The following is a 55,638-nucleotide window of genomic DNA, read 5'->3' on the forward strand; positions in this document are numbered from 1 at the left end:
ACCAACTCCCACAATCCCTCCGGCACGATCCACCCCCATTCACTCCTTCCCACGCCTCACCAACGTCCCACTCACCACATAGGACACGGTCTTAGCAGCTTTGCCGCACGCTGTTGCCACGCTCGGACTCGGTCGGCCGCTTCCTGTTGATCATCGGATCTCCGCTCCGCTTCGGCTGCGTGGTGCGAGCACCCAGGCGCCACGCACACCATCGGCGACCACGCGGTCGACGTGGTCCTCGACGCCTACGCCGAGGCCCAGGCCCGCCGGCCCCGGCCGGAGGCGCGGCACCGCATCGAGCACTGCGCGGTCACCAGCGACGAGCAGGTCGCCCGGATCGCCGCGCTCGGGGTCATCCCGGTGCCGCAGGGGCGGTTCATCTCCGAGATCGGCGACGGCATGCTCGCCGCGCTCGGCCCCTCGCGCGCTCGTGGTTGCTACCGGCAGCGCTCGTTCCTGGACGCCGGGATCGTGCTGCCGGGCAGCTCCGACTGCCCGGTCGTGGAGGGCGCGCCGCTGCTCGGGCTGCACGACCTGGTCAACCAGCGGACCGCCGCCGGCGAGCCGTTCAACCCGGACGAGGCGCTCACCGTCGAGCAGGCGCTGCGCGCCTACACGCTGGGGTCGGCGTACGCGAGCTTCGAGGAGGGCGTCAAGGGCAGCCTGGAGCGAGGCAAGCTGGCCGACTTCGCGGTGCTGTCCGACGACCTGTTCGCGGTGCATCCGGCGGCCATCCGCGACATCACCGTGACGGCCACGGTCGTCGGCGGCGCGTTCACCCACGACGCGGCCGGGTACGCCGCCTGACCTCAGGCCACGGCGGCGATCGCCTCCGCCACCAGGTGCGGCTCCCGCAGGTGGACGTAGTGGTCGCCGGTCCCGGCCAGCACGTGCCTGCCCTGGGCGGAGCGCCCGGCCAGGTCGCGGTGCGTGCCGAGCGGATCCCCGCCGGCGGGACTGATCACCGTGACGGGCAGCCGGCTCCAGGCGCCGGGCCGTTCGGCGGCGCGGACCTGCTCGGTGCTCGTGGGGAACGCCAGCGCCTCGTCCCGGGCGGCGCTCATCGACCCGGAGCCGTAGACGACGGCGGCGTGCCGCCTGGCCAGATCCGGTGAGCCATCGGGCGTCATCGCCGCGCCGGCCAGCCGTACCAGCCCGACGCGGGCGGCGAACTGGTACACCGTCGTCTGCGCCACCATCAGCGGCACGGCCACCCGGCCGGGCCCGTCGGCGTGGCCCGAGGCGTCGGAGACGTCCACCAGCACCAGCCCGGCCACGCGCTCGGGGTGCCGGTGCGCGAACAGCCGGACGACGTGCCCGCCGTAGGAGTGCGCGGCGAACACGAACGGGCCGCGTTCGCCGCTGCGCTCCAGCAGGACCCGCAGCTCATCCGCGGCGCGGGCGGCGTCCCTCGGGCCGGGTCCTGGCTCGCTCCAGGCGTAGCCGGCGCGGTCGTAGGCGCAGGCCCGCATCGACCGGCCGCCGATCCCGGCCGCGACACTGGCCTGGATATCGGCCCAGTTCGCCGCCGACTCGCCCCAACCGGCCTCGAACACCACGGTCGGGCCGCCCGTGCCGACGCAGTGCAGGTGCAGCCGGTGCCCGCCCACGTCCACCAGCCGGCCGGGCGGCGCGTGCCCGGTGGCGTCGCCCGTCCTGGCGATCGTCTCGGCGGCGAACCCGCCCGCGGCCAGGAGGAGCAGCACGAGCGCGGCCCGTCCGGCGAGTCTCCGCAGCCTCCGCGGCCGCTTCTGAACCGCTCCCATGCGCCTGCCTCCCCTGATCGGCCTTCGGAGATCAGGCTCTCAGCGGGCTCGGCCCGTCACCTCCTCATCGCGGCCCCTCCGCGCGTAGCTCTCGGGGAGTACGGCGAGCCGCCGGGCTGGGAGCGTGCTCCCACGAACCCCGTCCCACCCTTGACGGCGTCCTTACCGGCCGCTTGATCACCCTTGCGTAGGGTCGGCACCATGGACCCACAGGTCATCGAGGCCGCGACCCGGCTGTTCGCGGCGATGGGATACGACGCGACCTCGCTGGAGCAGGTCGCCGATGCCAGCGGCCGGACGGCCGAGGACCTGCGCCGCGAGTTCGGCGGCAAGCAGGAGCTCTACCTCGCCGTCATGGAGCGCGGCTTCCAGGCCGAGCAGGCGGCGTTCGCCGCGTGCCTGGAGCAGGTGTCCTGCGACACCCAGGAAGGCTGTGTGCGCGGGATCCACCACCTGATCGACGGCTACCTCGACTTCGCCGCCGAGCATCCCGAGGTGCTGGCGTTGTGGCTGCACCGGTGGCTGTCGGACGCGACCGACCTCACCGAGCTGGAGCGCCGCTACGCCGAACCGCTCTACAGCGCCGCGCTCGGCATCCTCGGCCCGGCGCAGGAACGGGGGTTCATCTGCGCGGACGCCGATCTGGAGTACACCTGGCACACGCTGATGTGGATGGTGCACGGCTTCGGACAGGGCGGGGTGCCGCGCGAGCACGGCAACCGCTCCGGCTTCGCCGACCCGCGCAGCGCCCAGCGCTTCCGGCTGCACCTGCACCGGACGATCCACCGCGGGCTGGGCCTGCCGGGCGACTACCCCTGACGGTTCCGCCTCCCAAGCAGCGGGCCTCAGGTCACCAGGCCAGCCCGGCGGAGGACGCGGCCCGGCTGAGGGCGACGGCGAACCGGTCGACGTCGCCGCCCGCGGCGTCCAGGTCCGCCGGCCCCAGCAGCATGCGCAGGCCGTCGTCGGTTTCGGCGAGGACGCACGGGGTGCGGCCTTCGCTGAAGGCCGCGATCTCGGCCGGCCGCTCGTTGAGGTGCACGACGTCGAAGGGCACGCCCAGGCAGGCGACGTAGTCGGCCCACTCGGTCTTGGCGCGCAGGCGGCCGTAGGTGATGTCGCACAGGGCGCAGTGCGCGGTCCCTCTGAGCTTGCCCGCGACGTAGGCGAGCTCTCCCCACAGCCCGCCGTCGGCGTGGTAGATGCCGACCAGGCGGCGGACGGACGTGGGCGCCTCGGTCATGGCACCACCCTAGCGAGGTACCGCTGGCCGATAATTTTTTTCCACTGCCACCCACAGCGCGCCTCAGATCAATAATTATCACCCGACCTCTTGCAACACCCAGAGACTGAGCATAATTTTCACTCAGAGGAGGGCGTCGTGGCCGAATAACCGCACAGGGTCACCCGCTGTGTTCCGCACTGCCTCGGGGGTCCATCGAGAAGGAGAACCACCTTGTTCCGCCACCCCATGAAGATCATTCTCGCCTTAGCCCTGCCCCTGGCGCTGTTCGGCGTCGCGCAGGCCAGCGCGGCCGCCGCGCCAGGGCTGCGCCTGCAGTACAAGAACAGCTCGACCGGGGCCACCACCGCACAGGCCGAGCCGTGGTTCAAGCTCGTCAACGACGGGTCGAGCCCGGTGCAGCTCAGCCAGGTCAAGATCCGCTACTACCTGACGGGCAGCGAGAGCTACCGCTTCGCCTGCTCCTGGGCGGTCGTCGGCTGCTCCACGGTGACCGGGACCTTCGTCCCGCTGACGGGCGGCCGGCAGTACCTGGAGGTGGGCTTCACCTCCGGCTCGCTGGCCCCCGGCGCGAACACCGGTGACCTGCAACTGCGCTTCTACCGCGCCGACTGGCAGACCTTCACGCAGAGCGACGACCACTCCTTCGGCGTCCAGACCGCCTACACCGACTGGACCAAGGCCGCCGTCTTCCAGGGCGGCTCCCTGGTCTGGGGCGTCCCGCCGACCGGCGGCTCCCCGTCACCCAGCCCGACGGTCACGCCGACCGGCAACCCCGGCGGCGGCAAGCTGTTCGACGACTTCAGCTACACGGGTTCCGGCGACCCCCGCCTGGCCCAGCGCGGCTGGACGGTCCGCTCCAGCTCGGGCGGTCCCGGCGTGCCCGGCGCGACCTGGTCGCCCGCGGGCGTCACCTTCCCGAACGGCCTGCTCCAACTGGAGTCGTCGACCAACGGCACCGGTTCTGGCACGGTGCAGACGGAGCTGTCGACCAGCAACCGCAAGTTCTTCGAGGGCACCTACGCCGCCCGGGTGAACTTCAGCGACGCCCCGGTGAGCGGCCCCGACGGCGAGCACATCGTGCAGACCTTCTTCACGATCACCCCGCTGCAGCAGAACATGGACCCGAACTACGGCGAGCTGGACTTCGAGTACCTGCCCAACGGCGGCTGGGGCGAGCCCTCGGCCATCATGTACGCCACGAGCTGGGAGACCTACCAGGCCGACCCGTGGCAGGCCGTCAACACCCACACCGCCGAGCGGGTCAGCTTCGCCGGCTGGCACGACCTGGTGATCCAGGTGTCGGGCGGCACGATCCGCTACTACCTCGACGGCCGCCTGTTCGGTGAGCACGGCGGCATCTACTACCCCGAGACGCCCATGTGGATCATGTTCAACCAGTGGTTCATCGACCTGCAGGGCTCGACCACACCGCGCACCTACCGGCAGCAGGTCGACTGGGTCTACCACGCGCAGAACGAGGTCGTCGCGCCCGCCGAGGTGCTGAGCCGCGTCGCCGCCTACCGCGCCTCGTCGACCGCCTTCGTCGACACCGTCCCCAACCCCTAGGAGCGTCCCGAGGCATCGGCCGTCCGGGAGGTGACTGGCGCCCGGTTCGCACCGCGCGGTGAGTCCCTCTCCGGACGGCCCTGCCCTGACCTGGGGATGAGTAAGTTCTGAACAATTCATCGGTGTCATGCGCAACCGCGGCCGGGATGGCCGCGAAGACTCGTTGAGCAAGCTGAGCATCGGCAGTGCGGATGTGTTCGCCGCAGGGCGCCCCCCGGCATCCCCACCGCCACAGCCCTGAGGAGTCAGCGCATGACCGTTGCGACCGCGCCCGCCGATCACGTGCGCACCCTGGTCGACGCCAAGCTGGACACGTTCGCCGCACAGCGGCTCGACGAGCTCAGATTCGTCGGCGACGAGCACGTGGCGGTCCTGCGGGAGGCGCTCGCGCCGTTTCTGGGCGACAGCGGCAAACGGCTGCGCCCGATGTTCGTGTACTGGGGTCACCGTGCCGCCGGCGGCCGGGACGAGGACCTGGAGACCGTGGTGGCCGCCGGCTGCGCCGTGGAACTGGTGCACACCGCGGCGCTCCTGCTCGACGACGTCATGGACCAGGCGGAACTGCGCCGGGGCCGACCGGCGGCGCATCTGACGCTCGCCCGGCACGGCGGCGCCCGCTTCGGCGAGTCCGCGGCGACGTTGCTCGGCATGCTGGCGCTGACCTGGGCCGACGCCGCCCTGCTCGAGGTCGGGCCGCGGCTGGGGCCGGCGCTGGAGGTGCTCACCCTGCTGCGGGTGGAGGCGGTCGGCGGGCAGTACCTCGACCTGACCGGCACCGCCTCCCCGCGCACCGTGTCCAGGTACAAGTCGGCCAAGTACACCGTCGAACGCCCGCTCCACCTGGGGCACGCGCTGGCCGCGGGCGACGAGCGCACCCGGCGCCTGCTGTCGGGCTACGCGCTGCCGGTCGGGGAGGCCTTCCAGTTGCGCGACGACATCCTCGACGTCTTCGGCGACCCGGCCGTGACCGGCAAGCCCACCGGCGGGGACCTGCGGCTCCACCGCAACAGCATGCTGCTGGAACTGGCCAGGGAACGCGCGGACGCCGACGGCGAACTGCTGCTGGAGACCGCCGGGAACGACCTGGGCCGGGCGCGGGCGTTCATCCGGTCCTGCGGCGCGCTGGAGGAGGTGGAAGCGCGCATCGACACGCTGGTCGAGCACGGGCTCCGTGCGCTGGAACGGCCGCCGGGCCTGCCGCCCGACGCCGTCGAGGCGCTGGCCGACCTGGCCGTGCGGGCGGCGAGGAGGGAGCGGTGAAGCCGGTCGTCGTCATCGGAGCGGGACTGGCCGGGCTCTCGGCGGCGGTGCACCTGGCCGCGGCGGGCCGCGAGGTGGTCGTGGTCGAGGCGCGCGACGAGCCGGGCGGCTGCTGCGCGGTGGCCACGCTCGGCTCCCACCGGTTCGACGTCGGGCCGTCGGTGCTCACCATGCCGGGCCTGCTGGCCGAGGTCTTCGGCGCGGCCGGCGAGGACATGGAGAGCTGGCTGCCCCTGCGCCGGCTGGACCCGTCCTACCGGCTGGCCTTCGCCGACGGCTCGCGCCTGGACGTGGTGCCGGAGCGCGAGGCGATGGCCGGGCAGGTGCGCGCCCTGTGCGGGCCCGCCGAGGCGCGGCGCTACCTGCGCTACCGGGACCTGCTGGAGCGCATGTTCCGGGCCGAGTGGCCGGTCTTCATCGACGCCGACATGACCCGGCTGCGCGCGATGGCCCGGCCGGCGACCCTGCTCAGGCTGGCCGCGATGGGCGGGTTCCGCCGCCTGGACCGACTGGCCGCCGCCCACCTGACCGACGAGCGGCTCATCAGGGCGCACACCTTCCAGGCGCTGTACGCCGGGCTGTCGCCGCAGCGGGCCTTGGGCATCTACGCCGTCATCGCGCACATGGACACCGTCGGCGGGGTCTACTTCCCCCGCTCCGGCGGCATGCGGGCCGTACCCGCCGCGCTGGCGGCGCTGCTGGAGAAGCTGCAGGTCCCCATCCTGTACGGCACGCGTGCCGTACAGGTGACGACCGGCGTCTCCGGCGTCTCCGGCGTGCGCCTGGACACCGGGCGGCACCTGCCCGCCTCGCACGTCGTCATGGCCGGCGACCGGTTCGCCGCCCGCTCGATCCTGCCCGGCCAGAGCGCCGACTGGCGGATGCGCCGGCCCCGCTTCTCCCCCTCCTGCCTGGTGCTGCACCTCGCGCTCGACCGCCGCCCGCCCGGCCAGGCCCATCACACGCTGCACTTCGGCCACGCCTGGGCGAGCACCTTCACCGCGCTGGAGCGAGGGCGACCGCAGCCCGACCCCAGCATCCTGCTCACCTGCCCGGACGACGACCGGCCGAAGCTGAGCGTGCTCGAACCCGCCCCCAACCTGATCGACGCCGACTGGCGGAAGCTGCGGCCCCGGCTGGAGGAGCGGCTGCTGGGCCGGCTGGAGGCGCTCGGCTACGGCGACCTGTCGGACGTGCCCCGGCTGGTGTTCGACCCGCCCGCCTGGCACCGGCTCGGCCACACCGCGGGCACCCCTTTCGCCCTCGACCACCGTTTCGCCCAGACCGCCTGGTTCCGTCCCTCGGCCGCCTCCCGCGTGCCCGGCCTGCACTTCGCGGGCATGCACACCGCCCCCGGCGTGGGCGTGCCGCCGGTGCTCGTCTCCGGCCGCCTGGCCGCCCGCCGCATCCTGAGAGAGACGCCATGACCCTGACCGCGAGCTACGAACGCTGCCGCCGGTTGCACGCCGCCTACGGGCGCTCCTACTACCTGGCCACGCGGCTGCTGCCGGCCTGGAAACGCCGGCACGTGCACGCGCTGTACGGCTTCGCCCGCTACGCCGACGAGATCGTCGACTCCTTCACCGCCACCGGCGACCGGGCGCAGGCGCTGTGCGCCCTGGCGGACGACACCGCCGAAGCGCTGGCCGGCCGGCCGGTGACCGACCCGGTGCTGCCCGCCTTCGCGCACACCGTGCGCTCCTTCGGCATCGACCGCGGCGACGTCACCGCCTTCCTGGCGGCGATGACGGCCGATCTGTCGGTGACGCGCTACCGCACCTACGACGACCTGCTCGGCTACATGGAGGGCTCGGCCGCCGTGATCGGCACCATGATGCTGCCCGTGCTGGAGGCCGAACCCGGCGCCGAGACGGCGGCCCGCGAGCCCGCGCGGCAGCTCGGGCTGGCCTTCCAGCTCACCAACTTCATCCGCGACATCGCCGAGGACCTGGCGCGTGGCCGGATCTACCTGCCGCAGGAGGACCTGGCCGCCTTCGGTGTCGAGGAGGACGAGCTGCGCCGGCCGCGGTCCGGCTCCGCCGTACGGAACCTGGTCGCCTTCGAGACGGCCCGCGCCCGTGAGCACTACGCCGCCGCGCGGGCGGGGATCGAGCTGCTGGTGCCCTCGTCGAGGCCGTGCATCAGGGCGGCGTTCGAGCTGTACGGCGACATCCTGACCGTGATCGAGCAGTCCGGCCACGAGGTGCTGGCCGGCCGGGCCCGCGTGCCGGTCCGCCGCAGGCTCGCCGTCTTCACCCGGCACCTGGCCGCCTCGGCCACCGCGGGCCGGGCCGAGCGCCGCGTCCGCGTGGAGGTGCTGTGAGCAGGCGGGTCGTCCTCGACGCCATGGGCGGCGACCTCGGCCCGGCCGAGACCGTCGCCGGAGCCCTCCTGGCGCACCGCGAGCACGGCGTGGCCGTGATCCTGGCCGGACGCGAGCCGGAGCTGCGCAAGGAACTGGACCGGCAGGGCGGCGAGCTGGAGATCGTGCACGCGCCGGAGGCGGTCCCGATGACCGAGCGGGGCCCTGGGGCCGCGCTGAATTCCCACTCCAGCCTCGCTGTCGGCTGCGATCTGGTACGGCAGGGCGGCGCGGCCCTGGTGTCGGCCGGCTCGACCGGCGCCATCGTGGCCTGCGCGGTGCGGCGCATCGGCCGGGCCGACGGCGTCCTGCGCCCGGCGCTGGCCGTGGCGCTGCCCACCCTCGACGGCGGGGCGACCGTACTGGTCGACGCGGGCGCCACCGCCGATCCCACCGCCGCCATGCTGGCCCAGTTCGCCGAACTCGGCTCCGGCTACGCCCGCTCGGTGCTCGCGGTCGCCGACCCGCTGGTCGGACTGCTGTCGATCGGGGCGGAGCGGGGCAAGGGCAACCGGCTCACCCGGCAGGCCGAGCAACTGCTGGAGCAGGCGCCGATCCGCTTCGCCGGGCCCGTCGAAGGCTCCGACGTGCTCTCCGGGCAGGTCGAGGTGCTGGTCGCCGACGGCTTCACCGGCAACGTCGTGCTGAAGAACATCGAGGGCTGCGTGCGCACCACCCTGGCGATGGTGGCCCAGGCCGGGATCGCCGCGCCGGGAGCGCTGCGCGAGGTCGCCCGCCGCTACGACCCCGAGACGCACGGCGGCGCGGCGCTGCTCGGCCTGCGCGGACCGGTGATCGTCGCCCACGGTTCCTCCTCGGCGGCCACGATCGCCCGGGCCTGCGTCGTGGCCGGGACGGCGGCCTCATGACCAAGCTGGGCGCGGTGTTCCTCGCGGTGATGGTCGCCCTGCAGGTGGTCTCCGGCCTCAGCGAGCGGCCGGACGCCTACACCACCGCGATCGTGGTGGCGCTGGCGGCGTGCGCCACCTGCTTCGCCGCCGCGACGGCGGGCCCGCGCCGGGCGGTGGCCGCGCTCGCCGGAGCCGTCGCCGTCGGATACGCGGCCGAGCTGATCGGGGTCACCACCGGCTTCCCGTTCGGCGCCTACCACTACACCGGCCTCCTGCAGCCGCAGGTCGCCGGGGTGCCGGTGGCGGTGGCGCTCGCCTGGGGCGGCATGGGCCTGGCCGCGCACGCGGTGGCCGCCGCGATCGCGGCCCCAGGCTGGCGGCGGATCGCGGCCGGGGCGGTGGCCCTGACGGCCTGGGACCTGTTCCTGGACCCCCAGATGCTGCGCATGGGCCTGTGGGTCTGGGAACATCCCGGCCCCTACCGGGACGTGCCCTTGACCAACTTCGCCGGCTGGCTGCTCGTCTCCGCGCTGCTCATGCTGCTGTTCGAGCGCCTGCTGCCGGCGCCCGGGCGGGCGCTGGTGACGCTGTACACGGCCATGGCGGTGATGGAGACCGTCGCCTTCGCGGCGGTCTTCCGGCCCACCGACCCCCTGGTCGCCGTGACCGGCGGCCTGGCCATGGGCGGCCTGGCCACGGCCGCCTGGATCCGGATGCGCGACCCGAACAGGAGCCCCGCGTGGCAGAAGTGATCGTGATCGGCGGCGGCATGGGCGGCATGGCGGCGGCGCTGCTGCTGGCCCGGCAGGGGCACGAGGTGCGCCTGGTCGAGCGGCATGAACGGCTCGGCGGCAAGCTGGCCGAGCACCGGCGCGACGGGTTCACCTTCTCGCTCGGGCCGTCCCTGCTGACCATGCCGCACCTGTTCCGGCAACTGGGACTGCGCCAGGAGTTCATCGAGCCCGCCGAGCTGTGCCGCTACCGGTTCGCCGACGGCACGCGGCTCACGGCGAGCCGTGACCCCGAGCGGATGGCCCGCGCGGTGGAGTCCTTCTCCCCCGGCCAGGGCACGGCCTGGCGCGCGTTCCACCGCTGGGCCGAGGGCTGCCTGCGGGCCGCCGAGCGGACGGTCTTCGCGGGCCCGCCGCTGCGGCGGCCGGAGGAGGCCCGCCTGTCCGACCTGCTCGCCGTGTCCCCCGGCCGGACCCTGGACGGGCTGGCCCGGCACTTCTTCACCGATCCACGGCTGCGCCAGTACGTGGGGCGTTACGCCACCTATGCCGGGTCCTCGCCGTACCTGGCCCCGGCCGCGCTCGGCTGCATCCCGGCCCTGGAGCACGGCCAGGGCGGCTGGTACGTGCCGGGCGGGCTGGCGCGGCTGGCCGACGAGCTGGCGCTGCTCCTGGCCGAGGCCGGCGTCGAGGTCAGCACCGGCGTGGGCGTCGAGCGGGTGCTCGCCGACGGCGAGCGCGTCACCGGGGTCCGGCTGGAGTCGGGCGAGCAGGCGTCGGCCGAGGTCGTGGTGGCCAACACCGACAGCGCCGAGCTGTACGGGCGCCTGCTGCCCCACCGGCGGCGGCTGCGCGCCGAGGCCCGGCTGGGCCGCTCCTCCTCGGCGTTGCTCCTGCTCGCCGGGGTGGAAGGCCGCACGCCCGGGCTGCCGCACCACTCCGTGATCTTCTCCGCCGACTACGCGGCCGAGTTCGGCGACCTCTTCGACCGCGGCCGGCCGCCCCTCGATCCGACCGTCTACGTCGGCTGCTCCGCGGTCGACGATCCGTCGCAGGCGCCGCCGGGGGCGGAGAACTGGGTGATGCTGGTCAACGTCCCCGCGCGCGATCCCGCCCGCTGGCCGATGAGCCCCGAGTCCTACCGGGACCTGGTGCTGGAGCGGCTGGCCGCGCGCGGCCATGATCTGGCGGGACGGTTGCGGTTCGTGGACCTGTTCACGCCGGCCGACCTTCGCGAGCGGTACGGCTCGTGGGGCGGCGCGATCTACGGCTCGGCCACCCACGGCCGGCTGGCCTCGCTGCGCCGGCCCGGCAACCGGGGACCACGCCGCGGCCTGTACCTGGTCGGCGGCTCGGCCCATCCCGGGGGCGGGCTGCCGTTGGTGACCTTGGGCGCGCACATCGTGGCCGGACTGGTCGGCCAGGACTTCCCGGCCGAGCGGAAGGTGCGGTCATGAAGGTGCTTACGCTCGCTCAGGCGGCCGCCGCCGCGGTGGTCGCGGCCCGCCTCGCCCGTGGTCGCCACCGCCCGCCGCCGCTGCGACCAGCACCGGCGGATGACAGCCCTCGCGTCTCCGTGGTCATCCCGGCGCGGGACGAGGAGGCCAGGCTCGCCCCCTGCCTGCGGGCGGTGCTGACCGACCCGGCCGCCGGCGAGGTGATCGTGGTCGACGACGCCTCCCGCGACGCCACCGCCGAGCTCGCCGCCGCACTCGGCGCCCGCGTGATCGCCGCGGACCCGCTGCCACCGGGCTGGGTGGGCAAGCAGTGGGCCCTGCGCCAGGGCGTCGCGGCGGCCACCCACCCCATCGTCGTGACGCTCGACGCCGACACCCGGCCCGTGCCCGGCCTGGTGGGGGCGATGGCCGCCGCACTGTCCGGCCACGACCTGGTGACCGCGGCTCCCCGCTTCGACTGCGGCAGCGGCGCCGAGCAGGCCCTGCACGCCTCGATGCTGGCCACCCTGGTCTACCGCTTCGGCCCGTCGAGCACGCGCACCGTGCCACCGCCGCACCGCACCCTCGCCAACGGCCAGTGCACCGCCTTCCGCCGCGACCGGATGCTGGCCGCCGACGGTTTCGCCGCCGTCAGGAGCGCCATGACCGACGACGTGGCCCTCGCCCGCCACCTGGCCGGGCGCGGCTGGCGGGTGGGCTTCCTCGACGCCGCCGACCTGCTGGAAGTCGACATGCACGACTCGGTGGCCGAGGTCTGGCGGGAGTGGGGACGATCGCTGCCGCTCGCCGACGTGACCTCTCGCGGGTGGCAGGCGGCCGACCTGGCCGTCGTCTGGCTGACGATGGGGCTGCCCTCGCTCCGGCTGCTGCTGGGCCGGCCGACGCCGCTGGATCTGGGCCTGCTGCTCCAGCGCTGGCTGCTGACCGCGGCCTTCCGCCGCAGCTACGACCGGCCGGGACTGGGCCTGGCCCTGTCGCCCCTGCTGGACGTGGCCTCCGCAGTACGGCTGACGCAGGCGACGTTCCGTCCCACGCGGACCTGGCGGGGCCGCACGTATCTCACGCCCGCGAGGCCAGCGCAGCCTGCCCGAACCGCAACCCGATCAGGCACATGAGCGCACCCGTGGCCGCCACCTGCAGAGCGGGGTCGAACAGCAGTTGCAGCACCGGCAGCCCGAACACCCCCACCCGGGCCCCGATGGCGAACGACCTGGTCACCAGCGCCACCGCCACCAGCGCGACCAGGGCCAGCGCGAAGGCCGGCGGGCTGATCACGGCCATCCCCCCGGCGAACGTCAGAATCGACCGCCCGCCGCGGAAGCGCGCGAACACCGGCCAGGCGTGTCCGATCATGGCCGCCGCCACCGCCGCGTACAGGCAGACCAGGCGCGGGCCGTCCGCCGCCGAGGACACGGCCAGCGCGGCCAGGCCGGCCGCCGTGCCCTTGAGCAGGTCACCGGCGAACACCGGCGCGGCGGCCTTCCACCCCAGCCGCTCCTTCACGTTCCAGAACCCGGGATTGCGATCGCCGACGCCGCGCGGGTCGAACCCGTGCCGCCGCGCGACCAGCACCGCGACCGGCACCGAGCCGAGAAGGTAGCCGACGATGACCGACACGACGACCGGCAGGATTTCGGTGAGCATCGCTTCGTTCCACCTCATCAGGTACGGCACCGCGGGCGCGATGCGCTACATGGCTTTCGACCGGCCGGTCCTGCGGCGCACGACCGGGCTGACGTTCTGGCGGCTGCTCGGCACCGGCCGGGGGCGGGCCATGACCCTCGGGGCCGACCTGCGGCGCTGGGCGCTGCTGGCGGTGTGGCGGCGGGAGGCGGATCTCGACGCGTTCCTGGCCGGCTCGCCCATCGCGGCCCGCTGGCGGGCCGAAGCGGTGGAGAGCTGGCACGTGCGCCTGGCGCCGCTCGCCTCGCGGGGCCGATGGGGCGGTATCGACCCCTTCCCGGGCCAAGTGGGTGTTCTTGAAGCCGGACCGCTGGCCGTCCTGACCAGGGCCGCCATCCGGCCGGCGCGGCTGGTGGCGTTCTACCGCTCGGTGCCCCCCGTCGACGCCTCGCTGGGCGGCCAGGAGGGCCTGCTGGCCTCGGTCGCCGTCGGTGAGTGGCCGGTGGCCCGCCAGGCGACCTTCTCGCTCTGGCGCGACCGGGACGCCGCCAACCGCTTCGCCTACGCCGCCCGGGAGCACCGGCAGGTGATCGAACGCACGCGGGCCGGGAACTGGTACAGCGAGGAGCTGTTCGCCCGGTTCCGCCCCTACGGCAGCGAGGGCACCTGGGACGGCGCCGACCCCCTGACGGGCTGACGCTCCCCGCCCCGGTTCGCGGGACGCGGTCTCCCCCGGCCTTCCCATCGCGCCTCCCCATCCAGACCCGGCGACGGCATCTGGCCCTGCTTTCGTGGCGGGCGCCCGATCGGATGCATCCCTATCGGCACCGCCGGTCTTCAGCCGCCGGAGGCCCGCCGCAGTGCTCGCCGTACCGCTTCCTCGTCGAAGGTGTCGAGCACCGCGGCCAGGTGCCCGTCGGGGCGGACGAGATGGACGCTGTCGTCGCCCGCGTGCAAGGCCCGGGTCGCCACGCCTTCGACGTCGATGTCCGGCAGGCCGTACACCGTCACCCCCGGCAGGACGTGCCCGGCACGGGCGGTCAGCACCACGAAACCCGTCCCGAACAGGCGCCGCAGTCTCGTGCGGCTCCCCTCGACCACGACCGGCGCGTCGGGGCACAGCACGCCGGGCACCGGCGGACGCGCGACTCCCGGCCCGCCCGGCACCTGGCCGCCGAAGGTGGTCAGCGGGGAGTCGACGTACCAGTACGGCTCCGCCAGCTTGCCCGAGTCGATCAGCTTGCGCGCCTCCGGCTCGGTCACCGCCTGCTCCAGCACCGAGCGCCGCCACTGCCACTGTTCCGGGCTCTGCGGCACCAGGAACTCCATCGTGTTCGCGGTGACCCGCAGATTCTCCAGCGCCGCGGCCCGCCGCTCCACCGCATAGGTGTCCAGCAGCGCCTCGCCGCCGAGGGCGAGCTTCCACGCCAGGTTCTCGGCGTCCTGCAGGCCGGAGTTGAGCCCGCGGGCGCCGAACGGCGCGAACACGTGCGCGGCGTCCCCGGCCAGGAACACCCTCCCCTTGCGAAAGGCATCGGCGACGCGCGAATGGAACCGGTAGAGCGTCTGCCACACGACCTCGTACGGCCGGTCCCCGGTGATCTGCCGGACCATGCCGTCGAGGTCCGCGCTGCCGAGGTCGAAACTGGGCGGCACCTGCCAGTCGATCCGCCACACCGAGTCGGGGCATTGGTGGACCAGGACCTGCCGGCCGGGGTTCCACGGCGGGTCGAAGAAGAAGCGCCGCTCGCTGGGGAAGGGCAGGTCGGCCTTGATGTCGCGGATGAGGAACCGATCCTCGAAGGAGCGGCCCGGAAAGCCGATCCCGGCCAGGCGCCTGACCATGCTGTGCGCCCCGTCCGCACCGACCACGAACTCGCCTCGCACGCTCGCCCGACCGGCCTCCACCTCCACTCCCGAGGCGTCCTCGCGCAGGCCGATGACCGGGTGCCCGAAGCGCACGTCGACCAGCGGCTCGGTGGCGGCCTTCGCCAGCAGCAGCTCCTCCATCCGCGCCTGCGAGACGTTGATCCACGGCGGGAAGACGCTCTTGCCCGGGTCGGGGAAGGTGACGGCGAACAGCTCGTGCTCGCGGTAGTAGGTGCGCCCGGTCGTCCAGGTCACCCCTTCGGCGACCAGTTGCTCGGCGACGCCGATCCGGTCGAGGATGTCCAGCACGTCGCGCTGGAAGCAGATCGCCTTGGAGCCGACCGGGTCGCGGTACGGCTGGGCGTCGAGCACCACGCTGGGCACCCGCTGCCGGGCCAGCAGCAACGCGAGCGCGACGCCGACCGGTCCGGCGCCGACGATCACGACTGAAGTGCGTTCCATACCTCTCGGTCCCTCTCGGCGGTCCAGATCACCGGGCGCTCGATCCCGGCCAGCTCGTCCCACAGGCGTGAAACGTTGAACGGCAGGCAGTGCTCGAAGATCGGCCAGCGGCCGTAACGCGGTTCGAGCGCGGCGTGCGCGGCCTGGAAGGCCTCCTTGAGGATGCCGCCGCGGCCGTGGACCGCCCCGACCTCCGCGAGCATCACCTCCAGGAAGTGCCGGGTCTGGCCGATCGCCGCCGCCACCGCCTCGCGCCCGTGCGCCACCGCGCCCCTGCCCCCGATCAGCGCCTCGGCCTCCAGCGCCGCCACCCGGTCGAGCGTCGTGGCGGCCCACTCCCGGTGGAAGGCGTCGCCGGTGTACAGCGCGGCCTGCGCCTCGACGAGATCGCCGGCGAACAGCACCCGCTGCCGGGGCAGCCACGCCACGATGTCCCCCTCGGTGTGGCCGCGCCCGCAGTGCTGCAGCACGAGCTCGCCCCGCTCGCCGCCCAGGTCGATGACCAGCCGGTCGGAGAAGGTGAGGGTGGGCCAGGTCAGACCCGGCACCGAGTCCGGTTCCTTGAACAGCCGCGGCATGCGGCCCAGCTCCGAGGCCCAGTCCTGGAGGCCGCGCTCGGCGATCAGCGCCTTGGTGTTCTCGTGCGCGACGATCACCCCGGCGTCGAAGGCGGAGGCGCCCAGCACGCGCACCGCGTGGTAGTGCGACAGCACCAGGTAGCGCACCGGCTTGTCCGTGTGCTCCCTCAGCAGCGTGAGCCACTCGCGGGCGGCCACGGGAGTGGCCCGGGCCTCGAAGCAGACCAGGAAGTCCTCGCCCTCGATCGCGCCGACGTTCGGATCGCCCTCGGCGGTCAGCGCGTAGACGCCGTCGGCGACGATCTCCAGGGTCTCCCGCTTGGCCTCCAGGTCGGCGGCGGAGGCGAAGGGCTTGACGGGCATGGGCCGGCTCCAGGGCTCGGTGGACAGCAGGTGTCCACCTCTCCTTACCCCGTTGCCGGGCGCTCCGCGCGGCGGTTCACGAGCAGCCCTCGAACTGCGGGACGGCGATCACCGACAGGTCGAGGCCGGCGGCGCCGAACCACTTCTCCAGCAGGCGGCGGGCCGTACCGTCCTGGTACATCGCGGTGATCGCGCGGTTGAGCTCCTCGCAGCCGTCCACGTCGCCCTTGCGCACGCCGATCGAGGTGCGCTGCTCGTTGAAGGTCGAGCCGACCAGGTGCAGGTCCACGCCGGGCCGGGTGAGCAGGCCGGCGAGGATCTGGCTGTTGGTGGAGATGGCGTCGATGCCGCCCTCGGCGATCATCCGCAGGCAGGCGTCGTAGTCGGGCGCCTCGACCGGGACGGCCTTGACGCGGCGCTCGTCGATGATGCGTTGCGCGATGTTGGTGCCCTTCACCAGGCAGATCCGCCGGCCGGCCAGGTCGTACACGTCGCGGACGGCCTCACGGTCGGCCGGCCGTACCGCGATGTCCTGCAGGTCCACGTGGTACGGCCCGGCGAAGTCGATGACCTGCTTGCGCTCGGGGGTGACCGACATGTGCGCGAAGACCGCGTCGGCGCGGCCGTCGGTGAGCACGGTGAGCTGGTCGCCGGCCTTGATCTCCAGCCAGCGGATGCGCTTGCCGAGCCGGGCCATCAGGTATTCGGCGACGTCGATGTTGAAGCCGTCGTAGCCGCCGTCCTGGCCGCGGAAGCTGATCAGCGGCACGTCGGAGCGGATGGCCACGACCACCTCGTCCTTGTCCACGAGCGAGTCCTGCCGCGCGACGCCGCACGCGCCCAGCAGCAGGAGCACGCAGAGCAACGCCAGTCCCGCCGTCGGCCGTCCGCGCCCGGTCATGATTCGAGTGTGGACGGCGCTCAGCGCACGCGCCAGATGCCGCCGGTGCCGGAGTCGTCCGGCCGGCACGGTGACGGGCAGTGGGGGACGAGCGTCCAGGCCAGGACGGACCGCTCTCGCAGATCATGTCATTTCTTGATCCTTCGCCCGGCTCAGTGCGTCCCGGCCTCCTCGCGATACCCCCGGGCCTGGGTGTCGAACAACCCGGCGTACCGCCCGGCGGCGGCCATGAGCTCCTGGTGCGAGCCCTGCTCGGCGATCCGCCCCTCGCTCAGCACCACGATGAGGTCCGCGTCGCGGACGGCGCTGAGGCGGTGCGAGACGAGCAGGCTGGTGCGTCCCGCCCGGTGCTCGCGCAGCCGCCGGTGCACCTCGTACTCGGCCTGGGCGTCCAGCCCCGAGCTGGGCTCGTCGAGGATGAGCAGGTCACGCTGCTCGCGCACGAGCGCGCGGGCCAGCGCCAGCCGCTGCCACTGGCCGCCGGACAGCACCACCCCGGCCTGGGGGTCGTCCTCGTCCTCGGGGCCGAAGAAGATCCGGCTCAGCATCGTGTCGTAGCCGCGCGGCAGCGCCTCCACCAGCTCGTGCGCGTTCGCCAGCCCGGCGGCCCGGCGGATGCGGGCGTGGTCGGACAGGGCGGCGAGCTCGCCGATCGCGATGTTCTCCGCCGCGGTCAGGTCGTAGCTCATGTAGTCCTGGAACAGCACGCCCAGCCGGGCGCGCAGCTCGGCCGGCGGCACGTCGCGCAGGTCCACCCCGTCCCAGCGGATGCTCCCCCGCGTCGGGTCGTAGAAGCGGCACAGCAGCTTGATCAGCGTGCTCTTGCCCGCCCCGTTCAGCCCGACCAGGGCGACGGAGGAGCCGTGCGGGATGGTCAGGTCGACGCCCCGCAGTACCCACGGGTGGTTGTCGTCGTAGCGGAACCACACGTCCCGCAGCTCGATGCCGCGGCGAAGCGCCGGCAGCGCGGTCGGCCGGACCGCCGGCGGCAGGTCGTCGGGCAGGGACATCACCCGCTCGTGGTGGTCGAACAGCAGCAGCGCGTGCCGGGCGTTGGCGGCGTTCTCGACCGTCGCGATGAGCGCGGCCTGGGTGCCGGCCACCGCGCCGGCGAAGGCGGCCACGTCGCCGAGGGTCAGCCGGCCGTTCAGGGCCGAGTACACCGCCCAGAGCAGGGCCGCGCCGCTGATCACGGCCGACAGGGCGGCGAGCAGCGACTGGGTGAGCGCCTCGCGGCGGTCCAGCCGGCGCTCCCCGGCCTGCATGCCGGCCAGCTCGCCGAGCACCCGCCCGCGCAGGAAGTCGCCGAGCCCGAACAGCCGCACCTCCTTGGCCGCCTGGACGTCGGTGATCAGCGAGGCGTAGAAGATCTGCCGCCGGGCGGCGGCCGACTGGCCGGCGATCATCTGGGCGCGCCGCTTCTCCAGCGACATCCTGGCGACCAGGGTGGGCACCGCCGCGACCGCGACCAGCAGCGCCATCAGCGGGCTCAGCACCGCCAGCGCGCCGAGCAGCCCGGCCAGGGAGATGAGGTTGCGGCCCAGGTCGAACACCCCGGAGGTGATCGGGCCCAGCGCGCCGCCGGTGGCCTGGGCGGCCATCCGCAGCTCGTCAAGGAAGGCCGGGTTCTCGAAGCGCGACAAGCCCTGGAACCCGTTGACCGTCGTGTACAGGCGGTCCTGCAGCAGCAGGTCCAGCCGCCGGTCGGACTCGGCCCGCAGGTAGCCGGTCAGGTGCGGCAGCACCCCGGTGGCCAGCCCGAGCGCGAGCAGCCCGGCCACCGGCCCGAGCACGGCCTCCGGCCGGCCCTCGGTCAGGGCGTCGATGAGCAGCTTGGTCGCCCAGACGGTCGCCATCGGCAGCAGCCCGGCCGCGACGGTGACCACGAGCTGGGCCACCGTCAGGAGTGGGCCGGCCCGCCAGCACAACGCCGCCAGGATGGCGGTGCGGCGGAGGCCCGGGGTCACGGAGCCGTGGCCGGGCTGCCGAGGGCGGCCAGTTCGGTGTCTGCGGCCTCGATCGTGCCGTCCGCGGTGGCCCGCAGGAAGGTCGGGAAGGCCTCCACGCCGAGGGCGTGCGCGATCAGCCCGGCGTCCTCGCCGGTGATCACGTCGGCCGTGCCGCCCACGACCTCCAGCAGGTCGCCGACCTTCGAGGCGCTCCCGGTGACGATCGCCAGGGCCGGCTCGTCCTTGGCCGCGGCGGCGAACCGCGGTGCCTTCTCGTGGCACGTGCTGCAGTCCACGTCGAAGAAGCCCACCAGCCGGGCCCCGGTCAGCGCCTCCGGCAGCGAGCGCCCGACCAGGACGGCCGGGTCGTACGGCAGGAACATCCGCTGGCCGGCCAGGCGCTCCAGTTCGGCGGTGTGCTCACGCAGCCGGCGCAGCACGCCCAGGGTCAGCACCAGGTTCAGCAGGCACAACACGCCGACGAAGACGACTGCGGCGATCAGGAAGGGCATCGGCCAACCTCATTTCAAGCGAAGAACACGGCGATCAGGACCTGTCGGGTTCATCCGGCGAACAGCGCGATCAGGTCGTCGAGCCGGACCACGAGCGCGGCGCCCACGGCCGCGCCCGCGACGGCGAGCGCGACACCGGCCGGGTGCGCGGCGGCGGAGTCCACGGGGATCGAGGCGGCCAGCCCGGTTCCGGCGACGGCGATGAGGAAGAGGTTGCGGATGACGTGCGGCCGGCCGAGCGGCGTGGCCGAGGCCCCGAAGCACCGGCACGGCGCCCGCTCCCCCCGGCCCAGCGCGACCAGGATGCCGCCGGTCAGCACCGCGAGCGTGCCCACCGCTCCCAGCAGCCCCAGCGGTACGGCAGGCGGCACCACCAGCAGGACGAGCACCACCCCCTCCGCCACGACCAGAGCGGCGGCGGCCGGCCCGGACCAGCGCCCCGGCAGGATCCCGAGCGCCCCGATCGAGGCGGCGAACTCGGCGTAGGCCGCACGGCCGCGCACCTTGCCCGCCAGCGCGACCAGGAAGACCGCGGCGAGCAACACCTGGCAGGCGAGCACGAGATAGGTCATTTCGTCACCCCCGGGCAGGGCCTGGCGGCGAGGGGGCACCGCCAGGCCGGTCGCGGCCTGGTTAGCAAATCTTGTAGGCGTAGCAGGCACCGCACAGCGTCTGGCCGCCGTAGTTGCCGCACAGCTTGCGGAAGCCGGAGCGCTCCCGGCAGTAGCAGTGCACGTACCACTCGGCCGCCTGGGCGGACGCCTTGGGCACGAGCCTTTCGAGGATCCGGTCGCCGAGCCTGCTGAACACGTTCATGGGTTCAACCTTTCGTCCCGATGCGGTCAGGCCGAAACGCTAGTAGCGGGGCATACAGCAGGCCGTACATCGGCGCTATAACCCGAGGTGACCAGGCGTTCCAGCACCGGGTCGCGGCGCAGACGCGGATCGGCGAAGAGCGTCTCGGCGCGGCAGGCGTCGGCCGTGGCGCGCGGGTCGCCCAGGACGGTGCGGGCGCGGGCGAGCTGCCGGGTGCAGGCGGCCTCGCCGTACGCGTCGCCGATGCGGGCGCTCAGCTCCACGGCCGGCAGCAGGGCGGCCTCGGCCCCGGCCGGGTCGCCCTGGCGCAGCAGGATCTCCGAGCGGCTGAGCAGGACCTCCCACTGGTCCTCCTTGTTGCCGGTCTCCAGGCAGCGGGCCAGCGCCCGCTCCAGCGTCGCCAGGGCTTGGACGCGCTGGTCGAGCAGGGCGTGGGCGCGGCCCAGCGCGGCCAGGGTGATGCTCTCGCCGTACACGTCGCCGTCGGCGCGCCGCAGGGCGAGGCAGCGGCCGAAGGTGGCCGCCGCCTCGGCGGCCCGGCCCAGCCGCAGCAGCACCTCGCCCACGTTGTGCGTGACCAGCCCGAGCCGCTCGTGCCCGGCCAGCAGGGCCAGCCCGGCGCGCATGTGCGCGAGCGCGGCGTCCAGGTCGCCGGTCTGCATACTCAGCCAGCCGAGGTTGTGCAGCGCCAGGCCCTCCTCGCCGGGGTCGCCGAGCTCCTGGCGCAGCTCCAGGGCCCGCCGCAGCAGGGTCCGTGCCGCCTCGACCTGGCCGCTCCGCCACTCCAGCAGGCCCAGCGAGGTGAGCGTGACCGCCTCCCCCGCGCGGTCGCCGTCGCGCCGCGCGACCTCGATGGCCAGCCGGGCGACGGCCTCCAGCTCCCGCCAGTAGCCGCCCTTCATCGCCATGGCCTTGACGTGGCGCATCAGTTCGGTGACGAAGCGGGCCTGTTCCGGCTCGCCCCTGGCGGCCTGCGTGGCGGCGGCGACCAGGCAGGGCAGCTCGGTGTCGAGCCAGCGCGCGGCCTCGGCGGGGTCGCGCAGGAGCACGCCGGAGCCGTCGCCGGCCGTTCCCGCGCCGAGGTGCGGCTGCAGCAGACCGTGCGCCTGGTGGCACAGGCCGAGGTACCAGTTGAGGGCGCGCCGTACCGCCTGCTCGCGCTCCTGCGGCGCGTCGTAGGCCTCGGCCAGTTCGGCGGCGAAGAGCCGGAGCAGGTCGTGGCCGCGGAAGCGGCCCTCGGCGGCCGGCTCCAGCAGCCGCGCCTCGACCAGCTCGTCGAGCGCGGCCTCGGCCGGGCCCGGGCCGACGTCGGCGAGCGCGGCGGCCAGCTCGACGCTGACCTCTGGCACCTCCAGGACGCCGAGCAGGCGGAACAGGGTCTTGGCGGTGCGCGACAGCAGCCCATAGCTGACCTCGAAGCAGGAGCGCACCCGCAACTCGGCCACTTGGAGCTCGTCGAGCCGCCGCTGCCGGTTCCCGAGCCGCTCGCCGAACCGGGCCAGCGACCAGTCGGGCCGCCCGGCCAGCCGCGCGCCGGCGATGCGCAGCGCCAGCGGGTGGTTGCCGCACCAGCGGACGATCTCGGCCGCCGCCCGCGGCTCCGCGGCCACCCGTTCGGGTCCGGCCAGCGCGGCCAGCATCGCCCTGGCCTGCTCTTCCTCCAGCAGGCCGACGGCGATCGGGACGGCGTCCATCGTGGTCAGCGCGGACCGGCTGGTGACCAGCGCCGCGCAGCCGGGGCCGGCCGGCAGCAGCGGGGCCACCTGGGCGGCGTCGGCGGCGTTGTCGAGGACGACCAGGATGCGGCGGTCGGCCAGCAGCGACTGGTAGCGGGTGGCGGCCTCGGCCGGACCGGCCGGGACCTCGCCGGCCGGCACGTCCAGGGCGCGCAGGAACCGCCCGAGCACCTCCGCGGGCTGTAAGGGTGTCAGGCCGGAGGTGGCGCCCTGGAGGTCGACGTAGAACTGGCCGTCGGGGAACCGGTCGGCGACCGCGTGCGCGGCGGTCAGGGCGAGGGCCGACTTGCCCACCCCTCCCGGCCCGTGCAGCGCCAGCACCCGGGGCCCGCCGGTGTCGTCGCCCAGGGCGCGGAGCAGGGCGAGCTCGGCCGTGCGGCCCACGAACACCGCCGGGGGCCTGGGCAGTTGCCTGGGCCGCCCGCCGGGACCACCCGGTTCACCGGTCCCGGCGGGGTGCACGGCCTCGGCGGCCTTCCCGGGGTGTCCGGCGGGTACGGCGGAGCCTTCGGTGGATCTCCCGGGCGGGCCGGGCGGGCTGGGTGGTTCTGTGGCGAGCAGGCTGGGGTCGCGGCGCAGGATCGCCTGCTGCAACCGCCCCAGCTCCGGCCCTGGGTCGATGCCGAGCTCGTCGGCCAGCACCCGCCGGGCCGCCGCGAACGCCTCCAGCGCCCCGGCCATGTCCCCGCCCCGGTAGAGCGCCACCATGAGCTGCCCGTACAACCGCTCGTGCAGGGGATGCTGCCCCAGCACCTCGCGCAGGTGCTTGGCCACCGCAGCGTGCCCGCCCAGCGCGAGCTGGATCTCCGCGTGCTGCTCCACCACGCCCAGGTAGCCGGTGGTGAGCCGGGCGACCACCTCACGCAGGGTGGGACCGAGCGGCACGTCCTCGGCCGCCGTCCCGTCCCACAGCTCCAGCGCCGAGGCGAAGGCCGCCCCGGCGGCGGCCAGGTCACGCCGGGCGAGGGCCTGCCGTCCGTGCGCGGCCAGGGCCTCGAACTGCACGAGGTCGAGCTCGTGCGGCTCCACCCGCAGCAGGTACCCGGCCCCCGAGGTGGCCAGCCGCTCGGCCACGGAGGGGATCTGCTTGCGCAGTTGCATCAGGTAGGTGCGCAGGTTCGCCACCGCCGAGCGCGGCGGCCGGTCCCACACCTCCGTGACCAGGGACCGGGTGGGCACGACGTGTCCCGCCCGGGCCAGCAGCAGCGCGAGGATGGTGCGTTGCTTGGGCGCGGTGATCCGGACCGGCGGCCCGTCGGCCTCGATCCGCAGCGGCCCGAGAAGCCGGAATCTCACGTTCGCCCGGCGGTCAGAGCGGGGGTCCGCCCAGCCGGCGCAGCGCCACGCCGAACAGGTGGTCGGCGTGGAAGAAGCCGCGCTGGCGGGAGTCGAGGCTGGTGGGGTTGTCGCCGTAGACCACCAGCGCGCCGGCGGGCACCGTGGCGGCCGGATCGGCGACGCCCGGCGGCACCGGGTCACCCGGCAGGGCGATCGCGCGTTTGATGTTCCACCGGCGGCCGTCGTCGCCGGGCGGTGCTTCGAGGATGTCCTGGCCCGCCGGGCCCGCCGGGGGCTCCAGCACCACGACGTCGCCCCGGTTCACCTGGTCGATCCGGCGCCTTCGCACCAGGACGCGGTCACCGTCGTTCAGCGTCGGGGCCATGCTCGCGCCCCGTACGGTCACCACCAGCAGGCGCCGGCGGGCCCACAGGGCGCCCGCTGACGCCGCCACGAGAACGAACAACGCACCGGCGATCAGCTTCATCGTGCTCCCGCGTTCTCATCGTGCTCCCGCGCTTTCGTCGTGCGGTCACACCAAGATCTTCTGCGAAGAATCGTCCTTGGTGCGCGCCTCTGTCAACCTTTACGGGCCGCCCATTATGGGCGCCTGAGACGGGGTCAGAGCGGGCCGAGAGCCACCACGGTTCCGAGCGGCAGCTCCGTCACCCGGAACACCTCCCCGGTCCCCACCCGCCAGGCCAGCAGCCGATGCGCCGCCGCCGACGAGCTGGTGAACATCACGGTGCCGGCGTCGTACCAGCCCAGCACTCCGCAGCAGCCCTTCATCCGGTCGACGCCCTGGTGCACGAGCGCCGCGTCCAGCCGTCCGGTGGCCGCGTCCAGGACCACTAGCGCCTCGGCCTCGAAGACGTCGGTGTAGGGCCTCGGCTGACCGGCGCCGAACACGTCCCGAGCGATCCGGCCGCCACGCGCCCACCCCGGCCCCATCCACTCCGGGCCGGCCGCCTTCGCCCACGCCGGGCTCACCCCGACCACCGGCCTGGCCACCGTACGGCTCAGCCGCCGGCCCGCCCGGTCCCACGAGGTCAGGTCGGCTCCGGCCAGCCGGTGCAGGCCGGGGCCGCCCGCGACGGTGCCGAAGCCCTGGTACGGCTGCCGCCGTGCCTCGCCGGTCGTGAGGTCGAGCAGGTAGGCGTGCTCCTCCTGTTCGACCAGCAGGGTGGCCGAGTCCGGCAGCCACGAGACGACCTCGTTGTAGCCGGGGAGCCGCCAGCGGTGGAGCCTCGCCGTGGTCAGGTCGAGGACGGCCACCTCGTCGCGTTGCGCGAAGGCGGCCCGTCTGCCGTCGGGGCTCAGCGCGGTGTCGTCCAGGAGCGTCTGCACGTTGCCGTGGCGGTCGGCGACGGGGCGCAACGAGGTGGTGTCGAGCTCGCGGAACCGGCCGTCGTCACCCAGCGCGAACACCGGCCCGGTCGTCTGAACCTCCCGGGTCTCCTGGATCAGCAGCAGCGCCCTGGCCACCGGGTCCTCGCCCAGCGGGACCGCGCCGTCCGGCGACAGCCGGCCGGGCAGGGCCGTGGGCAACCGGGGCAGCCCGCCCTCGGCCTCGACCGGCGGACCCAGGCGGATCCGCCGGTCTTTCGTCAGCCCCGCCTGGTACGGCCTGCCTGCCGTACCGGATGGTGGGGTGGTGGCTGCGGCGGCCACCGGGAGTGGTGCCGGGTCGGCGGTCTGGGGCCAGGTCAGTGCGCCGGCGCCCAGCGCGAGCACGGCGGCCACCACCCCGGCCCTCCCCCACCGGCCCAGACCCGGCCGGCCGTTCTCCAGCACCTCGCCGCGCGGCTCCTCCATCACGCACCCCCACCCCTCCCTACCGAGACGGTCGCCGGAAGGTTCCGGCGGGCACATATTCCGTTGCCGCCACCCGGGCACCGCCGTAAGCTCCTGTGTTTGTGCTGCGCGGGGTTATGGGGCGTTTCATGCCCGAACGACTGGGGTCCTCGTTTCGCTGGTTGCTCGGTTCGAGCTGGGCGACCAACTTCGGCGACGGCGTGGCGATGGCGGCGGCACCGCTGCTCATCCTCTCACTGACCCGAGATCCGTTCCTGATCTCGCTCGGCGCGCTGATCGGCTGGGCCCCGCCGCTGGTGTTCAGCCTCTACGCGGGCGTGCTGTCGGACCGGCTCGACCGGCGGCGCATCGTGCTCGTGGCCAACGTGGTACGGCTGGCGCTCGTGGCCGCGCTGATCGCGATGATCGCCACCGGCAGCGTCACGGTGACGCTGGCCCTGGTCGCCCTCGCGCTGATCGGGGTCACCGAGGTGTTCGCCGACAACACCACCTCGACGCTCACCCCGATGCTGGTCTCCCGGGACGATCTCCTGGTCGCCAACGCCCGGCTGCAGACCGGGTTCATCACGTTCAACCAGCTCGCCGGGCCGCCCCTGGGCGCGCTGTTGTTCACCGTCGGCGCGGCGTGGCCGTTCGCCGGGCAGGCGCTGCTGGTCGCGGCCGGGCTGGTCATGATCTCGCGGATCAAGCTGCCGCCGCACGGGCGGCGCAACGGCACCGGCGGCGCGGGACTGTGGCAGGACCTCAAGGAGGGGTTCGGCTGGACGGTACGGCACGCCGCGGTGCGGACGCTGGTCCTCACCATCCTGATCTTCAACTTCACCTTCGGCGCCGCCTGGTCGGTGCTGGTGCTCTACACCACCGAGCGGCTCGGCCTGGGCTCGATCGGGTTCGGCCTGATCACCACGGTCGGCGCGGTCGGCGGGCTCGTCGGCACCGGCCTGTACGGGGCGATCACCCGCCGGTTCAGCCTCGGGGTGATCATGCGCGTGGGGCTGATCCTGGAGACGCTCACCCATCTGGGGCTCGCGCTCACCACCTCGCCGTGGATGGCGTCGGTGATCTTCCTGCTCTTCGGCGCGCACGCCTTCATCTGGGGCGCCACCTCGGTCACCGTACGCCAGCGCGCCGTACCGGACGAGCTGCAGGGCCGGGTCGGCAGCGTCAACACCCTCTGCGTCTTCGGCGGCCTGGTCGTGGGCTCGCTGATCGGCGGCGCGCTGGCCTCGCACTACGGGGTGACCGCGCCGTTCTGGTTCGCCTTCGCCGGCTCGGCGGTCTTCGTGGTGGCGCTCTGGCGGCAGTTGCTGCACATCACGCACGACGAGCCCGAGGCCGCGCGCCAGGCTTGACCCGGGCCGCTCAGGCGGACGGTTCGAGCACGAAGACCGGGATCTCCCGGTCGGTCTTCTTCTGGTACTCGGCGTAGTCGGGCCAGGCCTCCACCGCCCGGTCCCACCACCGCGCCCGCTCCTCGCCCTCGACCTGGCGGGCGGTGTAGTCGCGCGGCTCCGGGCCGTCCTGCAAGGTCACGTGCGGGTCGGCCACGATGTTGTGGTACCACAGCGGGTTCGTCGGCGCCCCGCCCTGGGAGGCCACGACCGCGTAGGCCGTGCCGTCGGTCACCCGCATCAGCGGCGTCTTGCGGATCTTCCCCGACTTCGCGCCCTTGGTGGTGAGGATGATGACCGGCCGGTCGCGCAGGGTGTTGCCCTCCGCGCCCCCGGTGCGTTCGTAGAGCTCGACCTGCTTGGCGACGAAGTCGGCAGGGCTCGGTTCGTATTCGCCGGTCAGCGGCATCGCGCCTCCAGACACTCTGGGCTCGACATGAGACGAGGCCTAAAATGAGACTATGTCTCGTAGTGAAGCCGATGGCTGGAGAGACCGCAAGAGACGCGACACCATGGCGCGTATCGCCTTATCCGCCGCAAAACTGGCGGTCGAGCAGGGGCTCGTGGCGACGACTGTCGACCGGATCGCCGAGGACGCCCGGGTCTCGCGCGCGACGTTCTTCCGCTACTTCCCGAGCAAGGAGTGCGCCGTCGCCGACGGCCTCACCCGTCCCTTCCTCGACCCCGTCATCGACGCCCTGGCCCGCCAGCCGTCCCACCTGCCCGCGATCGAAGCGATCCTCGCCGCCTTCGACGAGGCCGCGTGCACCCAGACGCGTGAGGCCGCCGAACTCACCCGCGCCTCGGCCACCCTGTCCGCCTGGACCTTGAGCCACCACCAGCGCTACGAGCAGACCATCGCCGACCTGATCACCCCGCGCCTCACCGAAACCGACGCCGGCCCCCGGTTGATCGCGGCCCTGGTCATGGCGGCCGTGCGGCTCTCCGTCGAGGACTGGCTCGACCAGGGCGGCCCCCTGCCCCAGCACCTCCATCGCACCCTCCGCTCGGCGGCCTGCCGTCAGTGACGCAGCGTGCCCAGAATGAGATCGGTCAACGCGGCGACAGCGTCCTCGGCAGTAGCTCGCCCGCGATTGAGCTCGGCGGCCACGGCCTCCGCCGCCCCGAGCACCCCCACGCAGCGCAGCCGCAGCGCCTCGCCGTCGAGGCCCGAGTGCGGCCGGAGAGCCGTAGCCATCAGCGTGGCGTAGTGCTCGACCATGTCGCGCTGCGTGGCCTCCAGCGCCGGACTGCCCTTCAGCGCGGCGGACACGGCGGTGAACTCCGGCAGGTCGGTGGCGCAGGTGAAGTACGCCTCGCTCATGACGCGAGCCACCCGCGAGGCGGTCGGCTCGGCGTCCCGCAACGCCTGAGCCAGCCGGTCCCGGTATTGCTCATCCAGCCGTAGATAGAGCGCCAGCAACAGCCCGGCACGGGTGGCGAAGTGGTCGTACACGATCGGCCGGCTGACCCGGGCGACCTCGGCGAGCGTGGGCAAGGTCAGCTCGTCGGCCCCCCGAGTACGCACGATCGTCAGAGCCGCGTCGAGCAGTTGCTCGCGCCTCGCCTCCTTGGACAGCCGGGTCGGCGGAGTGCCCACTTTTCCTCCCTTGCGTGAGGACTCCAGCTTAAGCTACAAAATGTAGGCTACAAAATGTAGCTTAGCTGAAAGGGGCTCAGCCATGGACCAGTCAGTACTGATCATGGGCGGATCGGGCCAGGCAGGGGCGGGCACGGCCGCGCTCCTGCGGCGCTGGTACCCGGCCCTGCCGCTGACCGTCGCGGGCCGCGACCTCGAACGCGCCGGGCGGGTCGCCGCCGACCTCGGCAACGCCACCCCCGCCACCCTCGACCTGCGGCGCGCCGACCTCGGCCTGCCGCCCGAACCAGGCTTCACGGCGGTGGTGGCGGCGGTGCGGGACTCCCACCTGAACGGGCTGCGCTTCGCGCAGGATCACGGCGTGCCGTACTTGAGCATCTCCAACGGCCTGGTGGACATCACCCCGGAGGTCATCGCCGGCGCCCAGCGCACGACGGCCGCCCCGATCCTCCTGGCCAGCCACTTCCTGGCCGGCCTCGTCGTGCTGGCCGCGATGGACGCCGCCCGCGACTTCGAGCGCGTCGACACGATCCGGGTGGCCGCGGTGCTGGACGAGCACGACGCCGGCGGCCCCGCCGCCCTCGAGGACCTGGAGCGCCTGATGGAGGTCACCTCCGCCGGCCTGATCCGCCGCGACGGCGTCTTCACCTGGGCCACCGGCACCGCCGCCCAGGTGGACGTGCCCAGCCTGGACGGGTCCGTCCTGCCCGGCCAGACGATCGCCACCCTCGACGTCCCGAGCCTCGCCCTCGCGACCGGCGCCCCCAACGTCCGCTTCGACTTCGCCGTCGGCGAGTCCACCGGCCGCCGACGCGGCGACGCCCCTTCCCTCGAGATCCACCTCGAACTGCGAGGCACCAGTTCAGCAGGCACCCCGCTCAGCACCAGGCAATGGCTCGTCCATCCCGAAGGCCAGCGCCCCCTGACCGCCCTCGGCATCGCCCTGGGCGTGGAACGCCTGCTCGGCCTGCGCGGCGCCCCCGTCCCGCCGGGCCTGTACACCCCCGAAGCCCTGATCGAACCGTCCTACGCGGCCGAGCGCATGACGGAACTCGGCACGCTACGACTGCAGGGTGAGGAGGTCAGCGCACCGGCAGCCCGGTGACCGCCCGCCCGATGATCAACCGCTGGATCTCGCTGGTCCCCTCGAAGATGGTGTAGATCTTCGCGTCCCGGTGGAACCGCTCCACCGGATGCTCCCGCGTGTACCCCGCCCCGCCGAGGACCTGGATCGCCTGCTCGGTGACCCACACCGCCGTCTCCCCCGCGACGAGCTTGGACATCGAGCCCTCGGCCTGGTCGAAGGTGCGGCCGTTGCGGGCCATCCAGGCGGCGCGCCAGGTCATCAGCCGCGCGATGTCCACCCGGGTGGCCATGTCGGCCAGCAGGAAGGCGATCGCCTGGTTCTCGCCGATCTTGCGGCCGAACTGCTCGCGTTCGCGGGCGTAGTCGCGGGCGTACTCGAAGGCGGCGCGGGCGATGCCGACGGCCATGGCGGCGACGGTGGGCCGGGTGGTCTCGAAGGTGCGCATCGCACCCTGCTGGCCGGTGCGCTCGCCGGCACGGGCCCGGGCGAGGCGGGCGTCGAGCTTGTCCTGGCCGCCGAGCAGGCAGGAGGCGGGCACGCGGACCCGGTCGAGGACGACCTCGGCGGTGTGCGAGGCGCGGATGCCGTGCTTGCGGAACTTCTGCCCCATGGACAGGCCCGGGGTGCCGGGCGGGATGACGAAGGTGGCCTGGCCGCGGGTGCCGAGGGTGGGGTCGACGGAGGCGACGACGACGTGCACCTCGGCGATGCCCCCGTTGGTGGCCCAGGTCTTGACGCCGTCGATGATCCAGTCGGATCCGTCGCGTACGGCACGCGTCCGGATGGCCCCGACGTCGGAGCCGGCGTCGGGCTCCGAGGCGCAGAACGCGCCGAGCTTGACGTCGTTCTCGGTGCCGAACATCTGGGGCAGCCACTCGCCCATCTGCTCCGGCGTGCCGTTGGCCGACAGGGCGGCAGCGGCCAGGCCGGTGCCGACGAGGGACAGGCCGATGCCGGCGTCGCCCCAGAAGATCTCCTCGAAGGCGACCGGCAGCGCCAGGCCGGAGGGCTCGAACCACTGGGTGGCGAAGAAGTCGAGCGAGTAGAGCCCGATCTTGGCGGCTTCCTGGAGGACGGGCCAGGGGGTTTCCTCGCGTTCGTCCCATTCGGCGCCGGCCGGGCGGATGACGTCGCGGGAGAAGCTGCGGACCCAGTCGCGGACCTCGATCACGTCCGGACTCAGGTCCAGGGAGAAGCTGCCGTCCATGTGTTACCTCCGGTAACACCTTACCGGTGGGTAGCTTTCGGGTGAAGCCCGCCCGGCGGCCTCACGTTCGGTAGCGTGGCCGTCACCCATGAACCGCTGGACGCTCGCCGTGCTCGCCACGCTCGCCGCCCTGGCCGGGTACCTGCTGCTGCGGCCCGCGCCCGCCACGCGCGTCACCGCGCTGTTCGACCGGACGGTCGGGCTGTATCCGGGGTCGGACGTGCGGGTGCTCGGCGTGAAGGTGGGCGAGGTCGAGGCGGTCGTGCCGGAGGGGTCACGGGTGCGGGTGCGGATGGCGGTCGAGGCCAAAGTGCCGGCCCGGGTCCAGGCGGTGCTGGTGTCCAGGTCGGTGGTGGCCGACCGGTTCGTCCAGCTTGCTCCGCCGTACACGACGGGCCCTTCGCTGGCCGACGGCGCGACGATCACCGACACCCGGGTGCCGGTGGAGATCGACGAGGCGATGGCGAGCCTCGACGAGCTGGCGGTGGCGCTCGGTCCGCGGGGGGCCAACCGCGAGGGCGCGCTGGCCGAGCTGCTGCGGATCTCGGCGCGCACCTTCGACGGGCAGGGCGGCAAGATCGCCGACACGGTCGAGGGGCTGGGCGCGGCGGCCGAGGTGCTCGCCGGCAACCGGGACGAGGTCGCCGGCACCGTCCGCGACCTGGCCACGGTCACCAGCGGCCTGGCCGAGGACGACGCGGCGGTCCGTCGCTTCCTGGACGGCGTCGCCGAGGTGACCGGCCACCTCCACGACGACCGCGAACAGCTCCGCGCCGTGCTCAGGACCCTGTCGGGCACCCTGACGCAGGTGGCGCGCTTCGTGGAGGACAACCGCGACGAGGTCGCCGCCGGCACGCGCGACCTGGCGCGGCTCAGCAAGCTGCTCGACGAGCATCGCGCGGCGCTCGCCACCTTCCTCGACACCGCCCCCGCCGCGCTCAACAACGCCGCGAACGCCTACGACGCCCAGTCCGGGACGTTCCGGGCCCGCCTCGATCTGAACGGGCAGACCGACGACCTGGGGTTGTGGCTGTGCTCGCTCACCCACTCGATGGGCGTGCCACCGGAACGCTGCGAGCCGCTGCTGGACGAGACCCTGGGCGGGCTGGTCCCCCGAGTCCCTAGAGACTGAGCATCGGGGGGCGTTCGGCGATGGAGATGTCGCGGATGCGGAGTTCGTGGCCGGATCCGGCGCGGCGGAACTGGGTGAGGCGGGTGGCGGGTTCCTCGACGGCGACCATCTTGCCCTGGCGTTCCAGGCGGGACCAGGCGGCGAGCATGATCTGGGCGGCCATGCCGCCGAGGGCCTCGGTGGACTGGTGGGAGTGGGCGCGGGAGCCGAGGTCGACCTGGGCGAGGGCGTCGAGGCCGGCGAGGTCGAGCAGGTCGACGAGCAGGCCGAGCTCGACGCCGTAGCCGGAGATGAACGGCACCCGCTCCAGGGCGCTGCGGCGGCCGGCGTACTCCCCGGACAGGGGCTGGATGAAGCCGGACAGCAGCGGCCAGTGCAGGTTGATGAGCGGGCGGGCGACGAGTTCGGTGACGCGGCCGCCGCCGGTGGGGGCGCCGTCGAGGGGGCGGTCGTAGCAGCCCTTCACGTAGACCACCGAAGGGTCGTCGAGGAGCGGCCCGAGCAGGCCACTGACAAACTCCGCCCGAAATTTCCGGATATCGGCGTCTACGAACACCACGAGATCCCCGGACGTCACGGCCAGCGACTTCCACAACGCCTCGCCTTTGCCGTCGAGCGGCTTGAGGTCGGGCAGGATCTCGTCCTGCGCGAACACCGCGGCCCCCGCCTCGGCGGCGACCACCGCGGTGTCGTCGGCCGAGCGCGAGTCGATGACGACCACCTCGTCCACCAGCCCGGCCAGCTCGTCCAGCACCACCCGGACGATCTCCCCCACGGTCTCCCGCTCGTCGCGCGCGGGCAGCACGACGCTGACCGTGGTGTCCTGCTTCAACTCCAGCAGCCGCGCCGGCGGCCAGTCCCCCGCCGACGAGGTACGGCTGGTCAGCCAGGCCTCCACCGCGGGCAGCATGGCTTCACCCATTCGTCTCCCCCGTCACGATCGTTCCCCCGAAAGCCTAGTTCAGCCCCGTACGGCATGCCGTTCGAGGAAGGTGTAGACGTCGGCCTCGTCCACGCCGGGGAAGGAACCGGGCGGCAGCGCGGCGAGCACGTGGGAGTTGGCCCGCGCCGAGGGCCAGGCGAAGCCGTCCCAGCGCTGGGCCAGCTCGGTCGGCGGGCGGCGGCAGCAGTCCCCCGTCGGGCAGCCCGACTTGGTGCGGTTGGTCGTCTCGCGCCCGCGGAACCAGCGCGACTCCCGGTACGGCACGCCGAGCGTGATGGCGAAGTCGCGCTCGCGCGAGGGGTCCACGTGCGCGACGCAGAAGTACGTGCCGGTCGGCGAGTCGGAGTACTGGTAGAACACCGAGAACCGGTCGGGCGAGAGGAAGACCTGCCGGCCCGACCACTGCTGGCACATCCGCTGGCCCTCGATCGCGCCCTGCTCGTCGGCGGGGAAGACGATGCCGTCGTTCTCGTAGGCCTTGTAGATGATCCCGCCGGCGTCGTTGCGCACGAAGTGGCAGACCAGCCCGAGATGGGTGGTGGCCAGGTTGGTGAAGCGGTGGGCGGCCATCTCGTAGGAGACGGCGAAGACGTCGCGCAGGTCCTCGACCGACAGCGCGCGGGCCTGCTTGGCCTCCTGGAGGAAGGTCGCGGCGGTCTTCTCCGGCACCAGGACGGCGGCGGCGAAGTAGTTGGCCTCGGTGCGCTGGCGCAGGAAGTCGGCGAAGTCGCGCGGCTTGCCGTGGCCGAGGGCCAGGTGGCCGATGGTCTGGAGCAGGATGGTGCGCGGGGTGTGCATGCCGAGCTGCTCGTTCTTCACGTAGATGCGCCGGTTGCGGGTGTCGGCGATGGAGCGCACCGAGCGCGGCAGGTCCTGGGCGGTGTGCACGGTGTAGCCGAAGTGCGTGACCAGCGCCTGGACGGTCGACTGCGACAGGGCGCCGGTGCGGTAGCCGACGGCGGCCAGGGCCTCGGCGGCGGCCTGCTCGATGTCGGGGAAGTAGTTGCCCAGCTCGCGCTGGCGGCGGCGCAGCTCGGCGTTGGCCGCCCTGGCCTCCTCGGGGGTGGCGGTGCCTCTGGCCTGCCGGGAGCGCAGCTCGCCGTAGAGGCCGAGGATGTGTTCGAGGACGTCGTTGGGGACGCGGGCGGAGACCTTGAGCTTGGGCAGGCCGAGCGCGGCGTAGATGGGATCGCGCTGGGCCTCCTCCAGTTCGATCTCGAGCTGGGCGCGGCGGTTGGGCGCCTGGCGGCGCAGGAGCTCCTCCACCGGTACGCCGAGGGCCGAGGCCAGGCCCTTGAGCAGGGTGAGCTTCGGTTCGCGCTTGCCGTTCTCCAGGAGCGAGAGCTGCGAGGGGGCGCGGCCCACCCGCTCGCCGAGGTCGGAGAGTGTCAGCCCGCGCTGTTTGCGCAGGTGGCGCAGGCGCTGCCCGAAGGCGATCAGATCCAGCTCCTGCGTCAAAGACAGCGGTTCTTCGCTCAGCAAGGAGGCCATGTCGGCATCTTAGACAGAAATTCTGTACTTCTTCTACTCCCTGCGGCAGCCCGTGTCGGCCGGGGTGCCCGGCTGCGCCTGCCGTACCGGATTGGTCTAGGCCAACTGGAAAACTTGCGAAATTTTCTCTTTGGAATACCTGTCAGTATTTTCCCATAGCGAATTTTCTTCGTTCTTCGCTGCCGCAGAGGGGCTGCCCATGGGTTGATTCCGGGCACACACTCGGCACAAGCACCCAGGGGACGACAAAAGGAGTGAACGATGAGCGATCGCCTCAAGGGAGCTGCCGAGCAGCTGCAGCAGGAGTGGGACACCGATCCCCGATGGAAGGGCGTGGAGCGCACCTACACCGCCGAAGACGTGGTGAAGCTGCGCGGCAGCGTCCAGGAGGAGCCCACGCTCGCCCGCCGAGGCGCCGAGCGGCTCTGGGATCTCCTGCACACCGAAGACTACGTCCACGCCCTCGGCGCGCTCACCGGCAACCAGGCGGTGCAGCAGGTCAGGGCCGGGCTGAAGGCGATCTACCTCTCCGGCTGGCAGGTGGCCGCGGACGCCAACCTCGGCGCGCAGACCTACCCCGACCAGTCGCTGTACCCGGCCAACTCGGTGCCGGCCGTCGTGCGCCGCATCAACAACGCGCTGCTGCGCGCCGACCAGATCACCTGGTCGGAGGGCGAGGAGCGGGAGTGGCTGGCCCCGATCGTGGCCGACGCCGAAGCCGGCTTCGGCGGCGTGCTCAACGCTTTCGAGCTGATGAAGGGCATGATCGCCGCGGGCGCGGCGGGCGTGCACTGGGAGGACCAGCTCGCCTCCGAGAAGAAGTGCGGCCACCTCGGCGGGAAGGTCCTCATCCCGACCGGGCAGCACATCAAGACGCTCAACGCCGCCCGCCTGGCCGCCGACGTCTCCGGCGTCCCGACCCTGATTATCGCGCGGACCGACGCCCAGGCCGCGACGCTCCTGACCAGCGACGTGGACCCCCGCGACCAGCGCTTCACCAACGGCGAGCGCACCGCCGAGGGCTTCTACCGGGTGCGCAACGGCGTCGACGCCTGCATCGCCCGCGGCCTGGCCTACTCGCCGCACTCCGACCTGCTCTGGATGGAGACCTCCACGCCCGACCTCGACGTCGCCCGCGAGTTCGCCGAGGCGATCAAGGCCGAGTACCCCGACCAGATGCTGGCCTACAACTGCTCGCCGTCGTTCAACTGGAAGAAGCACCTCGACGACTCCACGATCGCCAAGTTCCAGAAGGAACTCGGGCACATGGGGTACAAGTTCCAGTTCATCACGCTGGCGGGCTTCCACTCGCTCAACTACTCGATGTTCGACCTGGCCCAGGGCTACGCCGGCGAGGGCATGACCGCCTACGTCGAGCTGCAGGAGGCCGAGTTCGCCGCCGAGTCGCGCGGCTACACCGCCACCCGGCACCAGCGCGAGGTCGGCACCGGCTACTTCGACCTGGTCAGCACGGCCATCTCGCCCGACTCCTCGACCACCGCGCTGCGCGGCTCGACGGAGGAGGAGCAGTTCGCCACGGCCCACTAGGACGCTTTCCGCGGGCTCTTCCAGGGAACGGGCCGGCGGGAAGGCAACAGGCGAACCCTGTTGATCGAGGCCGGACCTCTCCCGGGTCCGGCCTCTCAGCTTGTTCTCGAAGGCCTAAGCGCCGCTTGCGGACGGTGAGGCGCTGGGCTGCTCCTCGCCCGGCCCCTCCTGCGGGATCTGGGTCGGCGTCTGGCTCGGCGTGGGCGTCGGCGTCTCGGTCTCCCCCGGACCCTCCTGCGGGATCGTGGAGATCCCCGACGACGGCTCCGGGCAGTGCTTCGACTTGCCGCGCTTGCGCCCGGCCGGGTTGACGCAGTCGCCGGGCCTCGACCCCGGCGGGTCGGGCCGGATCTCCTCGGTGACCTGCGGCGGAGTGGTCCGCACCGCGGCGACGTTCGGCGGCTTGGCCTCCCGCGTCCGGGTGACGATCACGGTCGGCCGCGTCGGCTCGACCGCCGGCGGCGTGGCCACCCCGGAGGTCCCGGCCACCGTGGGCCGGATGGTCGAGGCCGCGCTCCCGTGGTTGCGGATGATCGGCACGGTCTCCGGCGCCTGAGCGCCGCCGAAGGCCGTGCCGCCCCCTCCTGCGGCGGCCACGGTGAGCGCGGCGATGGACACCGTCGCCAGCGCCGCGAAACTGGCGTGCGACAGGTGCGCGCCCTGGCGGGCGCGGCGCCGCCGGGGCGAGGTCTCGGGCGGCGGCCGGCGTTCGGGCCGCCGCTCCCCCGCCGGCGGGTACGGTACGGCGGTCCAGATCTCGCCGAGCACCCGCCGTACGGCTTCGCGCAGGTCCCACGGGTCCCCGACGCCACCGGCCGCCAGCAGCGCCCGCAGCAGGTCGGCCGCCTTGGGCCGCTCGGCCGGCTCCTTGACCAGCGCGGCGGCCACCGCGGGCCGCAGCAGCGCCGGCACCCCCTCCAGCCGCGGCTGCTCCAGCAGGATCCGCCGCGTCACCACATCGGCCTCGCCCGACCCGAACGGGTGATGGCCGGTCGCCGAATAGGCCACCAGGCAGCCCCACGCGAAGATGTCCGACGCCGGTACGGCAGGCCCCCCGGTCAGCCGCTCGGGCGCCACCCACCCCGGACTGCCCATGACCTGCCCAGCCTGGGTATGCGCCGTCGCCGTGTCCACGTCACGGGCGATGCCGAAGTCGATGACACACGGCCCCTGCGGCGACAACAGCACGTTGCCCGGCTTGAGATCGCGATGCACCAGCCCCGCGTCATGCGCCGCCACCAGCGCGGCAGCCGCGCCCAGCGCCACCCCGTAGGCGAGATCCGGCGTGAGCGGCCCGCGCGCGGCCACCACCGACGACAGCGCCGGCCCGCGGATGTACTCGCTCACCAGGTACGGGCGGTTGTTGTCCACCCCGTCCTCGATCACCGCGGCCGTGCAGAAGGGCACCACGCGCCGCGAGAGCGTCACCTCCTCGGCGAACCGCGCCCGCAGCGTCGCGTCGTTCAAGTGGACCGCGTGCGGCGTCTTCAGCGCCACGAGCCCGCCGCGCGGATGCTCGGCGAGGTACACCACACCCATGCCGCCCGAACCGAGCCGTCCGAGCAGCAGGTACCGGCCGATGATGACCGGATCTCCCACCGTGAGCGGCCGCACGCCCAGGGGCATGCCCTCAGCTCGCGCCATCCGGATATCGCCTCTCAGCTCGCCTTGAGGTCATGACAAGGCACACTCTGGCCCCATGGCTGGAGGGTTTCCGCATGTCTTTCATAAGGGGTATCGGAGGTAAGGCGAGTCTTGCCGTTTGGTGAGTAAGGGGTGTGACATCTGCGCTTTTGTGAGCCCTGTGGCACTGCCGGGGAGCGCCGGCTTCTCGGACCACCATGAGGGCTCCGAAGGCGGCGGCCCCGAGTGCATCCCGCTGTGGCGGCCATCGCGCTCGCCCCGGATCTCCTGGCGTCGACGAGGAGCCGTCGGGGATCTATCGCCCCACATGGTGCGTTGATCCAGCAGACCCGGGCGTGGAACTTCCGCGCGGCGGGCGGCGCGCAGGGAGACGGTATGGACTCGGTAGTGGTGAACGGCGTCCGGCTCGGCTACGAGCGGGCCGGTTCGGGGCCCGCAGTGGTGCTGGTCGGCGGCACCGGCATGCCGCCGGTCGCCTGGCAGCTCTGCGGCCTGCGCGAGGCGCTGGTCCAGGCCGGGTTCGAGGTGGTCACCTACGCCGCGCGCGGGGTGGCCCCCTCCGATGCCCCCGCCGCCCCCTACACCGTCGACGACCTGGCCGCCGATCTCGCGGGCCTGATCGAGGCACTCGAACTGGGCCCGAGCGTCGTGGTCGGCTACTCCCTGGGCAGCTTCACCGCCGAGCTCCTCGCCCGTACCCGCCCCGACCTGGTACGTGCGGCCGTCTTGCTGGCCGGGGCCGGGCCGTTGACCGGCGTGCTGGACGCCGTGCTGGAGGCCGAGACCGAGCTCATCGCCACCACCGGCCGGCTCTCGCCCGCCTTCATGCGGCTGCAGACGCTCCTCAGCACCCTGCCGCCGGCGGTGCTGCGCTCCGACGACGCCCAGGTCCGCACCTGGCTGGAACTCCTCGGCGCCCAGGAAGCGGTGTGGACCTCCACCGAGGGCGAGAACGGCCAGTCGGCGGCCTCGGACCGATGGCTTCGCGACGAGCACCGCATGGCCGCCCTCGGCCAGATCACCGCGCCGGTGCTGGTGCTCGCCTACGAACACGACCTGTACTTCCCGCCCTCCTGCGGGCAGATCGCCGCCGACGCGCTCCCCAGAGGGCAGTTCACGCAGATCCCCGGCGCCGCACACGGCGGCCTGCTCACCCACCCCGGCGAGACCACCAAGGCGATCCTGGCCTTCCTCGCTGACCTCGACCTGAACCAGCCGGGCCAAGGAACCGGTGCAAGCCCGGGCGGAGCCTGACGACACCCCGCGCGGCCCTCGGCGGGGACCCAGGAGGCGCCGGCCACCGAAGGGCCGCACCGCTTGCCCTTGTCGGAGGGCGGCGGGGATCGGGTCCTGGATGGTTCCGTTCACGGTGGGCCGGAGTGCGCTGGAAGGTCAAACGTGGGCTGCGTGTGCAACATCCCGACCGGCCCGTCCACCCCGCACCGCGAACGGCGGCCGTCAACCAGAGCGGGCCGACCACTCCACCAGCGGCGGGCGGACCGCCGCGCACAACGGCTGCCCCTTGGCGTCGGTCAACCCCAGCCACGCCACCAGGACACCGCCGGCCACGGCGTCCTCCAGCACCGGGGCGGGAACCGCGTCCAGGTGCAGCTTGGCCCGCCGGAACATCGCGATCGCCCCGGCATCATCGACCGTCCCCCACGACAGGTAGACGAACCGGCCGCCGGGTCCGCCCTGCACGAACGGGCCACGCAGATCCCAACCCGGCTCCGTCCGGGTCGGCGTCACCTCCAGCTCCCAGACCGCTGAGGAGGCGTCGCCGGGCGTCAGCCCGAGCAATTCCTCACGGCGCTGGCGCCGTTGCACACCGACGTGGATGTTGGCGTAGCCGGGAAATCCGGGTTCCCGCCCACAGACGCGGCCCGGCAGATCGGACGCCTCGATGCGGATCAGCACGCCACCATCATGCCCCTCGACCAGCCACGCCGGCGACTGGCGGACAAGGACCTCCCAGTCAGGCCAAGCGCCAAAAGCCGATCCGATCCTCGCCGAGGTGAGTCTTCCTGTACGGCAGCCGCGACCCGGGGCAGTTCGCGCGCGGGCAGCGAGGACATACCGCTGATCAGGGACAATGCTCGTATGACCGATTGGGAAGCCGTTCGCGCGAATGACTGTGTCGTCCCCGCTGACCGGCCGTTCGACGAGCTCGTGGAAGAACTGGTGCAGGCCGTACGAGACCCCGATCCCATCATCCGCGACGGGCACGCGTATGCGGTGCTGTCCACGTGGATCGAGCGGGATGTGATCGACGCCGAGCGGCGGGCCAAGATCGGGTCGGTGATGGCGGCCCGGTTCGACGACCACGAGATCCAGGCTCGAACCTTCGCCCCGCTGATCCTCGACATGATCGTTTCCAAGGGCGACTACGCCTCCGGCTGGGAAGCGGCCTTCACCCGCTGGTTCCCCGCGGAAGCCGACGTGCGCGGGTATGACGAGCGGCTGGGCTGGCTGCACGCCGTGGCGCACGGCGCCGACCTGCTCGGCACCTTCGGGCAGCATCCCGCGGTGCGGCCGGCGGCGATGCTGGAACTGGCGGCGGCGAGGCTCCTGGCTCCGACCGCATACGTGTTCGCGCAGCAGGAGGACGAGCGCCTGGCGCAGGCCATCGCGCGATGCCTGACCCGGCCGGAGCTGACGGTTGTGGAGGCGCTCGGCTGGCTGGAGACGGTGGCGGCGGACCTGGCCGCGCTGCCACGAGGGCCGATCCCCGCCCACGCTGCCAACACCATTCGCACGCTGCGAGTTCTCTACATTCTGGCCGGAGAGGGGGTGCGGACACGACGAGATGCGACACCGGTCGCGCTCCCACACGGCGCCGCGATCAAGGAGAAGCTCGGGTCCGTGCTGGCCGAGCACTTCCAGTACGCCTGACCGGAGGGCTGCTCCGCCTCACGCTGACCGGCCGAGACGCACGTCATCCAGCGCAACCGCCATGCCTACGCCGCCTGATGTGGAACTAGTTGGGGAGCGACGAGCGGGTCGCGTGCAATGAGCCCAGGAGCTGCAGCCGGTCCGCGTCGGCGGTGCCCGGCTCGGCGGTGAAGACCAGCATGACCGGGCCGGGGTTGCCGGGCAGCGGGTAAGTGTCCCAGTCCAGGACGATGTCGCCGACCGCGGGGACCCGGAAGGTCTTGGTGCCGCTGACCGACGCGCGGACGTCGTGCCGGGCCCACAGCCGCCGGAACTCGGCGCTGCGGATGCTCAGCTCGCCGACGATCGCGGTGGCGCGCGGGTGAGTGGGGTCGGCGGCGACGGCGGCGCGCATCATGCCGATGTAGTCCAGGGCCTGCCGTTCCCAGTCCGGGCAGCTCCGCTCGCCGGTCATCGTGTCGTCGAACATCAGCAGGAGCATGTTGAGCCGGTGGCGCGGGTAGGAGTCCGGGGAGCCGAGCAACGCCTCCGCCATCGGGTTCCAGTCGAGCAGGTCGAGGTGCCGGCCGAGCACGACCGCCGGGGCGTGCATCACCCGCAGCAGCCGCCGGGTGCTGTCCGGCACGCTTTCCGGTCCACGGTCCACCCGGGTGGGTAGCGGGCGCCGGGCGGCGCGGGCCAGGGCGAACAGGTGGCGGCGTTCGTCGTGGTCGAGGCCGAGCGCGCCGGCGAGCGCGTCCAGGACGTCGTCGGACGGGCGCACCTCCCGGCCCTGCTCCATCCGCTGGTAGTAGTCGGTGCTCAGTCCGGCCAGCAAGGCCAGTTCCTCGCGCCGCAGCCCGGTGACCTTGCGCCGGCCGCCCGGTTCCAGCCCGACGTCGTGCGGACGCAGCCTGCCGCGCCGGGCTCGCAGGAAATCTCCGAGCTCACGGGCGTACGGATTGCTCATGCCGTAAGTGTGCCGCCTCGCTGGGCGCCCAAGGTAGGTCCCGCAGACCTAGGCGGCCGAGAACGATCGAAGCGGCCCACACTGCGCCTAGCATCGCCGGTCTACCGCACCGATACCCGCAGGAGCCGCAGATGACCGGATGGACCGCAGACCGCATCCCCGACCAGCACGGCCGGATCGCCGTCGTGACCGGCGCGAACTCGGGCCTCGGCCTGATCACCGCGAGCGAGCTGGCGCGCCACGGCGCCCAGGTCGTGCTCGCCGTACGCAACACCGCCGCCGGGGAGGAGGCCGCGCGCCGGATCGGCGGCGATGTCGAGGTGCGCGAGCTGGACCTGGCCTCCCTCGACTCGGTCCGCGCGTTCGCCGCGAAGCTGTCCGCCGACCACCCGGCGATCGACCTGCTGGTCAACAACGCCGGCGTGGTGCTCCTCGGGCCGCGCCGTACCTCCGCCGACGGCTTCGAGCTGCAGCTCGCCACCAACATGCTGGGCCACTTCGCGCTGACCGGCCTGCTGCTCGACACGCTCGCCGCGGCGAGGCGAAGCCGGGTGGTCAGTCTCAGCTCGATCACCCACAAGAACGCGCACCTCGACTTCGACGACCTGATGTCCGAACGCGACTACCGGGCCACTGCCGCCTACGGCCGGTCCAAGCTCGCCACCACGATCTTCGGCGTCGAGCTGGACCGCCGCCTGCGCGCCGCCGGATCGCCGATCGCCAGCACGCTGGCCCACCCCGGTGTCACCCGCACCAACCTGACGCCACGTGCCTGGGAGCATCGTGGCCGGCTCGGGCAGCTGATCGCGCGACTGGGCCTGCTGGCCACCCAGTCGGTGGAGCAGGGCGCGCTGCCGCAGTTGCGCGCCGCGACCGATCCCGGTGTGCGGGGTGGCCAGTTCTTCGGGCCGTCCAGGCTCTGGGAGACGTGGGGGCCGGTCGCCGAGGCCCGGCTCAGCCGGGAGGCGGCCGATCCGGCCGTCGGCAAGCGGCTCTGGGCGGCGGCCGAGGAACTGACCGGCGTCAGCTACCTGTGACCCCTGTGGCCCCCGGCCGTCCGGAGTAATGTGCCCTAGCACCGGACCGCCCAACGGGACGAGGGCGACCACCCCGCCGCGCCGACTCCTGTGGGATCACGCGCAGAGCGGGCGTCTGAAGCCGCGGTCGTGGAAGCTTGCTCGATCCGGGCGAGTCTGCCCCTCCCCTTCGGCGATGACGGCAGGGAAGGCATCGTCCTTCAGTGTCGAGAGGGGGCTGAACAGGCTTTTGGGCTGCCGCCTATTTCAGCAAGACCCCGCCGAAGTAGGCCTGAGTCGAGTTGAGGCCGTACCGGCTGGGGTGGATGGCCTGGGCCGTACTGGTCAAGACGCCGGTGGCCGAGCCGAACAGGACGGCCAGCATGCCGCTGCCGCCGTTCTTGGCGGGTGCGCCGACGATGACCTCGCCCTTGCCGTCGCCGGTGAGGTCGGTGATCGTGATGGCCTGCCCGAAGCGGTCGCCGGGCTTGGACTGCTCCGCGATCGGGTCGGCCAGGGCGGTTCCGCCGACGGGCCCGATGCCGTCCTGCGTGACGAGCTGAGCGCGTTTGATCACGGGGCCGGTGGCGGAGCCTGGGATCACCATGACGGCGCCGGCTTCGCTGTGGCCGGAGACGGTGGCCTTGGAGGCGCCGATGACGATCTCGGCCCAGCCGTCGCCGTTGACGTCGCCCACGGCCAGACCGGGGCCGAGCTCAGCGCTGGTGGCGAGCGAGGACAGGTCGACGGTGTAGCCGGGGGCGGAGGACGGGCCGGTGGCTCTGCCGTACCAGACCTGCAGCGAGGCCGTGCTCGGGGTGAGCATGACCAGGTCGTCGTGCCCGTCGCCGTTGACGTTGCCCATCGCCACTTCGGAGTCGGCCTTGGGGCAGCCCTGACCGTAGGAGGGAGGCGAGGTGCAGGTGGACGGCGAGCCCAGCGTGGTGAGCTGCACCTGGGGCCGGTGCGGATCGTCGATGAGCCACAGGTGGGGCCCCAGCTCCCCTGCGCCGGAGTGCCGGCCGGCGACGACCGCGATCTCCAGCTTGCCGTCGCCGTCGAGGTCACCGGAGGCGGCGCTCGTCTCCTTGGTGAGGTAGCTGTCATCCGCGAAGTCGGTGAAGAGGAGGTTCGCGGACCTGTTGTACCAGCCGCCGACGCTGAACCAGTAGCCGCCTCTCGTCGGTCCGACGATGTCGGTTCCCGGCTGGTCGTCGAACTGGCCGCTCATCAGTCTCCAGGGAGCCGTACGGTGACCGTAGACGCGGCGCTCGATCGTGGCGGTCCCCTGGGAGGTCCAGGAGTCGACCTGCAGGTCGTAGTGTCCCCGGGAGATGAGGTCGGTCCTGCCGTCGGCGTCCACGTCGGCTGCGCTGAGGTTCACGCCCCACGCCTCGCAGGGCAACCCGCCTGCCGTACAGCCGGGCGCGGGGCGGATGATGTGCCGGTTGTAGGTCAGCCCGTCCGGCCCGCCGAACAGGACGGCCACCAGACCCGAGTTCTTGGTGCCCGGATAGCCGGGATAGCTCGGGCTGCCGACGGCCAGGTCGTTGTAACCGTCGCCGTTGAAGTCGGTGTTCGGACCGGCGGCCGCCTGAGCGGGACCGGCGGGGAGGGTGAGGGCGGCGCTGAGGGCGAGGACCGCCGCCGACTGAAGGATCTTGCGAGCGTGCATGACTGCATGGTGATCGGTCGCGCTTGGAGGCCACTTGTGCGCGGATGGAGCGAGCAGCGGGTCAACCGCTGTCAGCGGCGAGCCCGAGGGCCGGGAGGATGGCCTGGTCGACGATGTCGGCCAGGTCGGCGTCGCTGGGAGGCCGGCCGTCCAGCAGGCGCTTGGTGACCAGTGCCTCGCCGATGTCGGCGACCACCGGGGTGACCAGTGCGGCGGGGAAGTGGCCGCGGTCGGCGTAGTGCCGCAGTACCGTGCTGGTGAACGTGCCTCCCCGCCGGGCGAAGACCTTATCGAAGAGCGCTTCGGAGACCTGCGCGGCGCCCAGGGGATCGGTGAGGATGGCGGCGACCGCCCGCCCGGCCGGGCTGAGCATCCAGGCCCGCATCAGTTGGAGCGACCGGATCAGGTCGCCGCGCAGATCGTCGGCTCCCGGGGTGGGCTCCTCGACCGGATGCGCGTGGTAGAGCGCGTCGAGAAGCACTTCGATCGGGTCCGACCAGCGACGGTACAGCGTGGTGCGGGCGGTTGCCGCCCGCCTGCCGATGCCTTCCATGGTCAGCCGGCCGACGCCGACCTCCCAGACCTCCTCCAGCACCGCGGCGTGGATGGCGCTGGCCACTTCTTCGGCGCTCCGCCGCGTCCGGCCGCTGTGCTCTCCCACTCGTCGCCCCTTGTTCGACCCCGGTGTCATCTTAAATCCGCGGAAGCACCCTTCAATGGGAGAGGTCAGCCATATCCGTCGCGCCACCGGCCTCGCCGGCGGGCTCGCGTACGCGGCGATCGTCGGACTCCTCGTCGGCCTGGGGCGGCGCGCGGCCCCAGGCTGGCTACGGGGACCGGCCGAGGCCGCCCTGCGCCGGCTGACGTACCGGCGAAGCTGACCCACGCGAAGGCTCTTCCCGTGATGGAACTGCGCGACATCGAGATCTTCCTGACCCTGGCCGAGGAGCTGCACTTCGGCCGCACCGCCGCCCGGCTGCACGTCTCGACCGCCCGCGTCACCCACGCGATCCAGAAGCAGGAACGGCAGATCGGCGCCCAACTCTTCGAGCGCAACAGCACCGACCTCGGCTCCCTCCCGTCTCAGGACTGACCGGGGGGCGGCGAGGCGAACAAGCGGAACTCCCGCAGCCGGAACGGCGCGCGGGAGCGCAGCACCCGTGCCCGGAAGCGGCGCGCCTCGGCCGGGGCGGGGAGGGCGAGGATGCGCTGGGCGCCGACGGTCCCGCAGGCGGCGACCCGCCGCCAGCCGCCGGCCTCCTCCGCCTCGATCACCAGCGACTCGATGAGCTGACCGTGGCGCAGGTCCTCGGCCAGCATCACCCGCTCGACCCGGACCGCGCTGCCCAGGTCCAGCGTCAGGCCATCGCCGTGGACCGTCCGGACGGCCGTGGCGGCCAGGTCGTGGCCGACCTCGCAATCGATCCGCGCCGACCACTCGCGCAACACCGCCACGTCGGCCTCGGCGAGCCGGCCGCGCCGGTCCGGTGGCACGTTCAGCAGCAGCACCGCGCCGCGGCCGACCGACTCGTAGTAAATCGTCATCAGCTCGTCGACGGACTTGGGCTCCTGCTCGGCGTGGAAGAACCAGCCGGGGCGGATGCTCGCGTCCACCTCGGCCGGCCACCATTGCAGGACCTCGCCTGCCGTACGGGCGAGGAAGTCGCGCCCGCCGAGGTCGGGGGCATCGTACTGGGCCACGTCGACACGACCACGCTCGACGGTGACGGGGACCACGTTCCACTCGTCCGGCCGGGCCAGGCCGTTCTCGTTTCCGACCCAGCGCACGTCGGGCCCGCAGTTGGCGATCACCGCGTCGGGCGCGAGGTGCCGGATCAGCGCGTACCAGCTGTCGAAGTCGTAGTCCTCCACCTGGCCTGCGGGGATACGGCCCTGCGAGCCGTCGAACCACACCTCGTCGATCGGGCCGTACCCGGTCAGCACCTCATGGAGCTGGCCCAGCATGTAGGCGCCGTAGTCGGTGGCCGGCAAGGTCAGTCCGCCGATCCGCCTGGGCGTGCGGGCGCTGCCGTTGGCGTAGGACGGCTCGTGCTCGTCGGCCGGTGAGATGTAGACGCCAACCTTCAGGCCGTGTGCCCGCATGGAGTCGGCGAACTCCCGCAGCACGTCGCCCTTGCCGCCCCGCCACGAGGAGGAGGCCACGCTGTGCCGGGTCAGGGCCGAGGGGTAGAGGACGAACCCGTCGTGGTGCTTGACGGTCAGGATGGCCAAGGTGAAGCCCGCGGCCTTGAGTGCGCGTGCCCACTGGTCGGTGTCGAGGTCCTCGGGCTGGAAGAGGTCGGGGTTCTCGTCCCCGTAGCCCCATTCCAGGCCGGTGAAGGTGTTGACGCCGAAGTGCAGGAACGCGGTGCGTTCCAGCGCTTGCCAGGCCAGTTGCCGCTCGGCCGGCCGTACCAGCGCCGCCCGTGCCACCACGTCGTCGCCCGGGCCGATCGGCACCCGCCAGCCGGGTGACGACTCCTCCAGCAGGGAGGGATCGAACGCGCCGGTGAACGCGACCACACGCAGCCGCAGGAGAAGGCCCGCTAGTCCGGACACCACCACCTCTCCCCCGCTCACCCTCACCCCATCCGGGGGGTCCTGTTCCGGTGTCAGCAGCAGCACCCGCTCGGCCGTCCGGCCGTGCGGGATGAACCGCGCCTCCACGGCCAGCGCGCGGCCATCGGGCTCGATCGCCGCGGCGACGCCCTCGTCGCCCCCGCCGAGCAGCAGTCCGCGCCCGGGCCGGATCACCTCCCGCCCGGTGAGCCTGCGCAGGGCGCCCACCTCGCCGGTGGCGGGGGTGTAGCGCTCCTCGGCGGTGAACGTGCCGGCGAAGCGCACGTCGACCAGCACCGTCGTCATCGTCCTGCCTCCGCTTCCACCGGGCGGCGGTAGGCCACGCCGAGGTGATCCAGTCGTTCCCGGTGGCCGAGCAGGCGTGCGGCGAACTCGGGGTACTCCCCCGCGGTGCCCCAGGCCACTTCGGCCAGGGCGCACAGCCGGGGGAAGGTCATGTACTCGACGTGCGCCGGGGTGGGCAGGTACTCGCTCCACAACTGGGCCTGCGTGCCGAGGATCCGCTCGGCGTCGTCGTCGTCGAGCCCGGCGGGGACCGGTCGGTAGGCGTAGACGTCCTCCAGGGTGGTCAGCCCGCCGATGGCCAGCGGCTCCCGGGCCGGATCGGCCTGGTAGTGGTCGAAGTAGGTGGGCGTGTGCGGGCACATCACCGCCTCGTGTCCCGCGCGCGCGGCGTCGACGCCGCCCTGCTCGCTCTGCCAGGACATCACGATCGCGCCGGGCGGCAGTCCGCCCTGGATGATCTCGTCCCAGCCGATCAGCCGCCGCCCGTGCCCGGCCAGGAAGGCGGCCATGCGAGCGGTGAACCAGCCCTGCAGGGCGTCGACGCCGGGCAGGCCCAGCTCCCGCACGCGCGCCCGGGTCCAGGGGGACTGCTCCCACTCCTTCGTCGGGCACTCGTCGCCGCCCAGGTGGATCCACTCGCCCGGGAAGACCTCCAGCACCTCCTCCAGGACGTTCCGGCAGAACTCGAGGGTCTCCTCCGACAGCCTCAGGACCTGCTCGTGCACGCCCCAGGCGGTGGCCACCGGCAGCGCGCGATCGGGGTCGTCGCCGAGTTCGGGGTAGGCGGCGATGGCCGCGCGCATGTGCCCGGGCATGTCGATCTCGGGGACGATCGTGACGCCTCGGGCCCGCGCGTGCGCCACCAGGCCGCGCAGCTCGCGCTTGGTGTAGTGGCCGCCGTGCGGGATGCCGTCGTAGCGGCCCTCGGTGTAGTGGCCGAGCATCGTCTCCGCCCGCCAGGCGCCCACCTCGGTCAGCCGCGGGTAGCGCTCGATCTCCATCCGCCAGCCCTGGTCGTCGGTCAGGTGGAGGTGCAGGCGGTTGAGCTTGTGCAGCGCCGCCAGGTCCACCAGGCGATGCAGGAACTCCACCGGGTACCAGTGGCGGGCCACGTCCAGCAGCACGCCGCGCCAGCCGAAGCGGGGAGCGTCCTCGATCTCCACATGCGGCACCGGCCACTCGGCCCGGGCCGGCCGGCCACCGGCGAAGATGTCGGGCGGCAGCAGTTGTCTCAGGGTCTGTACGGCAAGCGGAAGCCCGCGCCGGCCTCCGGTGAGCACGACCCCCGCGGCGGAGACCGAGAGGCGATACGCCTCTTCGGCGAGCTGCGGGTCGACCCGTAGCCGGATGGTGTCCGGGCCCGGCTCGGTGGCCGGAAGGAGCTTGCTTCCCGCGGGTCCGCCGATCAGTTCGCGCAGGAGTTCAGCGGCCTCGCCGGCGCCGGCGCCCGCGACGAGGCCGGTGGCCTGCGTGAGCCGCCAGACGCCCGGCGTCGTGGTGAGGCGGGCGGGACGGGGAATGAGGTGCACAGTGCCTCCAGATCAGGCGGACAGCCGGTCGGCGTGCAGGTAGAGGTCGCGGATCAGGTGTGCGTCACCGTGGAGTCGCCGGTGGGCGTCACCTCGCTCGCCCACCTCCTTCCGCCTCACGCCTTCACCGCCCCGGCGATGGCCTCGACGATGTAGCGCTGGGCGACCACGAACACGATCACGATCGGGGCGAGCGAGATGATCGCCCCGGCGCACAGCAGCGTCCAGTTGGTGGTGGTCTGGTTGGTGAAGGCGTACAGGCCCACGCCGACGGTGCGCAGCTCGGGCTTGCCCAGCGTGAACACCAGCGGCAGGAAGAAGTTGTTCCACGAGCTGATGAAGGTGAACAGCCCGAGCGTCGCCGCCATCGGTTTGGCCAGCGGCAGCATCACGCGGAAGAACAACGTGTTGAAGCCGGCGCCGTCCACCCGCGCGGCCTCCTCCAGCTCGCGCGGCATGGTGGAGAAGTAGGCCATGAACATGAACGTGCCGAACACCAGCCCGCCGCCCACCTGCACGATGATCACCGACCACAGCGTGTTGAGCAGCCCGAGCGCGTTCACCAGGTCGAACACCGGGATGATCGTGTACCCGTGCGGCAGCAGGAAGGTGACCATGATGACGCCGATCACGATCTTCCTGCCCGGGAAGGTGGTCCTGGCCAGGGCGAACCCGGCCATCGCGGTGAACAGCAGCGTGAAGAACACGCTGACCACCGAGATGATCAGGGTGTTCATGAAGTAGGTGCCGAAGCTGGCCTCCTGCCAGGCCTGGGTGTAGTTCTCCCAGCGCGGAGCAGGCGGGATCAGGCTCAGCCCGCCGTCGAGGAAGTCGAGTTTCGACTTCAGCGAGCTGCCCACGGCCCACAGGAACGGGTAGAGGTAGGCGAAGCCGAAGCCGAGCAGCAGGATGTGGGTCAGCGCGCGGCGTGCGGAAGCCGTACGGAAGGTGGTCATGTGCGCTCCTTGCGGGCCCGCAGCTTCTTGATCGCCAGCATCTGGCCGGCCGTCAGGACCAGCAGGAGCAGCCCGAAGAAGAAGGACGCGGCCGAGGCCAGCCCGATGTCCGGCTCCGTGACCACGCCGGTCCCGACCTGGCCGAACGCCTGGCGGTAGACGTAGGTGTTGACCACGTCGGAGGCGAAGAAGGGGCCGCCGCCGGTCAGCACCATGACCAGGTCGAAGACCTGCAGGCTGCCGATGATCGCGAGGAAGACGATCACCACTCCGACATTGCGCAGCCCCGGCACGGTGACGTGTACGAACCGGGCGAACCGGCCGGCGCCGTCGAGCTGGGCGGCTTCGTACAGGTCCTTCGGGATGGTCTGCAGCCCGGCCAGGAAGTAGATCAGGTTGTAGCCGAGGGTGTTCCAGATGCCGATGGCGATGACCGTCCACAACACCGTGTCGGGGTCGCCGAGGAACTGCAGCGGCTGGTCGATGAGGCCGAGCCCGGCCAGCGGCGCGCTGAGCGCGTCGCCGAAGTTGGCCAGCATCAGCTTGAGGACGATGCCGACGATCGCGATCGAGGTGACCGCCGGCAGGAAGTAGATCGCCCGGTAGAACGTGGAGCCGCGCAGCTTCGGGTTGTTCAGCACCAGCGCCATGGCGAGCGCGAGGACGAGCTGGACCGGGACCAGGACGACCGTGTAGAGGGCGGCGTTGGCCAGCGAGTTCCAGAAGTAGCCGTCGGCGACGACCTCCTGGAAGTTGGCCAGGCCGACGAAGTCGGTCGGTTCCCCGATCCCGTCCCAGTCGTAGAGGGTGTAGCCGAGCGAGGCGAGGATCGGGTAGACGGTGAAGGCGCCGGTGAGCACGGCGAAGGGCAGCAGGTACGCATACGACCAGCCGTTGGCGCGGACGCGGCGCCACACGGAAGGGCGGCGCGGTGGTTCGGCGGCCGGGCCCGCCGGATGGGCCCGGTCGAGTTGCGTGGTCGGCATCGCGGCTCAGGCCCCGAGGTACTCGGGGATGTCCCACTTGTACGGCTTGCCGAGATCCCAGTCGGCGAAGACGTAGTCGTCCCGGCTGACCTTGTGGCCTTCCTGGACGGCCTTGTCCAGCGCCTTGACGAACTCCTTCTCCAGGTCCTCGTTCAGCTTGGTGAGCGCCGCGCGCATGTCCTTGATCTGGCCGGTGTACAGGCCGGTGCAGATGTCCTCGAAGCTGGGGGTGACGGGCTTGGGCACGACGTGGATGGTGGCCGGGTTGCGCAGCGAGGGCTGCGGGCCGGGGAGCACGAGCTCGGCTCCGGCGACGAACTGGGCGAACGGCGCGAAGTCGATCTTGCTGGGGTCGTTGGCCTCGGGATGGATCGAGACGCCGCCCTTGAGTTCCTGCACGAAACGGGTGCCGGCTTGCTGGCCGTACCACCACTTGAACCATTCCCACGCCTCGTCCGGGTGCTTGGTGGTGGCGGAGACGGCCAGGTGGACGGAGCCGGCGCCGCGGTAGAAGAAGCTCTTGCGCCGGCCGTCCTGCGGGACCATGGTGACGGTGGTGTAGTCGGTGAACCCGAGGTCGGTCCAGCCGGGCTGGTTCCACACGCCGCCCACGATCATGCCGAACTTGCCGCGGGCGAAGTGCTGGCGGGAGATCTCGTCGTCGATGCTGAGCGACTGCGGGAAGATGTAGCCCTTGTCGCGCCACTCGAGGAAGAGCGCGAGGAAGTCGAGGTAGGGGCTCTCGGTGCGCAGGGTGAACTTGCCGGTGCGGGGGTCCAGGCCGCCGGGGGTGCTCGACGGGAGCGTGGCCGGGGTGCCGGAGCCGTTGACGAAGAAGTTCACCCACCACGGGATGATGGGGAAGGCGCTGTTGCCGAAGCCCAGGCCGTGCACGCTGCCGTTGCCCTTCTTGGTGATCTGCTCGGCGAACAGCGTGACGTCGTTCCAGTTCTTGGGGATCTTGACGGTGCCGTCCGCCTCCACCAGGCCCGCGTCCTTGAAGACCTGGTTGTTGAGGTAGAGCTGCACGTCGGTCGCGTAGCCCTCGAACGGCGCTGAGTAGATCTTCCCGCCGGCCGCGTTGACGCCCTCGACGAAGGAGTGGGCGGGGAAGGTCTTCTGCCACTCCAGGGTGGCGTACTTGGACAGGTCGAGGACCCGTCCCTGCGCGATGTGCTCGTCCAGCCGGTCCTGGGCGACCATGAACACGTCGGGCATGTCGCCGCCGCGCGCGGCCAGGTCGAGCAGGTTCTCCAGGTTGCCGCTGGCCTGCATGGTGCGCTGGATCGTCACGCCGGGGTTGGCCTCCTGGAAGAGCCCGATCTCCTTCTTCACCCACGGCTCCTGGCTGGCCCACTTGTCCCAGTGGGTGATGACCGCCTGCTTGCCGCCGCTGCGGGCCGGGGAGGCGGGGCCGCTGCCCGGGCTGCCGCAGGCGGTCAGCGCGGCCAGTCCTCCGACGCCGGCGAGACCGGCCAGCAGGCTGCGCCGGGACATGGCGAAGTCACGGTTGTTGGACATGTGTCGTTCCTTACCGTTGGTGGGGGGATGGGGGTCGGCGCCCCGGCGGGGTCAGCGCCGTGGTGATGGGGGCGCGGTGGAGGCGCGCACGATCAGCTGGGGTGCCGGAGGCTCCGGGGTGATGTGCCGGCCGTCGATCTGGGCCAGGAGCACCTCGGCGGCGAGCGCGCCGACGGCGACGGGGTCCTGCTTGACGGTGGTCAGCGGCGGGTGCAGGTGCGCCGCCTCGGGGTTGTCGTCGAAACCGGTGACCGACAGGTCGCCGGGCAGCTCCAGGCCCGCCTCGCGGGCGACGGACATGCCGGCGATGGCCATCAGGTCGCTGGCGTAGATGATCGCGGTGGGCCGCCCGTCCAGCAGCCGCCGGGTCGCGGCCGCGCCGCCCTGGCCGGTGAAGTGCCCGGCGTCGTGCAGGTCGGCCGGCAGGCCGCGGGAGAGCATCGCCTGCCGCCAGGCGTCGAGGCGGGACGTGGAGTGCCGGTAGGCGGGCGCCCCCTCGACGAAGCCGATCCGGCGATGACCGAGCCCGGCGAGATGCTCGACCGCCGCGCCGATGCCGTCGCCGTCGCGGATGCCGACTACGGGGATCTGCCCGCAGTCCATGCCCGCCGGGCCGACGGCGACCGCGGGCAGCCGAAGGCGGGGCAGCAGGTCGAGCCGCTGGTCGCCCTCCCGGATGTCCAGCAGGAAGGCTCCGTCGATACGGCGTTCGCGGACCAGCCGCCGATAGCTCTCGGCTTCGGTCTCCGCGTCCTCGCCCACGACTTGCAGGACCAGGACCGATCCGCTGCCGGCCAGCACGCTCTCCACCCCGCCGAGGAACCCGGCGAAGAACGGGTCCACGGCCAGGTGCTGGGTGTCCCTGGCGAGCACCAGCCCGACGGCGAACGCCCGGGAGCGGAGCATGGCCCGGGCGTGGATGCTGGGCCGCCAGTTGAGCTGCTCGGCGACCTCCGTGATGCGTCGCCGGGTCTCCTCGCTGACGCCCGGCTTGCCGTTGAGCGCCAGCGAAACGGCTCCCTTGGACACCCCGGCTCGGCGGGCGACGTCGCCAATAGTCGGAGGATTCCCCGGGGTGTCCGAAGCGGGACCTCCTGGACCGTCCATGGTTCTCCGCCTCTCTGCCGAGTTACTCAATGCATTTAGTAGTCCCAGAGATCGGACGATGTCAACCCGTTGACACCGCCGGCACCCCCGACCTACGCTCCGGACCTTGCGCGACCACAAGCTCCCAACATGAGCCCTATTCACATCTTGCGAGAACTGGGTTACTTATGAGTACTGCTCAGAAAACGCGAGAGAGGCACCCCCCGTGCACTTACCCCTGGCTCTCCTGACAGCGCTCACCCTCCTCACGACCCCAGCCCGGACCAGCGACCCGACCCCCCTCCCCCCGCACCTCGAGACCATCCGCCAAGCCGAAGCCGTCACCCTGTACGGCGACGCCGCCATCCGCCCCCTGAACCAGCGCAAGACCGCCCTGACCTCCCTCGGCGACAGCGAGATCTCCGGCGAGGGCGCCGTCGACCGCTCGCTGTACGAGCCCGGCACCGACGGCCCCGACAACTGGTGCCACCGCTCGACGAAGGCCGCGGTCCACGTCACCACGATCCCCGCCGACCTCACCTACAACCTGTCCTGCTCCGGCGCCCAGACCAACGACATCACCATCGGCGGCACCCACCAGTACCAGGAGCTCAACCAGGGCGAGAACCTGGCCGTCAAGGCGCGCAACACCCGGATCAAGCTCATCACCGTGGTGGTCGGCGCCAACGACACCGGCGGCCCGGAGTTCGCGCCGACCATGACGAGCTGCGTGCAGCGGCGGGTGCTGTTCCAGGGCGCCTGCTGGCCCGCCCAGAGCCCCACCTGGGCGCAGCGCGTCGACTTCATCGTGCCGCGGGTGGCCAAGGCGCTGACCGACATCAAGCAGATCATGGCGGAGGCCGGCTACGCGCCCGGCGACTACCAGCTCGTCGCCATGTCCTACCCCGGCCCGGCCAGCCCCGACGTCGAGGACAACCCCAGCTTCCCCGGCTGGTACAACGGCGGCTGCCTGGGATACCTGGCCGACCTCGCCTTCGCGCGCAACAAGGCCGTCCCGCTGTTCGAGCAGGGCATCCGCCGGGCCGCGCTCCAGGCCGGGGCCCGCTACCTCGACGCCAGCCGGCTCTACCACGGCACCGAGGTCTGCCAGGACACCACCTGGGTGACGGGCCTGCACGCCGTCGACGGCAACTTCTTCGAGCCGAACGCGGTGCGCCAGTCGTTCCACCCCAACAGCAGCGGGCACGCCGCGTTCGGCGCCTGCCTGACCCAGTTCTTCCACGCCGACACCGCCCAGGCGACCTGCATGAACCCGGCGGGCACGCGCACGCCGAAGCTGTACGCGGGACTGCCGGAGTTCAAGCAGCTCAGGCACGCCGCCACCGGCAACTGCCTCGACGTCGACGGCAACTCCTCCCGCAACGGCCGCAAGCTGGTCTCCTGGCCGTGCGAGGGCACCCGCAACCAGGCGTTCTGGTACGACCCGGCCACCCAGGCCGTGCACACCGAGCTGTCGCAGGACCGCTGCGCCGACATCAACGGCGGCACCCTGACCGCCGGCACCGCCGTACAGGTGTGGGACTGCAACGCCGGCGCCGCCCAGCGCTGGACCTACGACGGCGCGCGACTGCACGCCGCGAACGCGCCGTCCCTGTGCGCCACCCTTCCGGGTACGGCCCGCGCCCTCGGCGACGGTCTGGTCCTGGCCGCGTGCGACGGCGCGGACCAGCGGCAGGTGTTCACCTGGGAGACCAAGCAGGCGCTGGCCTACACGCAGCTGAAGCTGGGCGGCAAGTGCCTGGACGTGCCCGGCACCAAGCCGTCCGGCGGCGCGAACCTGGTCCTGTACACCTGCGACGGCAACGCCGACCAGTTCTGGGCGTTCAACGCGATCTCCGGTCAGGTGCACAACCTGGCCGATCCCGGCCTGTGCGCCGACGTCGAGGGCGGCACGATGACCCAGGGCCGGCCGATCCAGGTGGCCAACTGCTCGGCGGCCATCGGGCAGTACTCGAACTCGATGCGCTGGAACGCGACCGGCGGCGGGTACGCCTCGCGGAAGGACCCCACGTGGCTGATCGCCGCCACCGGCACCGCCGACGGCACGCCGGTCACCCTGCAGCGCGCGGGCACCTGGACCCCTGGCCAGAGCCGCACCCCTGACCCGTGGAAGTTCCTCACGGCGGACGTCTACTAAGGACCGCCTCCGGCGCCGACGGCCTCCGCCGGCGCCGGACTCTCCTGAGCGGGACTGGGTGATCGGGCTTGAACTGTGGCTTTCGGCCCTCGATGCGCGGGCGTTGAGAACCGAAGGCTCGAACTCCTCGGTGATCATCCAGCCACCGGCGGTGGCACGAAAAGCCGTGATCGTCCTGATTACTGCAGCTAGCTCGCATCATGGCGGCGGTCGCGGGCAGGGGGCAGCAGGGGAGGAATGCTTGATGGAGCCTATGGAGAGCTCTCCGCCGCCGCCTTTGCTGGTCACGGTGCGCGACTTACAGGGTGGCGTGGTGGTGGGGTTGGCGGGCGAGCTGAGTTCGCACACCACGGCGCGCATGGTTCGGGAGGTGACCCGCATCCTGGCGCGGTGTCTTCGGCCGCCAAGGGTGGTGATGGATCTGTCCGCTGTGGACTTTTGCGATTCGTCCGGGTTGGGCGGGTTGGTGTGGGTGTGGAAGCAGGCCCATGAAGCGGGCGGGCGGTTGGTGCTCAGCGGCGCGCGTGGCATCTGCCGGCAGCTCCTGCACCGCACCGGAGTGGACCGCGCTCTCACCCACTATCCAAGGGTGACCGATGCTGAGGCGGCGCTGGCTGGGGGGACTAGCCGCAGGGCCTTCTTCGTCCGGGGGCTGCTTTACGGTTGCTGCCCCGCGAGCGTGGCCAGACCCTGGACGCTGTTGGGACCCAGCCGGAGTAGATCATCGGTTACCGGCACTTCCGAACAGGTAGGGCGTCCTTCCGTCAGCACGGAGCCAGGAGTTCGGTCCGCAGGTGCGCGAAGGTTTTGCTGAGGATCCG

The 55,638-nt window shown here is 72.5% G+C and carries 51 protein-coding genes and 1 pseudogene (1 of these 52 only partly in view); 22 read left to right on the plus strand and 30 right to left on the minus strand.

All coding sequences use genetic code 11. The annotated features are described in order from the left end of the window. Window positions 1-210 precede the first annotated feature (210 nt). Entirely contained in the window at window positions 211-807 is a 597-nt protein-coding gene (locus AB0I67_RS37920) for an amidohydrolase family protein (protein ID WP_357934507.1), read from the plus strand. A 2-nt stretch (window positions 808-809) separates the two neighbouring features. On the opposite strand, the gene AB0I67_RS37925 is transcribed toward AB0I67_RS37920, so the two are convergent. Further along, the gene (locus AB0I67_RS37925) at window positions 810-1,766 is read right to left on the minus strand and encodes an alpha/beta hydrolase (RefSeq protein ID WP_357934294.1); all 957 of its coding nucleotides are present in this window, start codon (window positions 1,764-1,766) and stop codon (window positions 810-812) included. 201 nt (window positions 1,767-1,967) lie between these two features. On the opposite strand from AB0I67_RS37925, the gene AB0I67_RS37930 reads away from it, so the two are divergent. Beyond that, window positions 1,968-2,585, plus strand: a complete 618-nt coding sequence (locus tag AB0I67_RS37930; RefSeq protein WP_357934297.1) for a TetR/AcrR family transcriptional regulator — start codon at window positions 1,968-1,970, stop codon at window positions 2,583-2,585. A 31-nt stretch (window positions 2,586-2,616) separates the two neighbouring features. Here the strand turns inward: AB0I67_RS37930 and AB0I67_RS37935 are convergent, their stop codons facing one another. Then, the gene (locus AB0I67_RS37935; protein ID WP_357934300.1) at window positions 2,617-3,009 is read right to left on the minus strand and encodes a hypothetical protein; all 393 of its coding nucleotides are present in this window, start codon (window positions 3,007-3,009) and stop codon (window positions 2,617-2,619) included. A 213-nt stretch (window positions 3,010-3,222) separates the two neighbouring features. On the opposite strand from AB0I67_RS37935, the gene AB0I67_RS37940 reads away from it, so the two are divergent. The 8 genes from AB0I67_RS37940 to AB0I67_RS37975 all read left to right on the plus strand — a co-directional run bounded on the left by AB0I67_RS37940 (window position 3,223) and on the right by AB0I67_RS37975 (window position 12,354). Continuing rightward, window positions 3,223-4,578, plus strand: coding sequence for a cellulose binding domain-containing protein (locus tag AB0I67_RS37940; RefSeq protein ID WP_357934302.1), 1,356 nt, complete (start codon window positions 3,223-3,225; stop codon window positions 4,576-4,578). Window positions 4,579-4,830: 252 nt separating this feature from the next. Further along, window positions 4,831-5,838 carry a polyprenyl synthetase family protein gene (locus AB0I67_RS37945; RefSeq protein WP_357934305.1) on the plus strand — a complete coding sequence of 336 codons (1,008 nt, stop codon included), beginning with the start codon at window positions 4,831-4,833 and terminating at the stop codon, window positions 5,836-5,838. Further along, on the plus strand, window positions 5,835-7,265 hold the full coding sequence (crtI, locus tag AB0I67_RS37950) for a phytoene desaturase family protein (protein ID WP_357934308.1): 1,431 nt from the start codon (window positions 5,835-5,837) through the stop codon (window positions 7,263-7,265). Before AB0I67_RS37945 ends, crtI (AB0I67_RS37950) begins: the two co-directional genes overlap by 4 nt. Next, window positions 7,262-8,161, plus strand: a complete 900-nt coding sequence (locus AB0I67_RS37955) for a phytoene/squalene synthase family protein (RefSeq protein ID WP_357934311.1) — start codon at window positions 7,262-7,264, stop codon at window positions 8,159-8,161. Before crtI (AB0I67_RS37950) ends, AB0I67_RS37955 begins: the two co-directional genes overlap by 4 nt. Continuing rightward, entirely contained in the window at window positions 8,158-9,069 is a 912-nt protein-coding gene (plsX, locus tag AB0I67_RS37960) for a phosphate acyltransferase PlsX (RefSeq protein ID WP_357934314.1), read from the plus strand. Before AB0I67_RS37955 ends, plsX begins: the two co-directional genes overlap by 4 nt. After that, window positions 9,066-9,803: a carotenoid biosynthesis protein gene (locus AB0I67_RS37965; RefSeq protein ID WP_357934317.1), complete on the plus strand. Its 738-nt coding sequence runs from the start codon at window positions 9,066-9,068 to the stop codon at window positions 9,801-9,803. The genes plsX and AB0I67_RS37965 overlap by 4 nt, the downstream gene beginning before the upstream one ends. Then, entirely contained in the window at window positions 9,791-11,239 is a 1,449-nt protein-coding gene (gene crtI / locus AB0I67_RS37970) for a phytoene desaturase family protein (RefSeq protein ID WP_357934320.1), read from the plus strand. Before AB0I67_RS37965 ends, crtI (AB0I67_RS37970) begins: the two co-directional genes overlap by 13 nt. Further along, window positions 11,236-12,354 (plus strand): glycosyltransferase family 2 protein, encoded by a 1,119-nt coding sequence (locus AB0I67_RS37975; RefSeq protein WP_357934323.1) that lies wholly within the window; start codon window positions 11,236-11,238, stop codon window positions 12,352-12,354. Before crtI (AB0I67_RS37970) ends, AB0I67_RS37975 begins: the two co-directional genes overlap by 4 nt. Here AB0I67_RS37975 and AB0I67_RS37980 read toward each other — a convergent pair. Then, window positions 12,299-12,883 carry a glycerol-3-phosphate acyltransferase gene (locus tag AB0I67_RS37980; RefSeq protein ID WP_357934326.1) on the minus strand — a complete coding sequence of 195 codons (585 nt, stop codon included), beginning with the start codon at window positions 12,881-12,883 and terminating at the stop codon, window positions 12,299-12,301. The two genes, AB0I67_RS37975 and AB0I67_RS37980, sit on opposite strands and share 56 nt — an antisense overlap. On the opposite strand from AB0I67_RS37980, the gene AB0I67_RS37985 reads away from it, so the two are divergent. Beyond that, on the plus strand, window positions 12,876-13,559 hold the full coding sequence (locus tag AB0I67_RS37985) for a spheroidene monooxygenase (protein WP_357934328.1): 684 nt from the start codon (window positions 12,876-12,878) through the stop codon (window positions 13,557-13,559). The two genes, AB0I67_RS37980 and AB0I67_RS37985, sit on opposite strands and share 8 nt — an antisense overlap. 140 nt (window positions 13,560-13,699) lie before the next feature. Here the strand turns inward: AB0I67_RS37985 and AB0I67_RS37990 are convergent, their stop codons facing one another. The 10 genes from AB0I67_RS37990 to AB0I67_RS38035 all read right to left on the minus strand — a co-directional run bounded on the left by AB0I67_RS37990 (window position 13,700) and on the right by AB0I67_RS38035 (window position 25,144). Beyond that, a complete protein-coding gene (locus AB0I67_RS37990; RefSeq protein WP_357934330.1) occupies window positions 13,700-15,193 on the minus strand; it encodes an FAD-dependent monooxygenase in 1,494 nt (497 codons plus the stop codon). Continuing rightward, window positions 15,172-16,134 (minus strand): MBL fold metallo-hydrolase, encoded by a 963-nt coding sequence (locus AB0I67_RS37995; RefSeq protein ID WP_357934333.1) that lies wholly within the window; start codon window positions 16,132-16,134, stop codon window positions 15,172-15,174. Before AB0I67_RS37995 ends, AB0I67_RS37990 begins: the two co-directional genes overlap by 22 nt. 76 nt (window positions 16,135-16,210) lie before the next feature. After that, window positions 16,211-17,035: a transporter substrate-binding domain-containing protein gene (locus AB0I67_RS38000; protein WP_357934336.1), complete on the minus strand. Its 825-nt coding sequence runs from the start codon at window positions 17,033-17,035 to the stop codon at window positions 16,211-16,213. 152 nt (window positions 17,036-17,187) lie between these two features. Continuing rightward, the gene (locus tag AB0I67_RS38005) at window positions 17,188-19,002 is read right to left on the minus strand and encodes an ABC transporter ATP-binding protein (RefSeq protein WP_357934339.1); all 1,815 of its coding nucleotides are present in this window, start codon (window positions 19,000-19,002) and stop codon (window positions 17,188-17,190) included. After that, on the minus strand, window positions 18,999-19,496 hold the full coding sequence (locus AB0I67_RS38010; RefSeq protein ID WP_357934342.1) for a hypothetical protein: 498 nt from the start codon (window positions 19,494-19,496) through the stop codon (window positions 18,999-19,001). The genes AB0I67_RS38005 and AB0I67_RS38010 overlap by 4 nt, the downstream gene beginning before the upstream one ends. A 50-nt stretch (window positions 19,497-19,546) precedes the next feature. Then, window positions 19,547-20,068 (minus strand): MauE/DoxX family redox-associated membrane protein, encoded by a 522-nt coding sequence (locus AB0I67_RS38015; protein ID WP_357934345.1) that lies wholly within the window; start codon window positions 20,066-20,068, stop codon window positions 19,547-19,549. Between the two features lie 61 nt (window positions 20,069-20,129). After that, complete coding sequence (locus tag AB0I67_RS38020; protein WP_357934348.1) at window positions 20,130-20,312, minus strand: hypothetical protein; 183 nt, start codon at window positions 20,310-20,312, stop codon at window positions 20,130-20,132. A gap of 26 nt (window positions 20,313-20,338) precedes the next feature. Beyond that, window positions 20,339-23,344 carry a BTAD domain-containing putative transcriptional regulator gene (locus AB0I67_RS38025; protein ID WP_357934351.1) on the minus strand — a complete coding sequence of 1,002 codons (3,006 nt, stop codon included), beginning with the start codon at window positions 23,342-23,344 and terminating at the stop codon, window positions 20,339-20,341. Between the two features lie 13 nt (window positions 23,345-23,357). Beyond that, window positions 23,358-23,813, minus strand: coding sequence for a signal peptidase I (lepB, locus tag AB0I67_RS38030; RefSeq protein ID WP_357934354.1), 456 nt, complete (start codon window positions 23,811-23,813; stop codon window positions 23,358-23,360). Between the two features lie 134 nt (window positions 23,814-23,947). Then, a complete protein-coding gene (locus AB0I67_RS38035) occupies window positions 23,948-25,144 on the minus strand; it encodes a hypothetical protein (RefSeq protein ID WP_357934357.1) in 1,197 nt (398 codons plus the stop codon). Between the two features lie 125 nt (window positions 25,145-25,269). Between AB0I67_RS38035 and AB0I67_RS38040 the strand changes: the two genes are divergently transcribed. Then, complete coding sequence (locus tag AB0I67_RS38040; RefSeq protein WP_357934360.1) at window positions 25,270-26,493, plus strand: MFS transporter; 1,224 nt, start codon at window positions 25,270-25,272, stop codon at window positions 26,491-26,493. Between the two features lie 10 nt (window positions 26,494-26,503). Here AB0I67_RS38040 and AB0I67_RS38045 read toward each other — a convergent pair whose 3' ends face one another. Next, window positions 26,504-26,941: a nitroreductase family deazaflavin-dependent oxidoreductase gene (locus tag AB0I67_RS38045; protein ID WP_357934362.1), complete on the minus strand. Its 438-nt coding sequence runs from the start codon at window positions 26,939-26,941 to the stop codon at window positions 26,504-26,506. A 103-nt stretch (window positions 26,942-27,044) separates the two neighbouring features. On the opposite strand from AB0I67_RS38045, the gene AB0I67_RS38050 reads away from it, so the two are divergent. After that, window positions 27,045-27,560: a TetR family transcriptional regulator gene (locus AB0I67_RS38050; RefSeq protein ID WP_357934510.1), complete on the plus strand. Its 516-nt coding sequence runs from the start codon at window positions 27,045-27,047 to the stop codon at window positions 27,558-27,560. On the opposite strand, the gene AB0I67_RS38055 is transcribed toward AB0I67_RS38050, so the two are convergent. After that, a complete protein-coding gene (locus AB0I67_RS38055; protein WP_357934365.1) occupies window positions 27,554-28,132 on the minus strand; it encodes a TetR/AcrR family transcriptional regulator in 579 nt (192 codons plus the stop codon). The genes AB0I67_RS38050 and AB0I67_RS38055 overlap by 7 nt on opposite strands. Window positions 28,133-28,214: 82 nt before the next feature. Here AB0I67_RS38055 and AB0I67_RS38060 point away from each other — a divergent pair, with 82 nt between their 5' ends. Further along, window positions 28,215-29,237, plus strand: coding sequence for a hypothetical protein (locus AB0I67_RS38060; protein WP_357934366.1), 1,023 nt, complete (start codon window positions 28,215-28,217; stop codon window positions 29,235-29,237). Here the strand turns inward: AB0I67_RS38060 and AB0I67_RS38065 are convergent. After that, window positions 29,215-30,426 carry an acyl-CoA dehydrogenase family protein gene (locus AB0I67_RS38065; protein WP_357934369.1) on the minus strand — a complete coding sequence of 404 codons (1,212 nt, stop codon included), beginning with the start codon at window positions 30,424-30,426 and terminating at the stop codon, window positions 29,215-29,217. The genes AB0I67_RS38060 and AB0I67_RS38065 overlap by 23 nt on opposite strands. An 88-nt stretch (window positions 30,427-30,514) precedes the next feature. On the opposite strand from AB0I67_RS38065, the gene AB0I67_RS38070 reads away from it, so the two are divergent. Further along, the gene (locus tag AB0I67_RS38070) at window positions 30,515-31,558 is read left to right on the plus strand and encodes an MCE family protein (RefSeq protein WP_357934372.1); all 1,044 of its coding nucleotides are present in this window, start codon (window positions 30,515-30,517) and stop codon (window positions 31,556-31,558) included. Here AB0I67_RS38070 and AB0I67_RS38075 read toward each other — a convergent pair. Then, a complete protein-coding gene (locus AB0I67_RS38075; protein ID WP_357934513.1) occupies window positions 31,548-32,468 on the minus strand; it encodes a glucosyl-3-phosphoglycerate synthase in 921 nt (306 codons plus the stop codon). The genes AB0I67_RS38070 and AB0I67_RS38075 overlap by 11 nt on opposite strands. Window positions 32,469-32,519: 51 nt before the next feature. Then, the gene (locus AB0I67_RS38080; protein ID WP_357934516.1) at window positions 32,520-33,959 is read right to left on the minus strand and encodes a helix-turn-helix domain-containing protein; all 1,440 of its coding nucleotides are present in this window, start codon (window positions 33,957-33,959) and stop codon (window positions 32,520-32,522) included. Window positions 33,960-34,253: 294 nt separating this feature from the next. Between AB0I67_RS38080 and aceA the strand changes: the two genes are divergently transcribed. Then, the gene (gene aceA / locus AB0I67_RS38085; RefSeq protein WP_357934375.1) at window positions 34,254-35,540 is read left to right on the plus strand and encodes an isocitrate lyase; all 1,287 of its coding nucleotides are present in this window, start codon (window positions 34,254-34,256) and stop codon (window positions 35,538-35,540) included. A 114-nt stretch (window positions 35,541-35,654) separates the two neighbouring features. On the opposite strand, the gene AB0I67_RS38090 is transcribed toward aceA, so the two are convergent. Beyond that, on the minus strand, window positions 35,655-37,184 hold the full coding sequence (locus AB0I67_RS38090; protein ID WP_357934378.1) for a protein kinase: 1,530 nt from the start codon (window positions 37,182-37,184) through the stop codon (window positions 35,655-35,657). Window positions 37,185-37,559: 375 nt separating this feature from the next. On the opposite strand from AB0I67_RS38090, the gene AB0I67_RS38095 reads away from it, so the two are divergent. Then, window positions 37,560-38,438, plus strand: a complete 879-nt coding sequence (locus AB0I67_RS38095) for an alpha/beta hydrolase (RefSeq protein WP_357934381.1) — start codon at window positions 37,560-37,562, stop codon at window positions 38,436-38,438. A 204-nt stretch (window positions 38,439-38,642) separates the two neighbouring features. Here the strand turns inward: AB0I67_RS38095 and AB0I67_RS38100 are convergent, their stop codons facing one another. Then, window positions 38,643-39,101: a DUF5990 family protein gene (locus AB0I67_RS38100; protein WP_357934384.1), complete on the minus strand. Its 459-nt coding sequence runs from the start codon at window positions 39,099-39,101 to the stop codon at window positions 38,643-38,645. Window positions 39,102-39,284: 183 nt separating this feature from the next. Between AB0I67_RS38100 and AB0I67_RS38105 the strand changes: the two genes are divergently transcribed. Beyond that, a complete protein-coding gene (locus AB0I67_RS38105) occupies window positions 39,285-40,076 on the plus strand; it encodes a DUF2785 domain-containing protein (protein WP_357934387.1) in 792 nt (263 codons plus the stop codon). Window positions 40,077-40,161: 85 nt separating this feature from the next. Here the strand turns inward: AB0I67_RS38105 and AB0I67_RS38110 are convergent, their stop codons facing one another. Continuing rightward, window positions 40,162-41,025, minus strand: a complete 864-nt coding sequence (locus AB0I67_RS38110) for a helix-turn-helix transcriptional regulator (protein ID WP_357934390.1) — start codon at window positions 41,023-41,025, stop codon at window positions 40,162-40,164. Window positions 41,026-41,156: 131 nt separating this feature from the next. Between AB0I67_RS38110 and AB0I67_RS38115 the strand changes: the two genes are divergently transcribed. Beyond that, entirely contained in the window at window positions 41,157-42,062 is a 906-nt protein-coding gene (locus AB0I67_RS38115; protein WP_357934393.1) for an oxidoreductase, read from the plus strand. A 241-nt stretch (window positions 42,063-42,303) separates the two neighbouring features. On the opposite strand, the gene AB0I67_RS38120 is transcribed toward AB0I67_RS38115, so the two are convergent. Next, window positions 42,304-43,716, minus strand: a complete 1,413-nt coding sequence (locus tag AB0I67_RS38120; protein ID WP_357934396.1) for an FG-GAP-like repeat-containing protein — start codon at window positions 43,714-43,716, stop codon at window positions 42,304-42,306. Between the two features lie 61 nt (window positions 43,717-43,777). Then, the gene (locus tag AB0I67_RS38125) at window positions 43,778-44,377 is read right to left on the minus strand and encodes a TetR-like C-terminal domain-containing protein (protein WP_357934399.1); all 600 of its coding nucleotides are present in this window, start codon (window positions 44,375-44,377) and stop codon (window positions 43,778-43,780) included. A 243-nt stretch (window positions 44,378-44,620) separates the two neighbouring features. On the opposite strand from AB0I67_RS38125, the pseudogene AB0I67_RS38130 reads away from it, so the two are divergent. Further along, a pseudogene (locus AB0I67_RS38130) lies at window positions 44,621-44,776 on the plus strand (LysR family transcriptional regulator); the annotation flags it as partial. Between the two features lie 23 nt (window positions 44,777-44,799). Here the strand turns inward: AB0I67_RS38130 and AB0I67_RS38135 are convergent. From AB0I67_RS38135 to AB0I67_RS38160, 6 genes are all read right to left on the minus strand, one after another. After that, window positions 44,800-46,581, minus strand: coding sequence for an alpha-L-fucosidase (locus tag AB0I67_RS38135; protein WP_357934402.1), 1,782 nt, complete (start codon window positions 46,579-46,581; stop codon window positions 44,800-44,802). Next, window positions 46,578-48,110 carry a beta-N-acetylhexosaminidase gene (locus AB0I67_RS38140; RefSeq protein ID WP_357934405.1) on the minus strand — a complete coding sequence of 511 codons (1,533 nt, stop codon included), beginning with the start codon at window positions 48,108-48,110 and terminating at the stop codon, window positions 46,578-46,580. The genes AB0I67_RS38135 and AB0I67_RS38140 overlap by 4 nt, the downstream gene beginning before the upstream one ends. Window positions 48,111-48,226: 116 nt before the next feature. Continuing rightward, the gene (locus tag AB0I67_RS38145) at window positions 48,227-49,066 is read right to left on the minus strand and encodes a carbohydrate ABC transporter permease (protein WP_357934407.1); all 840 of its coding nucleotides are present in this window, start codon (window positions 49,064-49,066) and stop codon (window positions 48,227-48,229) included. After that, window positions 49,063-50,052: a sugar ABC transporter permease gene (locus AB0I67_RS38150; RefSeq protein WP_357934410.1), complete on the minus strand. Its 990-nt coding sequence runs from the start codon at window positions 50,050-50,052 to the stop codon at window positions 49,063-49,065. Before AB0I67_RS38150 ends, AB0I67_RS38145 begins: the two co-directional genes overlap by 4 nt. A gap of 6 nt (window positions 50,053-50,058) precedes the next feature. Continuing rightward, on the minus strand, window positions 50,059-51,573 hold the full coding sequence (locus AB0I67_RS38155; protein WP_357934413.1) for a substrate-binding domain-containing protein: 1,515 nt from the start codon (window positions 51,571-51,573) through the stop codon (window positions 50,059-50,061). A 51-nt stretch (window positions 51,574-51,624) separates the two neighbouring features. Beyond that, window positions 51,625-52,680, minus strand: a complete 1,056-nt coding sequence (locus AB0I67_RS38160; RefSeq protein ID WP_357934416.1) for a LacI family DNA-binding transcriptional regulator — start codon at window positions 52,678-52,680, stop codon at window positions 51,625-51,627. Between the two features lie 205 nt (window positions 52,681-52,885). Here AB0I67_RS38160 and AB0I67_RS38165 point away from each other — a divergent pair, with 205 nt between their 5' ends. Next, entirely contained in the window at window positions 52,886-54,817 is a 1,932-nt protein-coding gene (locus AB0I67_RS38165) for a ricin-type beta-trefoil lectin domain protein (protein WP_357934419.1), read from the plus strand. A gap of 253 nt (window positions 54,818-55,070) precedes the next feature. After that, the gene (locus AB0I67_RS38170; RefSeq protein WP_357934518.1) at window positions 55,071-55,631 is read left to right on the plus strand and encodes an STAS domain-containing protein; all 561 of its coding nucleotides are present in this window, start codon (window positions 55,071-55,073) and stop codon (window positions 55,629-55,631) included. Here the strand turns inward: AB0I67_RS38170 and AB0I67_RS38175 are convergent. Then, window positions 55,582-55,638 carry the 3' portion of a sigma-70 family RNA polymerase sigma factor gene (locus tag AB0I67_RS38175; protein WP_357934520.1) on the minus strand. The gene runs 537 nt beyond the window's last position, so 57 of the gene's 594 nt are visible here — the last part of the coding sequence; its start codon lies off the right edge, out of view; the stop codon is at window positions 55,582-55,584. The two genes, AB0I67_RS38170 and AB0I67_RS38175, sit on opposite strands and share 50 nt — an antisense overlap.

The sequence above is a fragment of the Nonomuraea sp. NPDC050310 genome, from assembly GCF_040655795.1.
Lineage (GTDB): Bacteria > Actinomycetota > Actinomycetes > Streptosporangiales > Streptosporangiaceae > Nonomuraea.

What these genes read in the sequence shown, in the direction of transcription:
- AB0I67_RS37925 (WP_357934294.1), bottom strand. Translation starts at nt 1,766, where the DNA reads ATGGGAGCGGTTCAGAAGCGGCCGCGGAGGCTGCGGAGACTCGCCGGA.
- AB0I67_RS37930 (WP_357934297.1), top strand. Translation starts at nt 1,968, where the DNA reads ATGGACCCACAGGTCATCGAGGCCGCGACCCGGCTGTTCGCGGCGATG.
- AB0I67_RS37935 (WP_357934300.1), bottom strand. Translation starts at nt 3,009, where the DNA reads ATGACCGAGGCGCCCACGTCCGTCCGCCGCCTGGTCGGCATCTACCAC.
- AB0I67_RS37945 (WP_357934305.1), top strand. Translation starts at nt 4,831, where the DNA reads ATGACCGTTGCGACCGCGCCCGCCGATCACGTGCGCACCCTGGTCGAC.
- AB0I67_RS37955 (WP_357934311.1), top strand. Translation starts at nt 7,262, where the DNA reads ATGACCCTGACCGCGAGCTACGAACGCTGCCGCCGGTTGCACGCCGCC.
- AB0I67_RS37965 (WP_357934317.1), top strand. Translation starts at nt 9,066, where the DNA reads ATGACCAAGCTGGGCGCGGTGTTCCTCGCGGTGATGGTCGCCCTGCAG.
- AB0I67_RS37975 (WP_357934323.1), top strand. Translation starts at nt 11,236, where the DNA reads ATGAAGGTGCTTACGCTCGCTCAGGCGGCCGCCGCCGCGGTGGTCGCG.
- AB0I67_RS37980 (WP_357934326.1), bottom strand. Translation starts at nt 12,883, where the DNA reads ATGCTCACCGAAATCCTGCCGGTCGTCGTGTCGGTCATCGTCGGCTAC.
- AB0I67_RS37990 (WP_357934330.1), bottom strand. Translation starts at nt 15,193, where the DNA reads ATGGAACGCACTTCAGTCGTGATCGTCGGCGCCGGACCGGTCGGCGTC.
- AB0I67_RS37995 (WP_357934333.1), bottom strand. Translation starts at nt 16,134, where the DNA reads ATGCCCGTCAAGCCCTTCGCCTCCGCCGCCGACCTGGAGGCCAAGCGG.
- AB0I67_RS38000 (WP_357934336.1), bottom strand. Translation starts at nt 17,035, where the DNA reads ATGACCGGGCGCGGACGGCCGACGGCGGGACTGGCGTTGCTCTGCGTG.
- AB0I67_RS38010 (WP_357934342.1), bottom strand. Translation starts at nt 19,496, where the DNA reads ATGCCCTTCCTGATCGCCGCAGTCGTCTTCGTCGGCGTGTTGTGCCTG.
- AB0I67_RS38015 (WP_357934345.1), bottom strand. Translation starts at nt 20,068, where the DNA reads ATGACCTATCTCGTGCTCGCCTGCCAGGTGTTGCTCGCCGCGGTCTTC.
- AB0I67_RS38020 (WP_357934348.1), bottom strand. Translation starts at nt 20,312, where the DNA reads ATGAACGTGTTCAGCAGGCTCGGCGACCGGATCCTCGAAAGGCTCGTG.
- lepB (WP_357934354.1), bottom strand. Translation starts at nt 23,813, where the DNA reads ATGAAGCTGATCGCCGGTGCGTTGTTCGTTCTCGTGGCGGCGTCAGCG.
- AB0I67_RS38040 (WP_357934360.1), top strand. Translation starts at nt 25,270, where the DNA reads ATGCCCGAACGACTGGGGTCCTCGTTTCGCTGGTTGCTCGGTTCGAGC.
- AB0I67_RS38045 (WP_357934362.1), bottom strand. Translation starts at nt 26,941, where the DNA reads ATGCCGCTGACCGGCGAATACGAACCGAGCCCTGCCGACTTCGTCGCC.
- AB0I67_RS38050 (WP_357934510.1), top strand. Translation starts at nt 27,045, where the DNA reads ATGGCGCGTATCGCCTTATCCGCCGCAAAACTGGCGGTCGAGCAGGGG.
- AB0I67_RS38060 (WP_357934366.1), top strand. Translation starts at nt 28,215, where the DNA reads ATGGACCAGTCAGTACTGATCATGGGCGGATCGGGCCAGGCAGGGGCG.
- AB0I67_RS38065 (WP_357934369.1), bottom strand. Translation starts at nt 30,426, where the DNA reads ATGGACGGCAGCTTCTCCCTGGACCTGAGTCCGGACGTGATCGAGGTC.
- AB0I67_RS38070 (WP_357934372.1), top strand. Translation starts at nt 30,515, where the DNA reads ATGAACCGCTGGACGCTCGCCGTGCTCGCCACGCTCGCCGCCCTGGCC.
- AB0I67_RS38075 (WP_357934513.1), bottom strand. Translation starts at nt 32,468, where the DNA reads ATGCTGCCCGCGGTGGAGGCCTGGCTGACCAGCCGTACCTCGTCGGCG.
- aceA (WP_357934375.1), top strand. Translation starts at nt 34,254, where the DNA reads ATGAGCGATCGCCTCAAGGGAGCTGCCGAGCAGCTGCAGCAGGAGTGG.
- AB0I67_RS38090 (WP_357934378.1), bottom strand. Translation starts at nt 37,184, where the DNA reads ATGGCGCGAGCTGAGGGCATGCCCCTGGGCGTGCGGCCGCTCACGGTG.
- AB0I67_RS38095 (WP_357934381.1), top strand. Translation starts at nt 37,560, where the DNA reads ATGGACTCGGTAGTGGTGAACGGCGTCCGGCTCGGCTACGAGCGGGCC.
- AB0I67_RS38105 (WP_357934387.1), top strand. Translation starts at nt 39,285, where the DNA reads ATGACCGATTGGGAAGCCGTTCGCGCGAATGACTGTGTCGTCCCCGCT.
- AB0I67_RS38110 (WP_357934390.1), bottom strand. Translation starts at nt 41,025, where the DNA reads ATGAGCAATCCGTACGCCCGTGAGCTCGGAGATTTCCTGCGAGCCCGG.
- AB0I67_RS38115 (WP_357934393.1), top strand. Translation starts at nt 41,157, where the DNA reads ATGACCGGATGGACCGCAGACCGCATCCCCGACCAGCACGGCCGGATC.
- AB0I67_RS38120 (WP_357934396.1), bottom strand. Translation starts at nt 43,716, where the DNA reads ATGCACGCTCGCAAGATCCTTCAGTCGGCGGCGGTCCTCGCCCTCAGC.
- AB0I67_RS38135 (WP_357934402.1), bottom strand. Translation starts at nt 46,581, where the DNA reads ATGACGACGGTGCTGGTCGACGTGCGCTTCGCCGGCACGTTCACCGCC.
- AB0I67_RS38145 (WP_357934407.1), bottom strand. Translation starts at nt 49,066, where the DNA reads ATGACCACCTTCCGTACGGCTTCCGCACGCCGCGCGCTGACCCACATC.
- AB0I67_RS38150 (WP_357934410.1), bottom strand. Translation starts at nt 50,052, where the DNA reads ATGCCGACCACGCAACTCGACCGGGCCCATCCGGCGGGCCCGGCCGCC.
- AB0I67_RS38155 (WP_357934413.1), bottom strand. Translation starts at nt 51,573, where the DNA reads ATGTCCAACAACCGTGACTTCGCCATGTCCCGGCGCAGCCTGCTGGCC.
- AB0I67_RS38160 (WP_357934416.1), bottom strand. Translation starts at nt 52,680, where the DNA reads ATGGACGGTCCAGGAGGTCCCGCTTCGGACACCCCGGGGAATCCTCCG.
- AB0I67_RS38170 (WP_357934518.1), top strand. Translation starts at nt 55,071, where the DNA reads ATGGAGAGCTCTCCGCCGCCGCCTTTGCTGGTCACGGTGCGCGACTTA.